47 protein-coding genes, 4 pseudogenes and 1 riboswitch (2 of these 52 running past the window's edge) are annotated in these 57,671 nt (G+C 61.9%); of the genes and pseudogenes, 22 read left to right on the top strand and 29 right to left on the bottom strand.

From position 1 onward, the window contains the following. The 4 genes from ACEN9K_RS10210 to ACEN9K_RS10195 all read right to left on the bottom strand — a co-directional run. A protein-coding gene (locus ACEN9K_RS10210) for an SCO6880 family protein (RefSeq protein ID WP_495635654.1) crosses the window boundary here: on the bottom strand, positions 1-1,166 show its 5' portion. Its footprint begins 334 nt before the window's first position; 1,166 of the gene's 1,500 nt are visible here — the first part of the coding sequence; it begins with the start codon at positions 1,164-1,166; its stop codon lies beyond the left edge, outside the window. Continuing rightward, on the bottom strand, positions 1,159-2,220 hold the full coding sequence (locus ACEN9K_RS10205) for a type IV secretion system protein (protein WP_495635698.1): 1,062 nt from the start codon (positions 2,218-2,220) through the stop codon (positions 1,159-1,161). The genes ACEN9K_RS10210 and ACEN9K_RS10205 overlap by 8 nt, the downstream gene beginning before the upstream one ends. A gap of 312 nt (positions 2,221-2,532) precedes the next feature. Beyond that, positions 2,533-2,820: a hypothetical protein gene (locus tag ACEN9K_RS10200; protein ID WP_109864358.1), complete on the bottom strand. Its 288-nt coding sequence runs from the start codon at positions 2,818-2,820 to the stop codon at positions 2,533-2,535. 693 nt (positions 2,821-3,513) lie between these two features. Continuing rightward, positions 3,514-3,831 (bottom strand): hypothetical protein, encoded by a 318-nt coding sequence (locus tag ACEN9K_RS10195; RefSeq protein ID WP_495635653.1) that lies wholly within the window; start codon positions 3,829-3,831, stop codon positions 3,514-3,516. Between ACEN9K_RS10195 and ACEN9K_RS10190 the strand changes: the two are divergent. Both ACEN9K_RS10190 and ACEN9K_RS10185 read left to right on the top strand, forming a co-directional pair. Then, positions 3,830-4,294, top strand: a pseudogene (locus ACEN9K_RS10190) (transposase); the annotation flags it as partial. The gene ACEN9K_RS10195 and the pseudogene ACEN9K_RS10190 overlap by 2 nt on opposite strands. Positions 4,295-4,863: 569 nt before the next feature. After that, positions 4,864-5,139, top strand: coding sequence for a hypothetical protein (locus ACEN9K_RS10185; RefSeq protein ID WP_495635652.1), 276 nt, complete (start codon positions 4,864-4,866; stop codon positions 5,137-5,139). Positions 5,140-5,291: 152 nt separating this feature from the next. On the opposite strand, the pseudogene ACEN9K_RS10180 reads toward ACEN9K_RS10185, so the two are convergent. From ACEN9K_RS10180 to ACEN9K_RS10170, 3 genes and pseudogenes are all read right to left on the bottom strand, one after another. Next, positions 5,292-7,448 (bottom strand): annotated as a pseudogene (locus tag ACEN9K_RS10180) (amylo-alpha-1,6-glucosidase). 433 nt (positions 7,449-7,881) lie between these two features. Further along, positions 7,882-8,595, bottom strand: coding sequence for an aspartate/glutamate racemase family protein (locus ACEN9K_RS10175; protein WP_495635651.1), 714 nt, complete (start codon positions 8,593-8,595; stop codon positions 7,882-7,884). Positions 8,596-8,602: 7 nt separating this feature from the next. After that, a complete protein-coding gene (locus tag ACEN9K_RS10170) occupies positions 8,603-9,922 on the bottom strand; it encodes an MFS transporter (protein WP_495635650.1) in 1,320 nt (439 codons plus the stop codon). Between the two features lie 667 nt (positions 9,923-10,589). Here ACEN9K_RS10170 and ACEN9K_RS10165 point away from each other — a divergent pair. The 4 genes from ACEN9K_RS10165 (at position 10,590) to ACEN9K_RS10150 (ending at position 14,806) form a co-directional block, all read left to right on the top strand. Next, positions 10,590-11,987, top strand: a complete 1,398-nt coding sequence (locus tag ACEN9K_RS10165; RefSeq protein WP_495635649.1) for a DUF6421 family protein — start codon at positions 10,590-10,592, stop codon at positions 11,985-11,987. Next, positions 11,984-12,745, top strand: coding sequence for an SDR family NAD(P)-dependent oxidoreductase (locus ACEN9K_RS10160; RefSeq protein ID WP_495635648.1), 762 nt, complete (start codon positions 11,984-11,986; stop codon positions 12,743-12,745). Before ACEN9K_RS10165 ends, ACEN9K_RS10160 begins: the two co-directional genes overlap by 4 nt. Then, positions 12,742-13,833, top strand: a complete 1,092-nt coding sequence (locus tag ACEN9K_RS10155; RefSeq protein WP_495635647.1) for a threonine aldolase family protein — start codon at positions 12,742-12,744, stop codon at positions 13,831-13,833. Before ACEN9K_RS10160 ends, ACEN9K_RS10155 begins: the two co-directional genes overlap by 4 nt. A gap of 220 nt (positions 13,834-14,053) precedes the next feature. Next, the gene (locus ACEN9K_RS10150) at positions 14,054-14,806 is read left to right on the top strand and encodes an aspartate/glutamate racemase family protein (protein WP_495635646.1); all 753 of its coding nucleotides are present in this window, start codon (positions 14,054-14,056) and stop codon (positions 14,804-14,806) included. Between the two features lie 137 nt (positions 14,807-14,943). On the opposite strand, the gene ACEN9K_RS10145 is transcribed toward ACEN9K_RS10150, so the two are convergent. From ACEN9K_RS10145 to ACEN9K_RS10115, 7 genes are all read right to left on the bottom strand, one after another. After that, positions 14,944-15,981 (bottom strand): LysR family transcriptional regulator, encoded by a 1,038-nt coding sequence (locus ACEN9K_RS10145; protein ID WP_495635645.1) that lies wholly within the window; start codon positions 15,979-15,981, stop codon positions 14,944-14,946. 66 nt (positions 15,982-16,047) lie between these two features. Beyond that, the gene (dapE, locus tag ACEN9K_RS10140) at positions 16,048-17,127 is read right to left on the bottom strand and encodes a succinyl-diaminopimelate desuccinylase (RefSeq protein WP_495635644.1); all 1,080 of its coding nucleotides are present in this window, start codon (positions 17,125-17,127) and stop codon (positions 16,048-16,050) included. Between the two features lie 10 nt (positions 17,128-17,137). Further along, positions 17,138-18,568 carry an aminobutyraldehyde dehydrogenase gene (locus ACEN9K_RS10135; RefSeq protein ID WP_495635643.1) on the bottom strand — a complete coding sequence of 477 codons (1,431 nt, stop codon included), beginning with the start codon at positions 18,566-18,568 and terminating at the stop codon, positions 17,138-17,140. Positions 18,569-18,659: 91 nt separating this feature from the next. Further along, positions 18,660-19,883 (bottom strand): NAD(P)/FAD-dependent oxidoreductase, encoded by a 1,224-nt coding sequence (locus tag ACEN9K_RS10130; protein ID WP_495635642.1) that lies wholly within the window; start codon positions 19,881-19,883, stop codon positions 18,660-18,662. Beyond that, a complete protein-coding gene (locus ACEN9K_RS10125) occupies positions 19,880-21,097 on the bottom strand; it encodes an NAD(P)/FAD-dependent oxidoreductase (RefSeq protein WP_495635697.1) in 1,218 nt (405 codons plus the stop codon). The genes ACEN9K_RS10130 and ACEN9K_RS10125 overlap by 4 nt, the downstream gene beginning before the upstream one ends. After that, a complete protein-coding gene (locus tag ACEN9K_RS10120; protein ID WP_495635641.1) occupies positions 21,087-21,434 on the bottom strand; it encodes a (2Fe-2S)-binding protein in 348 nt (115 codons plus the stop codon). The genes ACEN9K_RS10125 and ACEN9K_RS10120 overlap by 11 nt, the downstream gene beginning before the upstream one ends. Then, positions 21,391-21,702: a (2Fe-2S)-binding protein gene (locus tag ACEN9K_RS10115; RefSeq protein ID WP_495635640.1), complete on the bottom strand. Its 312-nt coding sequence runs from the start codon at positions 21,700-21,702 to the stop codon at positions 21,391-21,393. Before ACEN9K_RS10115 ends, ACEN9K_RS10120 begins: the two co-directional genes overlap by 44 nt. Before the next feature lie 184 nt (positions 21,703-21,886). Between ACEN9K_RS10115 and dapD the strand changes: the two genes are divergently transcribed. Together dapD and ACEN9K_RS10105 are read left to right on the top strand one after the other, a co-directional pair. Continuing rightward, positions 21,887-22,882 carry a 2,3,4,5-tetrahydropyridine-2,6-dicarboxylate N-succinyltransferase gene (gene dapD, locus ACEN9K_RS10110; RefSeq protein WP_495635639.1) on the top strand — a complete coding sequence of 332 codons (996 nt, stop codon included), beginning with the start codon at positions 21,887-21,889 and terminating at the stop codon, positions 22,880-22,882. Between the two features lie 282 nt (positions 22,883-23,164). Continuing rightward, on the top strand, positions 23,165-25,321 hold the full coding sequence (locus tag ACEN9K_RS10105; RefSeq protein WP_495635638.1) for an amylo-alpha-1,6-glucosidase: 2,157 nt from the start codon (positions 23,165-23,167) through the stop codon (positions 25,319-25,321). A 146-nt stretch (positions 25,322-25,467) separates the two neighbouring features. Here the strand turns inward: ACEN9K_RS10105 and dapC are convergent, their stop codons facing one another. The 3 genes from dapC to lysA form a co-directional block, all read right to left on the bottom strand. Beyond that, the gene (gene dapC, locus ACEN9K_RS10100; protein WP_495635637.1) at positions 25,468-26,655 is read right to left on the bottom strand and encodes a succinyldiaminopimelate transaminase; all 1,188 of its coding nucleotides are present in this window, start codon (positions 26,653-26,655) and stop codon (positions 25,468-25,470) included. Continuing rightward, positions 26,652-27,665, bottom strand: coding sequence for a diaminopimelate epimerase (dapF, locus tag ACEN9K_RS10095; RefSeq protein ID WP_495635636.1), 1,014 nt, complete (start codon positions 27,663-27,665; stop codon positions 26,652-26,654). Before dapF ends, dapC begins: the two co-directional genes overlap by 4 nt. A 61-nt stretch (positions 27,666-27,726) precedes the next feature. After that, entirely contained in the window at positions 27,727-29,166 is a 1,440-nt protein-coding gene (lysA, locus tag ACEN9K_RS10090) for a diaminopimelate decarboxylase (protein ID WP_495635635.1), read from the bottom strand. Between the two features lie 227 nt (positions 29,167-29,393). Next, a riboswitch (glycine riboswitch) is annotated at positions 29,394-29,493 on the top strand. Positions 29,494-29,645: 152 nt separating this feature from the next. Here lysA and ACEN9K_RS10085 point away from each other — a divergent pair. The 9 genes and pseudogenes from ACEN9K_RS10085 to ACEN9K_RS10045 form a co-directional block, all read left to right on the top strand. Next, a pseudogene (locus ACEN9K_RS10085) lies at positions 29,646-30,542 on the top strand (glycine dehydrogenase (aminomethyl-transferring)); the annotation flags it as partial. An 85-nt stretch (positions 30,543-30,627) separates the two neighbouring features. Then, entirely contained in the window at positions 30,628-31,011 is a 384-nt protein-coding gene (gene gcvH, locus ACEN9K_RS10080) for a glycine cleavage system protein GcvH (protein ID WP_495635634.1), read from the top strand. Beyond that, the gene (gene glyA / locus ACEN9K_RS10075; RefSeq protein ID WP_495635633.1) at positions 31,008-32,345 is read left to right on the top strand and encodes a serine hydroxymethyltransferase; all 1,338 of its coding nucleotides are present in this window, start codon (positions 31,008-31,010) and stop codon (positions 32,343-32,345) included. The genes gcvH and glyA overlap by 4 nt, the downstream gene beginning before the upstream one ends. 129 nt (positions 32,346-32,474) lie before the next feature. Then, positions 32,475-33,266, top strand: a complete 792-nt coding sequence (locus ACEN9K_RS10070) for a methylenetetrahydrofolate reductase (RefSeq protein ID WP_495635632.1) — start codon at positions 32,475-32,477, stop codon at positions 33,264-33,266. After that, entirely contained in the window at positions 33,263-34,165 is a 903-nt protein-coding gene (pdxS, locus tag ACEN9K_RS10065) for a pyridoxal 5'-phosphate synthase lyase subunit PdxS (protein WP_495635631.1), read from the top strand. The genes ACEN9K_RS10070 and pdxS overlap by 4 nt, the downstream gene beginning before the upstream one ends. A gap of 15 nt (positions 34,166-34,180) precedes the next feature. Next, the gene (locus tag ACEN9K_RS10060; RefSeq protein ID WP_495635630.1) at positions 34,181-34,432 is read left to right on the top strand and encodes a hypothetical protein; all 252 of its coding nucleotides are present in this window, start codon (positions 34,181-34,183) and stop codon (positions 34,430-34,432) included. A 180-nt stretch (positions 34,433-34,612) separates the two neighbouring features. Further along, on the top strand, positions 34,613-35,221 hold the full coding sequence (locus ACEN9K_RS10055) for a MarC family protein (protein ID WP_495635696.1): 609 nt from the start codon (positions 34,613-34,615) through the stop codon (positions 35,219-35,221). 197 nt (positions 35,222-35,418) lie between these two features. Then, positions 35,419-36,618 carry a pyridoxal phosphate-dependent aminotransferase gene (locus ACEN9K_RS10050; RefSeq protein WP_495635629.1) on the top strand — a complete coding sequence of 400 codons (1,200 nt, stop codon included), beginning with the start codon at positions 35,419-35,421 and terminating at the stop codon, positions 36,616-36,618. Further along, positions 36,615-37,576 (top strand): annotated as a pseudogene (locus ACEN9K_RS10045) (2-hydroxyacid dehydrogenase). Before ACEN9K_RS10050 ends, ACEN9K_RS10045 begins: the two are co-directional and overlap by 4 nt. 358 nt (positions 37,577-37,934) lie before the next feature. On the opposite strand, the gene ACEN9K_RS10040 reads toward ACEN9K_RS10045, so the two are convergent. Continuing rightward, positions 37,935-38,105, bottom strand: coding sequence for a hypothetical protein (locus ACEN9K_RS10040; protein ID WP_495635628.1), 171 nt, complete (start codon positions 38,103-38,105; stop codon positions 37,935-37,937). Between the two features lie 743 nt (positions 38,106-38,848). Here ACEN9K_RS10040 and ACEN9K_RS10035 point away from each other — a divergent pair. After that, positions 38,849-40,741 carry a DUF262 domain-containing protein gene (locus ACEN9K_RS10035; RefSeq protein ID WP_495635627.1) on the top strand — a complete coding sequence of 631 codons (1,893 nt, stop codon included), beginning with the start codon at positions 38,849-38,851 and terminating at the stop codon, positions 40,739-40,741. Here the strand turns inward: ACEN9K_RS10035 and ACEN9K_RS10030 are convergent. From ACEN9K_RS10030 to ACEN9K_RS10020, 3 genes are all read right to left on the bottom strand, one after another. Continuing rightward, positions 40,738-41,067: a hypothetical protein gene (locus tag ACEN9K_RS10030; protein ID WP_021474384.1), complete on the bottom strand. Its 330-nt coding sequence runs from the start codon at positions 41,065-41,067 to the stop codon at positions 40,738-40,740. The two genes, ACEN9K_RS10035 and ACEN9K_RS10030, sit on opposite strands and share 4 nt — an antisense overlap. An 84-nt stretch (positions 41,068-41,151) precedes the next feature. Next, on the bottom strand, positions 41,152-41,445 hold the full coding sequence (locus ACEN9K_RS10025) for a hypothetical protein (protein WP_495635626.1): 294 nt from the start codon (positions 41,443-41,445) through the stop codon (positions 41,152-41,154). A 7-nt stretch (positions 41,446-41,452) separates the two neighbouring features. Then, on the bottom strand, positions 41,453-42,385 hold the full coding sequence (locus ACEN9K_RS10020; RefSeq protein WP_495635625.1) for a GIY-YIG nuclease family protein: 933 nt from the start codon (positions 42,383-42,385) through the stop codon (positions 41,453-41,455). 302 nt (positions 42,386-42,687) lie between these two features. Here ACEN9K_RS10020 and ACEN9K_RS10015 point away from each other — a divergent pair, with 302 nt between their 5' ends. Both ACEN9K_RS10015 and ACEN9K_RS10010 read left to right on the top strand, forming a co-directional pair. Then, positions 42,688-43,134, top strand: coding sequence for a hypothetical protein (locus tag ACEN9K_RS10015; RefSeq protein WP_495635624.1), 447 nt, complete (start codon positions 42,688-42,690; stop codon positions 43,132-43,134). Positions 43,135-43,309: 175 nt separating this feature from the next. Further along, positions 43,310-44,572, top strand: coding sequence for a hypothetical protein (locus ACEN9K_RS10010; RefSeq protein ID WP_495635623.1), 1,263 nt, complete (start codon positions 43,310-43,312; stop codon positions 44,570-44,572). A 154-nt stretch (positions 44,573-44,726) separates the two neighbouring features. Here ACEN9K_RS10010 and ACEN9K_RS10005 read toward each other — a convergent pair whose 3' ends face one another. Continuing rightward, on the bottom strand, positions 44,727-45,227 hold the full coding sequence (locus tag ACEN9K_RS10005) for a hypothetical protein (RefSeq protein WP_495635622.1): 501 nt from the start codon (positions 45,225-45,227) through the stop codon (positions 44,727-44,729). 201 nt (positions 45,228-45,428) lie between these two features. On the opposite strand from ACEN9K_RS10005, the gene ACEN9K_RS10000 reads away from it, so the two are divergent. Next, positions 45,429-48,665: a hypothetical protein gene (locus tag ACEN9K_RS10000; protein WP_495635621.1), complete on the top strand. Its 3,237-nt coding sequence runs from the start codon at positions 45,429-45,431 to the stop codon at positions 48,663-48,665. A 142-nt stretch (positions 48,666-48,807) separates the two neighbouring features. On the opposite strand, the gene ACEN9K_RS09995 is transcribed toward ACEN9K_RS10000, so the two are convergent. Next, positions 48,808-49,734, bottom strand: coding sequence for a hypothetical protein (locus ACEN9K_RS09995; protein WP_495635620.1), 927 nt, complete (start codon positions 49,732-49,734; stop codon positions 48,808-48,810). Further along, on the bottom strand, positions 49,722-50,354 hold the full coding sequence (locus tag ACEN9K_RS09990) for a hypothetical protein (protein ID WP_495635619.1): 633 nt from the start codon (positions 50,352-50,354) through the stop codon (positions 49,722-49,724). The genes ACEN9K_RS09995 and ACEN9K_RS09990 overlap by 13 nt, the downstream gene beginning before the upstream one ends. A 207-nt stretch (positions 50,355-50,561) precedes the next feature. Here ACEN9K_RS09990 and ACEN9K_RS09985 point away from each other — a divergent pair, with 207 nt between their 5' ends. Then, positions 50,562-50,729, top strand: coding sequence for a hypothetical protein (locus ACEN9K_RS09985; protein WP_495635618.1), 168 nt, complete (start codon positions 50,562-50,564; stop codon positions 50,727-50,729). A gap of 158 nt (positions 50,730-50,887) precedes the next feature. Here ACEN9K_RS09985 and ACEN9K_RS09980 read toward each other — a convergent pair whose 3' ends face one another. The 5 genes from ACEN9K_RS09980 to ACEN9K_RS09960 all read right to left on the bottom strand — a co-directional run. Then, positions 50,888-52,174 (bottom strand): N-6 DNA methylase, encoded by a 1,287-nt coding sequence (locus ACEN9K_RS09980; protein ID WP_495635617.1) that lies wholly within the window; start codon positions 52,172-52,174, stop codon positions 50,888-50,890. Positions 52,175-52,301: 127 nt separating this feature from the next. Continuing rightward, entirely contained in the window at positions 52,302-52,511 is a 210-nt protein-coding gene (locus tag ACEN9K_RS09975) for a helix-turn-helix transcriptional regulator (RefSeq protein ID WP_495635616.1), read from the bottom strand. Next, positions 52,508-55,630, bottom strand: a complete 3,123-nt coding sequence (locus tag ACEN9K_RS09970) for a type I restriction endonuclease subunit R (protein WP_495635615.1) — start codon at positions 55,628-55,630, stop codon at positions 52,508-52,510. Before ACEN9K_RS09970 ends, ACEN9K_RS09975 begins: the two co-directional genes overlap by 4 nt. Then, positions 55,627-56,769, bottom strand: a complete 1,143-nt coding sequence (locus ACEN9K_RS09965) for a restriction endonuclease subunit S (protein ID WP_495635614.1) — start codon at positions 56,767-56,769, stop codon at positions 55,627-55,629. Before ACEN9K_RS09965 ends, ACEN9K_RS09970 begins: the two co-directional genes overlap by 4 nt. Further along, positions 56,766-57,671: the end of a type I restriction-modification system subunit M gene (locus ACEN9K_RS09960; protein WP_495635613.1), read on the bottom strand. 1,062 nt of this gene lie beyond the right edge of the window; only the last 906 of its 1,968 coding nucleotides appear in the window; the start codon falls outside the window, past its right edge; the stop codon is at positions 56,766-56,768. Before ACEN9K_RS09960 ends, ACEN9K_RS09965 begins: the two co-directional genes overlap by 4 nt.

The following is a 57,671-nucleotide window of genomic DNA, read 5'->3' as shown; positions in this document are numbered from 1 at the left end:
GTCGGTACCGCCCGAATAACCTCGGTGAAGGTGTGGCGGAATTCGCCCACATAGATCAGAGGGTGGAGGAAGCCCGGGAAGACTTTCTGCCGCGGCCATTCAGCAATCCAAAAGGTCTGGTGGAAGCCGGCATCTGTCCGCAGGTAGGTCCAGTGCTCCTCTACGCCCATCGGGCCTTGCCTCATGAGCTCATCCGTAGACTCTGCTGCTGGTGCACTCGACGCCGAAGCTGTCGCGGCCATCGCTTTGCCGGCGGGCAAAAGGGCAGGATCGAAAGCGCCGCGAATGGTGGCAAGCAACCCCGCCTCGCCGAACCATTCCTCGACCTTGACGTTGTGAGTACCCAGCGACGTTCGTATCGCATCGACTTCGAGCCGCAGGACGTGTTCAAGGCCGGTGACGCCCCCGCCCGACTCCCTGATCCGCCGTCGCGCCTTACTCGTGTCCAGGACAACCGCGACGACCAGCTCATGGCTCATAGCCGAGCTGGCGGCCCCCAGTAAGTCCTCGTATGCACGATGGCCCCACCCAGCGGCTTCCTTGTTGTCCCGAGCCGGCAGGGCATTTTCCCTGTAAAACTCCCAGAGTGCCGATGACGGGTAGGGCACGGTGTAGTCCTGAATGGCGATGCGGGCAATGCTTTGCCGCTGGGCCATGCCGGCCTGAACCCGTGACCAGGCCTGGACTGCCCACGCTTTATCGTCAGCATCCAAGAGAGCGAACGAACGCGTACTGCATCGGAGCACCGCGATTGCTTCCTTGCCGTGGCCATCGACCAGGAAGCATTTCCCATGGGCGGTAGTTCGAATCTCCAGAGTGCCCAACCCGCCCGGAAGGGCAAGTCGGCCGGCGAGGCGTGGAGCTTCAGGCTTTACGAGAAACCTCGTCTGGCCCGCAGCTGCGCGGTAAAAGAACGTCGCGATCTGTTGTGCCCAGACCGGATATGGGACACGGGAGTACTGCAGTATTCCGAGCAGTATCAGCGCGAGCCACATGGGTCCAGTGGTGAATAGACCGACTGGACCGTGGCTCGCAGAGGCAACGATGGCTACCGTGACTCCCCCGGCCACAATGAGCAATTGGTACCACTTGAGCCCGAGGAAGAAACCGCGGCGTTCGTACCTTGGGAATTTGACGGCTTCCAACGCACGCCCGTCTTCAGACATGGGGGGTGCCTCCCTTCGGAGGATCAATTCTTGCTGGCTGGGGTTTCGGAGGCTGCGGGCTCGACTGGCCTGGCGTGTGAGCGGGAGGCCGCGCTCGCGGTCCCGGTTCGGTAGGTGTGCTCTGCCGGGCTGGCGCTGGAGCGGCGCCGCCTTGGCTTGGCGGACTTGCACGCACGAACCCCCTGGGTTCAGCGGACTGGGGTGCATCCGGTGATCCGGTTGACGATCCTGTCTTCAAGGCTCTCTGTCCTCCATCGGGGTCCGGTGAGGTCAACCCGGCGGGCACAGGAGGTGCTGACACCTGTGTCGGGAAGACGTTACGGCTCGAACTGATGGGCCGTGTCATGGCGGAACGACTCACCATGTTCGCGAGAGTCAGTCGGCCGCCTGCCTGCCTACTGATTTGCCGGGCCGCAACACTGGTGCTTCGCGACAGAACGTGGCCACCGCCAGCCGTTTGAGCGGCTGCAGCCAGTTCCCCTCCAGCGAAGCTCACGAGGCGCAGGGCCATCATGGGTGCCCCACATGCGAGGGCCATGCCTACGGTTCCGGCTGCCAAGCCCGCGAAGGACTTGGAATCGGCAAAGAGCTTTACGGCGACGGCCAAGACTGTTGCAGCCAAGGGCTTGGCCACAACCAACGCGATAACGACCTCACACCAGCGACGAGCCCAGGATTTTGTCTTGTCCCAAGGCAGCAGCATGAGGGCCACGGGGGCGACGGCGGCGAGGACAACGAGGGCGAACGAGCGGAAGATCATCGAGCACATCAGAATGAAGGCGAGTATCCAGACGACCACGACGGCCATCATGGTCACCACGGCCGCGCCCGCCGGGCCGCCGGTGTTTCCGGGAGCCAGTGAAACCAGGTTCCATTCCCGGCCACTTCCCTGCGGCGCTCGTTCAAAGCCGAAGAGCCGCATAAAGACGAGATAGGGATCAGAGCCAATTGTCTGAAGCAGAGCGGCAGACGCTAGATCTGTTGCCCTCGTCAGCTGACGGACGAGGCACACGGCGGCGCCCACCAACGGGATCGCGAGGGCGCCACCTACCATCGCCCTTCCAATGCGTCTCGGTTGCTGGCTAATCAGCCCGGAGAGCAGTTGCAGAATCATGACGACGGCGAGCGGAGTCAGCATTACAACCACCCACCAGCTCGTCAGTCCTTCGATCGACACCCATTGGGAGTCGTCGACGTTCGACACAGTGAAAGCACCCGTGATGAAGGCCCACAGCCACGACGCCATGTTCTGCAGAATGTTTGCGAACAGTGACGTGACCGCGCCGAGGGCGTTATCGTTTGCCTGCGACACCAAGCCGCATCCGGGCGGCCACCATCCATTGAGATCGCACTCAACGGGCATGACCTAGAACCCGAGAGGGAATGCGGTCTGCGACCAAAGGATGTAGCCGTTGATGCCGCCAAGGATGGCAGCCACGGGGCCTGTCCAGAGGAGGATCACGCCTCCGCTGGAAGCCAGGCGCGACGATTGGCTCAGCTTCCCGGCCAGCAGCAGGGCTGCGCCGATGATCGCCACGATGGCGATGATGATGAAAGCGCCGACCAGGATGCCGCCGCCAATTTGTTTGAGCGATTCGAGGAAGGGGAAACTCGCATTCGGCGTGATCCCCGGGTCTACCGCTGCCAAAAACATGGGTGCTCCGTCCGTCGTATTCCATGAAGTGAGCAGATGAGCTCACACGTCCATGGAAGGAGCAGTGGTCAGCGACATGACCTGAACATCGAGCACGCCCTTCGAGCGGCGTGACGACCAGACGTGCAATGACCCGCCCCGTTGTTGAGGTAGGAGATGGGTCACTCAGGCCCGTTTTTCCCCTGTTCAGGCGAAATTCTCGGCGTCCAATGGTTCCTGGCGTGGCGATTAAGTCGACCGGGCCGAGCATGACCGGGGGCGATGTCGATCTCGCAGAGACGTCAGCGAGTTGTCTGACTAACGGACGTTGGGTAACGAGGTGAGGGTCGGCATGCGCCCCGGTCGACTTGATCACCACGCCGCAGCATCGATGGTGGTGAAGTTCGTCGCCACACACTGATCGTGAATAGTCTTGCCTGCTCCCGGAGGAATGCGAATAACATTGTGAGCGGACGGTGCTGCGGTCCTTGCATTATCAGGCAGAACGGTGCGAACACCACATGAACACTAGGGCACATATCTAAGAGCCGACCACCAGTGTGAGCCCGCCTGATCAACGCTCGCCTGGTTCAGTTGACGTCCGCGCGACGCTTGCCGGGCCTTGGCAAATCCAGGGGTTCTCGCCAGCTCGGTCTGTATGACGAAAAGAAAGAACCCCGACAGCCTGGGCTGTCGGGGTTCCGTCGAGGCCTGTCAGGAGCCGCTGATCTTCCCTGCCGCGATGTGCTGCTGGGCGCGATGCTGCTGCTCATCGTCGCCGTAGCGCGCCACCGCCGTTATCAGATCCATGCCGTCCTCAAGTCCGCCATAGATGTCCTCCAGCCGCTCGCGCGAGCCGCCGAGCAGGCGGATACCGCCCAGCGCGTTGATCTGCTCGAGCTGCAGGTACGCGCGGTACACGAGGTCGACGTGCACACCGTCATCGGCGGTGAAGGGGTTCGGGACGTAGTCGGCGTCCGGCGTAAGGCCACCCGTGTCGAGGCCAAACTGGGCCAGCTCGTTCTTGTTCATGGATGCTTCTCCTTGCTTTTGGGACTGTCACTCGGCTGTGACGACTCTCGACTTGAGACCGTCAGGATGCCCCCGGCCGGGCTCCGCCTGGCTGGAACGCCTGCGGGCCGACCATGATGCTCACATTGCTTTGGACGTCACTTACCTGGCGTACCAGGACGCCATCGACGCCTTTCAGCATACCGATGGGTGGACCAGCAAGCGTGGCATGCAGAAAGTGAATGAGCCGTTGCGCAAGGGCCTGCCGGAAAGGCTTGAAGAGCTTGCCCGGGTGGGCAGGACGCTGTGGCCCGGACGGGCTCAGGTGCCGGCGGTCTACAAGCGTGGAGGCGCATCGAACGGTACGGTCGAAGCGATCAACGGTCGCCTCGAGCACCTCCGCGGGATCGCTCTGGGCTTCGGCCACTTCACCCACTACCTCACACGCAGCCTCCTCGAAGCGCCTGGTGGGATGCCGCCACACTATGGGACTCGCGGCACGCGCTCTTCTGCGGCCGCAGGAACCAGGAGATCGAAGTCGATCCGGACAGCGGCCTCTTGCACACGATGGAGGTCTGACTCGCGGACATGCGGACGGGATGCTCTGGAGAGTGGGAGTCTCAGCAGAGCCGGAGTGCGACATGCACATCTGAGGCCCGGGCCTCGAAACCGGACCCCCGGCGCGGCACCGGGGGCACCAGTTTTTCTTACCGTCGACGTGTTGCGACCCCGCTTGATCCCCACCTCGAGGTGGTCCTATGCGCGTGGCAGCACGGTGGTCCCACCACGCTGGCAAGCGACATCAACCGGTTCGGACTCAAAGGGTGCCAAGGATGTCACGCGGAACTACCAGCGACCCATCGATCGGCCAGCAGCCCGAGTCTGCGTTGATCGGCCCGATCCGGCGGAACCCCCTCACGGCGTTCTGTATCGCCCCGTTGAAGAAAACAGCCATGACCGCGCCACCGCACGATGAAACAGCATTACGCGTCTCCCACCTACTACGCATCCGCCCCGCTGTCGGAGTGGAGGCTGTCCGGCGCAGGATCCCTCGTGCCTCCACCCCGAATTGCTGAATTCATTGGGGACAAGCCGGAACCGGCCCGGGTGGCACAACTCAAGGCTCATCGGGAAGCGCTGGCCCGGCGGACGTCCAGACAGCCGGCGACGCCCGTGGAGCGGCGGAGGGACGCCCTCAGGCAATACAGGAACCGCACCAGTTACAGCCAATTACTGGGAGCCAGCACCAGTGCAGCGCGCATCGACCCGGAACGGCACGCGCAACGCGAGGCAGAGGCCATCGAACGCATCATGGGCCGCAAACGCTAGACCGTATGTATAGGGCGCCAAAACTCCACCCGCGCCGACTAAGGGGAACGAAGAGCGCCGGGACGACTTTTGTCGTGATCCCGGCCAGCGCAGCAGGATTCACGGTCAACGACTGCGGGTTCCGGTGGATCGGAGGCTACCAGCGGGAGCAGTTATGTCTCGGGGTGGAGTTTTACTTGTTCCATGAGTTCTGTCATCCAAAGCCTGTGCCCTCTGTGGAAGGTCATTTGCTCTGGCAAGCCGTGGACTGAGGCGTTTGTGCCTGCCTCGTCGATGGTTACCAGGCCGGCTTCTGTTGGCGCGTTGGTGATATGCAGGTCACCGAAGGATTCCGGGAGGACAGGGTCAAGCCAGAGGCCGCGCTGGGACACGTAGACGTCATAGCGCAACAAACTTGTCACCAGAAAGATGGGCGTTGTGGCCGCCCAGGCCTGCGGGGAGCACGCCGTCGGGTAAGGCACAGGCTGTCCAAATTTGGCGCGGTCAAAGCCGCAGAAAAGTTCCGGGAGGCGGCCGTCGGAGTATTCTGCGGCTTCCAAAAGCGCGGTCGCGATCCGTTGAGCCTCGCTGACGAGCCCGAAGCGCATGAGGTCTGCCACTATGACCGCATTATCGTGGGGCCAGACGGAACCGTTGTGGTAGCTGGCCGGGTTGTAGGAACCATGTTGCTCGCCAAGGTCCGGACTCCCCAGCCGCTGAACATTTCCGGGGACATCAGCCGCTCGGCTACAACGGTCACCTTGTCCTCGTCCACGATTCCGTACCAGAGACATTGCCGCATCTTGGACGTGCAGGCGTCGACAGGTCGCTTGTCCTTGTCGAGGGCGACGGCATAATAGCCCTTGTTGGGCAGCCAGAACTGCTCGTTGAACCGTTGCTTCAGCCGGGCAGCACCTTCCTCAAGCTCAGCAGCAAGCGCCCTGTTGCCTGCATCATGGGCCATCCATGCCCGGGACATGTACGCGCTGTAGGCGTATGCATGCACTTCGCAGAGCGCGATCGGTGCTTCCGCGAGGGTCCCGTCGGCGAAGTTGATCCCACCCCAGGAATCCTTCCAGCCCTGGTTGATCAGGCCCTGAGCGTTGAGACGCTTGTATTCGACGAAACCGTCACCATCTTTATCGCCGTAATCCCGAATCCATTCCAAGGCGCGGTCGGCGTGGGGCAGCAGGGCTGCGATCGTCTTCCTGGCAAAGCCCCAGCGGCTTACTGCTCCCAGGACGTTGACGAAAAGCGGGGTAGCGTCAGCGCTTCCGTAGTAGGTGTTTTTGCCGCTCAGGGCGAGTCCGCTGGAAACACCAAACCTCACCTTATGCAGGATCTTGCCCGGCTCTTCCTCGGTCAGCGGATCCACTACGCTGCCCTGGCGCTCAGCCAGAGTCCGGAGAGTTCCCAATGCCAGGGACGGGTCCACTGGCAGATCCATCTCCGAAGCCCACAACGAGTCCCGGCCGAATAGGGTCATGAACCAGGGTGCGCCCGCCGCGACTACCACTCTCTCCGGATGATCGGGGTCCTCGATGCGGAGGGCACCCAAGTCGTCGTAGCTGCGTCGCAAAGTCCGCTCGACAGATCGGTTCCTCATTTGGACGACAGGTATCTTGGCCATCCACTCCTGTTGCCGAACATCGTGCGGAGAGGCTTCACCGGCAGGATGATGCAGGAACGGCACAGAAGGGGGTCTTGCCGTTGATGCTCGGTACGACAGTGAAGCGGATGCTTCGGTCCCCTTTCGCGGGAATAACGAAGTCAAACACAAGCTCTTCTGACGGGGACTCGACTCCATCGGCAGTTACGACGACGCTGTTTTGAATGTCCTGCCATGTGGAACGGATTGTCAGGGATCCTGCCTCCGACTGCCGCACCTCGTCCCATCGATGGTTTACACGGGCTTCCTTCACCTCGAACAGGTCCGCGAAGTCCGCTTCCACATCGAGACGGACCAGGCATTCGGCAGGATTCAACGAATAGTTGCTGACTGTTACTCTTTCGACGATGCCGGCGCCGACCTCCCGTTGTCGTTCCACGAGCAGCGGGCTGTCGGCATAGCCGACCGACCGGGGCACACGTCCGGCAAACAGCGGCCGATAGGGTTCCTTCGTCTCCGCCGCAAGTGGCTCCACTGGCTGGCCGTTGATCGTGAGGCTCCAGCGGGACAGGATGCGGGTGTCCTGGAAGAAGACGCCATGTGGCAGATCCGGATGAATGTCGCCGTTGGGCTGCGAGATACAAAAGGATGAGCCCTCGACCAGCGTGACCGTTCCTTCACCCAGTGGCCCGGCTGCTGTATCTGCGTTCCATCCGGCCATTCTCTGGCTCCTTCAACGGATCGGTAGAGGTCGGCAGCTGGATGCTACAGGACCTGATTTCCGCGACGGCTACTGCTCAAGTTGACGCTACGCCTGTCTGACCCCCTGGACCAGAGGAAAAGCCTGCAAGTGCATCGGCGTTCCCCAGAAGGTCTTCATCATCCGGTCCCCCGGAACACGCGCTGCTGGCGTGGATCCGCACCCGGCCGGCGGCCCTCAAGGCGGCCGGCACAAAGTGTCCTCCCGCGCCGTACCTAATGGGTTGCTCCACTGTGAAAGTCCAGACTCTTTGGACCGGCCGAAGTCGGGAATCCGGCAAGACGGCGTACGACGACGTGACGGTGCCCCAAGGTAAGAAACTCCAGTATTAAAACGAAATTCGGCGGTGTCGCTTGCGAAAGCGGCACCGCCGAACCCGGCTATGGCTGATTCGTTATTCAGGAGGAAGAGCTGGTCCGGAACCTGTGGCGCCGAACTGCAGCCACCGGATAAGGCTCAGCGCATCCCAGACAGGCTTTCCGGTTGCGGCTTTTATAGCCTGGGAATACGGTGGCAAGTTGGTGCATTCCAGCACAAAGGCGCCAATTTCCGGCTGATTCGAGAGAGCTTCCTGCGCGACTGCGACAACTTCGTCTTGTGCCACGCTCTGATCAAGCTTTCCACCGTCCGACGTGAGCACCTGGTAGAGGTGGTTGGTGCTTTCGATGCCGATCACGTGAACACGCTTTTGCAGTTCCGGCCCGATGCCGACTGCACTGAGATGGTCCTGACCTAACGTCTTCCCGTTCGCGGTGATGATGCCAACAGACTGATGCGGTTGCAGCAGTTGTAGAACCATAGGTACCTGAAGCAGGCTCGATGTTGCGACCGGCACCTGCAGAGCGGCAGCCAACTCTTGTTGGTGGATGGCCAGGAAGCCGCAGCACGTGGTCACCGCGGCCGCCCCCTCATTCTGTAAGGACTTGGCAGTCTCCGTGATTGATGGAAGAAGTCCCTCTGCGGCGTGTTCCAGGACTTGGTCTGTGCTAGCTCCTTTGCACACAGCCAGAGTGACCGGGAAGGGGAAGCTGGCCGGGTTGCCGACGTCCCCGATGGGGCGGGGAATCCGGTTCTCCAGCATCACAATGCCTATTTCTGAGGCGGTCACGCGACACTTACTCCTTTGTTAGGTCGGCGCGATAGGTTTCTTTCAGGAACAGCACGCAGAGCAGTGAGATGAAGCCTGCCCCGATGACGTACCAGGAGACGGCCATTGTCGTCCCGGTAGCTGCCACGAGGGCACCTGCAACGAGTGCTGCCGGCGCACCGGCGACCATGCTTGAGAACTGATAAGCGACCGACGCTCCCGTGTACCGGTAGCGCGTCGGATACTGCTCAGCATACAGCGGACCGTGCAATGCCCCAGTGGGCCCATAACCGAAGACAATAGCTGCGGCGATGGCTGTGATGATAACTGCAGGGTTTCGAGTGTCGAGGAGCCAGAAGAAGGGCACAGCGTAGAGAGCGATGAATAGTGTTCCCGCAAAGTAAACCGGCCGGCGTCCGATTCTGTCAGACAGCTTGGCGTACAGCGGCATGGCGATCAGGAGTGTGCCTGCACCCACGAGAACCCCGGTAAGCGCCCAAGACTGAGGGAGCTTCAGCTGGCCGCTGACGTAGGACAGCGAATAGACAGTAAAGAGGTAGTAACCGATGGTGGAAGCTGCCTGAACAAAGATAAGCAGCAGAGTGGTTTTCTTGGCGTGTTTGAAGACTTCCGAGATCGGCAGCTTGGGCTGCTTATTCGCGGCCTTGATCGCCAGAAACTTCGGAGACTCGGGGACCTTGGCCCGGATGTAAAGGCCGACAAGGACGAGGGCGCCACTGAACAGGAACGGAATGCGCCAGCCCCAGCTCAGGAACTGATCATTCGGCAAGAGCGCCATGATCGCCAGAATGCCAGCGGAGGTGAGCTGCCCGGCCGGCACACCGAGCTGGCAAGCCACCCCGTAAATTCCCCTCTTTTCTGCTGGTGCGTGTTCCACGACCATAAGAGCTGCCCCGCCCCACTCGCCGCCCAGACCGAGGCCTTGGACCAACCGCAGAATGATCAGAAGTATCGGCGCGAGCACGCCAACCTGGCCCGTTGTCGGGAGGAGTCCGATTGCGAAGGTGCCAACTCCCATTATCAGCAAGGTGATGACGAGGGCCTGCTTACGGCTCATCTTGTCGCCGAAATGGCCGAAGATAATTCCGCCAAGAGGGCGGAATAGGAATGCGACGCCGAAGGTCGCGAAGGAAGCCAGCAGCGCAGCAGTGTCGCCCAACCCGGAGAAGAATATGTGAGGGAAGACAAGAGCTGCTGCACTCCCATACAGGAAATAGTCGTACCATTCGATTGCCGTGCCAGTGAAGCTGGCACGAGCCACCTGCATGACCGTCTTTCGGTCAATCGTGGGTGGTACGGCACCTCGCTCTGTAGTTGCTGACATCATTGAATCCCTTCAGGGTGGAGAAGCATGGGGAATAAATCGGTCGGTTGTCTCGGTGACTTCTTTTGAGAGGTCTGATCTGAGCTCGTCGTCGCTGGGAAGCTGTGTGCCTATGATCCAGATCACCACGGGTGGCTGGGCCAGGCAACAAGTAAAGCGTCAGGAGCGCTAGACACCAGTTTCAGCAAGACTGAACCTGCCTTTCTGTGCCATGGACAGCCACTCATAATCGGGGGATGAATCGCTGGTTCCAACGGACCGAAAAGGCCGCAAGAATATCTGCTGCCAGTGATAGTACTCACACGCACAACAGTCAAAGAACATGTCGACCTTAAGGATGACTAGACGAAGCGTCAGTGGATCTGTAGCTCAGATCAGCCGTCCAATCCCAGCGCCCAGTTCTTCTGGGAGACGCCGCGGCTGCAGCCGGGTTGGCAAAAGCTACCGGCCCCAGTGCGTCTGCAGGCCTTTTCATGAGGACTGCGAGCCGCAGGTCTTTCTGTGACGAGCGGCAAATTTCTTTGGTACGAGGATCCTTACCCTCCAATTCAATCTGAGCAGAGAAAAGTTTGCTAAACGCAGCATCAGAAACGCCACTACTTCTGCTCTGTCGCCAACGTTAGATGCCTTTGTAGTCTCGTGGCACCCACCCACTGGAAGGACATAAGTAATGTCATTGAAAGCGCAAGAGGAAGTGCAGCTCCTGGCTGCAGACATCAGGTCCCTGCCTGCATGGAAGAACCTGAAGGAGGCAGTCATTGACTTGCAGCAGCTTCAGGTCAAGGACGGTTCTGTCCCGGACAGCGCGAACCACGTCCGCGCCCACGCAGACATTGACAACATCATTTCCTCGATCCAGCAGATCCAGCCACACCTGCCGCACGACAACGAATACCTGGACCACGTAGTCCAAGACTTTCAGAAATGGCAGTCCGCCGGCCTGGGCGAGCCTGATTTCCTGGACTCACTGCTCGCCTTCCAGCCCCAGCAATGGCGTATCGACGGTCTGCCCCACCTGGTGGTGTTCCCCATGTACACGCAAAACGGCAGCACCAACCGTTTCGTGGAGGCCGTGCTTATTGACGTTATTTGGCCCGAGTTCATCGATGAACTGGAGAACAAGTACTCGAACAAGCTTTTCGTACCGGTTCACTTCTGGGATTTCACTCCGGGCTACGACACCAACTCTGCCGTGCTCTTCCCCGAGAGCGTCGCTGTCCGGTCCACGCCGAAATTCACCTGGGGAGCCATCTTCGCCGACCGCGAAGCTGCACGCTTCCGGCGGGTCCTCAAAGCCGCGGCGGACATCACGTCCCTGGAACTCCCTGATGACGCGGCCGAGCTTATCGAGGACCAGAAGCTGTGCCAGGAAACGTTCGTCATGTGGGACCTTATCCACGACCGCACCCACATGCGCGGCGACCTGCCCTTTGACCCCTTCATGATCAAGCAGCGCATGCCGTTCTTCCTGTACTCACTGGAAGAACTGCGGTGCGACCTCACCGCGTTCAAGGAATCCGTTCTCATCGAAAAAGACGAGACGGCTTCTGAGGAGGCCCGCAAGCACGCCAAACTCGTCCAGTACGCCGTCATTTTCGACCGGATCTTCCGGTTCGCCATCACCGGCAGCCGCGTCCGCAACTACGACGCGCTGGGCGGGCAGCTGCTCTTCGCCTGGATGCACCAGCACAGGGTTCTTCACTGGACCGACGGGAAGCTCAGCATCGACTGGAAGGACGTCGCAGGAGTCGTCGTCGAGCTCGCGCTGCGCGTGGAGGAACTCTACTGGCGCTCCATCGACCGTCCCAAGACGGCGCACTGGCTGGCGGCTTACGACCTGATCTCCGAAACCCTCACACCCAACCCGGCCTCAGTGTGGGCCAAGGGTCCGGAAGCCCTCCCGCTCGATGGACCTCCGCGGGGCCTCACCGACCAGGTTCTCGATGATGAATTCCCGCTGTCAATGTTCTATGAGGCCCTTGAAAAGAAGATGCGGGCCGTCATCGAGTCGACAGCCGGGATCACCGGGGAAGCCTCCGCCAAATTCGGGGACGAGGTCTCGGAATGACAGGCAAAGTGGCAGGGCTGACCGTCGTTGTCGCCGGCTCAACAAGTGCTGCCGGAGCGGCAGTTGTCAGCGCACTCTCACAGGCTGGTGCCAGTGTGGCAGCCGTTGACATTCTGGAGGACCGGGTGCGCGAGCTGGCGGCCGCTCATGACAACGTCACTGGCTACACCTGCAATCTGGCGGACATGGATTCAGTGAACGAACTTGCTGCCTCCGTCCGTGCCGAGATTGGTCCCGTGGACGGACTGATCCACCTCGTTGGAGGTTGGCGGGGCGGACAGGGCATCAAAGGTCAGTCAGATGACGACTGGGAATTCCTGCACACCGGGATCATGACCACCTTGAGGAACACCAGCAGGGCGTTCATCGACGACCTGGACGCATCTCCGGAAGGCCGGTTCGCGATTGTCTCAGCCGAGTCAGTGGCCAGCCCCACCGCCGATAACGCCGCCTACGCAGCCGTTAAGTCTGCGGCTGAAGCGTGGACACTGGCGGTTGCCGATGGGTTCGAGAAGGACTCAACAGATCCGCTTACGTCGGCGGCCCTGGTGTTTGTGGTCAAGGCCCTGCTGGATGAGCGTATGCGTGCGGCCCAACCTGAACGCAAGTTCCCCGGCTTCACCCACGTCGATGTGCTCGCCGAGGCCGTCCTCGACATCTTCGGAAGAGACGCTGGAGAGTTGAATGGCAGGCGGATCCGCTTGGGCACTTCATCGAAGGCGCAGGCTCCTGACGCTCTCGCCGGGGCCAAGCTATGACTGGCCCCCTCCACGACCCCGCGACAAGGGGGTTTGCGTCCGATAACTACGCTGGAGCACACCCGGAGATTATCGAGGCCATCAGCACCGCCAACGCAGGACACGTCGTGGCATACGGCGAGGACGAGTACACGGAGCGGCTGCAGGAGGTTATGAAGGGTCACTTCGGACCTTCTGCGGCCGCGTTCCCCGTCTTCAACGGCACCGGCGCGAACGTGCTGTCACTGCAGACGCTGCTCCCGCGGTGGGGTGCCGTGGTTTGTGCCGACACAGCCCACATCAACACCGACGAGAACGCAGCGCCCGAACGGGTGGCCGGTATCAAGCTTCTTCCTGTTCCAACGCCGGACGGCAAGCTGACACCGGAGCTGATCGACAAGGAAGCCTGGGGCTGGGGAGACGAACACAGGGCCCAGCCGCTGGCCGTCTCCATCACCCAGACCACAGAGGTCGGAACCTGCTACACCCCTGAGGAGGTTCGCCGCATCGCAGAGCACGTGCACTCCCGCGGAATGAAGCTTCACATGGATGGCGCCCGGCTCGCGAACGCAGCCGCGCACCTGGGCGTCCCGTTCAAGGCCTTCACAACCGACGCCGGCGTGGACATCCTCTCCTTCGGGGGAACCAAGAACGGACTCCTGTACGGGGAAGCCGTAGTCGTTCTGGACCCTGAGGTCGGGGACGGCATGAAGCATCTCCGCAAGATGGACATGCAACTCGCGTCAAAGATGCGTTTCGTCTCGGCCCAATTGATTGCACTGCTGGAATCAGATCTCTGGCTGCGCTCGGCGGCCCATGCAAATGAAATGGCCTCACGTCTGCGGAGAGGCGTCGAGGCCATCGACGGTGTCCGTGTCACCCGGGAAACGCAGTCCAATGGAGTCTTCGCGTCCCTGCCGTCCGAAGCAGCGGATATTGTTCGCCGTGCCTTCCGGTTCTACGACTGGGACAGAGCAAGCGGCGAAGTGCGGTGGATGTGCTCCTTCGACACCACCAACGAAGACGTCGACGGACTGGTGTCCGCAGTCAAGGACGCAGTCCTCGAAGTCAGAACCTCGTTCCCCCTGGAGACTGCCGGAAGACTCTGAGCCCGGTCAGTGGGGACTTCATCAATGCCGGGACGTACGTCAAAAAGATGTCCTCACCCAACCGATGATGAAGTCCCCCAGCTAAACCATTTCAAGGCATGTCAATTAGAACCGAGAGTGCTGACTGGCGAACGCGTCAAGACTGCAGATGTGCGGGAACAGGAGGGGTCTTACAGCATCTCTGTCGGTCCTGGCCTTGGCGGGGTTCGAGCTGAATCCGATGATTGTCATCATGACAACGATAATTAGCGGTGGACGGACGGTATATGGCCAGGCACTGGGTGTGCTCATGCTGGACACAGTTTTTCCACGGCTCGCCGGCGACATCGGCAATGCACTCACCTGGCCTTTCCCCGTGCAATACAAGATCGTAAGAGGAGCGCGGGCTGATCGGATCATGGGTGAAAGTCCTGACCCGGCGCTTCTGGAGCCGTTCATCCTGGCGGCAAAGGAGCTCGAGTCAGAGGGCGTCCGTGCCATAGCAACAAGCTGCGGGTTCCTCGCCGCTTTTCAGCGGGAACTCGCCGAAGCGGTGTCCGTGCCGGTGCTTACTTCTGCTCTCCTGCAGGTCCCACTGGTGTCCCAGATGCTGGGACCGTCCAGCAGTGTAGGCAGTCTGACGGAGCGACCCAACCTCACCGAGCAGCACTTCAGGGCCACAGGTTGGGGCTCGGATCAGTTCGAGGTCCACGTGAACGCCCTCGAACCAAACGCCGTCTTTCCGACAGTGTTCATCGACGGCGGCCGGGAAGCAGATGTGCAGGTGCTCCGTTCGGAAATGGTTCAGGCAGCACAGGACCTGGTCAAGCGGCGCCCGGACACCGGCGCGATCGTCCTGGAATGCACCAATTTCGTTCCGTTCAGCGCCGCGATCAGGGAAGCATCGGGCCTACCCGTGTACGACATCTACACCCTAGTCATGCAGAACTATCTCGCGACCGTCGGGCAATCCTTCCCCGTTCGTCTGGACTAGATCACGGACGGAAAGCGCACCCGTCGGGCTCTACGTCCAACGGGTGCGCTTCGGCTTACACACCCATGAAATTCCGGGATGTCGGCTGCAGGGTTGTCGAACCCCGCCATAGGTCACGTCCGCACTCGTCTGAACCGCTATGGCTCTGTGCTGCCGCTCCCGGTCGAGGGCTCGACCGTAACTGGCCCTGGGGGCTCATCGCTAACTATGGATGCAACGGGGTTATCCAGATGGACCTCAAAAGCGTCCTTGGTCCAATCGATGAAGTCCTCTGCTGCGTCGCGCAGCGCGGCGATGGTCACCCCAAGCAGAGGATTAACGTCCGAGATACGGTGAGCGACGTGGATCGTCCGCCGGGGCGGGTCGAGCAGCCGGTGGAAGGCGATGCCCCGATCGATGCCCAAAGCCAGAGCCGGTACGAGCGCAATGCCGATGGTTTCCTTGACCAGCCCTCGGATCACGTCGAAATCGTTGCTGTGGAACCCGATGTTTGGCTCAAAGCCGGCAAGGTGGCACATTTCAACGAAGTTCTCGGCACCGGCGGATCCCGCCTCATTAGTGATCCAGTTCTCCTCGGCGAAATCCTCAAGCGGGACTTTGTCACCCGTTTTGCCGGCTGAATGGGCAGCACTGATGACTACGAGTTCCTCGTCGAGAATTGGTTGGAGGACGAGGCCTTCGGGACGCGGGATCGGCACCTTGGCGTATTCATAGATGACGCCCAAGTCAGTCAGGCCCTCTAGAACCGAGTTGGCAAGTCCCTTTTGCAGGCTGATGTCGTCCACTGAGATGCTGGCCGCAGCGTAGCGCATGGAAAGCCGTGACAGGGCCCTGGGCACAAGCTGGGCCGCCGCCGTCCCGGAAGCGCCGATGCGAAGGCTTCCCTGGGACCCGGAGGCAAATCCCTGCATCTCGTCCTCTGCCCGGGCCACCTGTCGGAGGATGGCATCTGCGTGCGCGCTCATCGCAAGTCCGGCAGGCGTAGGCCAGAGGCTCCTAGGTCCCCGTTCGAAGAGGTCCACGCCAAGGGCTTTTTCCAACGCGGCTATCTGCTGGGATACAGCAGAGGTCGTGTAGCCCAGTTTCTTGGCAGCGGCAGTATGCGAACCGGTGCTTATGACCATCTGCAGGGTTCGCAGGTTGATGATGTTGAGGTTTCCCTTGACCAACCGCATGTCTTCTCCTTGATCTGACCCGGCATGGCCAGCGGGGCGTCCTTATTCTATTCGGGCAGCAGCCTGCTAGGTGAGCCAGTCCAGCAACGCTCCCAGGCATTTCCTGACGTCGGATGCGAGAACATGTTCGTCATCAGTGTGCGCCAATAGGGCATCCCCCGGGCCAAAGTTGACGGCCGGGATACCCAGTTGAGCGAATCGGGCCACGTCAGTCCAGCCGTATTTCGGCTGGGGTGAGCCGCCTACGGCCGCGATGAGGCTTCGGACTGCTGAGTTGTCCAACCCTGGTCTGGCTCCGGCCGCAGCGTCCGTGCGGACTAGGTGGTATTCACTGAGCAGCTGTCGGACGTGATCTTCGGCCTGGGCCACGGTCTTGTCGGGCGCAAACCTGTAGTTGATGTCCACGTACGCCGCATCGGGGATGACATTGCCGGCGATTCCTCCGCCTAGACCGACTGCGTTCAGCCCTTCCCGGTATTCCAAGCCGTCCACGTAAACAGAGGCCGGCTCGTAGTCACGCAGAACCGCGAGCACGCCAGCGAGCTTATGGATGGCATTGTCACCCATCCACGCCCGGGCTGAGTGTGCGGCCGTTCCTTCGCACGCGGCCCGCAGACGGAGGGTCCCGTTGCATCCAGCCTCTACCAAGCCGTTGGTCGGCTCCAGGAGCACCGCCAGGTCTGCATCCAGCAGGTTCCGTGCCTGTGTGGCGACCCTTAGGAGGCCACTCTTGAATGCCTCCACTTCCTCATGATCGTAGAAGACAAATGTGAGGTCCTTGGCCGGCAGCGTCAGGGACTGAGCCAAGGCAAGCTGAACCGCGACTCCGCCCTTCATATCCGTGGCGCCTCGTCCGTAGAGGGTCTCCCCCAGCCATCGGCTCGGAACGGATCCACGTGCCTCAACAGCATTGGGAAGCGGAACAGTGTCGAGATGTCCTGCCAACAGGATTCGCTCTGATCGCCCTAGCTCTGTCCGGGCCACGATCGTATCGCCCAAGCGGGTGACGTTCAGGTGCGGCTGCCTCTTCAATGACTCTTCGATGACATCCGCGATGGTCTTTTCGTAGCCGGAAACACTGGGGATATCGATGAGATCAGCGGTCAGTGCTGCCACATCTTTGTTCAGGTCCAGGAATTTAGTCATGCGATCACTTTCAAGCGTCGAGGGCGGACATGACGTGCTTGATGCGCGTGTAGTCCTCGACCCCGTACATGGACAGGTCCTTGCCGTAGCCGGACTGCTTGAAGCCGCCGTGGGGCATCTCGGCGGTAAGAAGGATGTGCGTGTTGATCCAGACCGCGCCGAAGTCCAGGTCCCGGCTCAGGCGCATGGCCGTGCCGTGGTCGGACGTCCAGACGCTTGACGCCAGGGCGTAATCCACGTCGTTGGCGAGCTCCACCGCTTCTTCCTCGGTGTTGAATTTCTGCACCGTGATGACGGGGCCGAACGTTTCCTTCTGAACGATGCTGTCGTTCTGCCTGGCGCCGGTGATGATGGTGGGCTCGAAGAAGAAGCCCTTCTCCCCCGCGGGACGTCCACCGGTCTCGATTTTGCAGTGTGCCGGCAGCGAATCCACGACAGCCCTGACCGCATTGAAGTGGTTGACGTTGTTCAGCGGACCGAAGTAGTTGTCTTCGTCGTTCTGGGAGCCGGTCGGCAGGGTCTGGGTGTGCTCCACCATGGCTGCCACGAGGTCGTCATGCACCGAATCCTCAGCCAGGACCCGGGTGATGGCCGTGCAGTCCTGGCCGGCGTTGAAGAACGCGAACTCGGCGATGGCCGCGGCGCTCTTCTTGATGTCGGCGTCCTTGAAGACGATGGCCGGGGCCTTGCCGCCCAGTTCCAGGTGCGCACGCTTGAGGCCCTTCGCCGCGCCGCTGGCGACGGCGATGCCGGCACGCACGGAGCCGGTGATGGAAACCAGGCCGGGGACCTGGTGCTCCACCATCAGCGCACCGGTTTCGCCGGTGCCCAGGATGACATTCAGGACGCCCGCCGGCAGGATGTCCGCGGCCAGGCGCGCCAGGACCAGCGTGGATTCGGGCGTCGTGTCGGACGGCTTCAGGACCACGGTGTTGCCCGCTGCGAGCGCGGGGCCGATCTTCCAGATGGCCATCAGGAACGGGTAGTTCCACGGCGCCACCTGGGCCACGACGCCGATCGGCTCACGGCGGACGAAGGACGTGTGGCCCTCGAAGTACTCGCCGGCGGACTTGCCTTCGAGGATGCGGGCGGCACCGGCGAAGAAGCGCAGCTGGTCGGCGCCGGCGGCCACTTCCTCGGACGCGATCAGGGAACGGACCTGGCCGGTGTTGCGGTGCTGGGCATCGACAAGTTCATCGCTGTTGGCCTCGATGGCGTCGGCGAGCTTGAGCAGCATGAGCTGCCGCTGTCCGGGCGTCACGTGCTTCCAGGACTTGAAGGCGTCCTTGGCGGCGGCCATGGCAGCATCGACATCGGCCTGCACGGAGATGGGTGACCGGGCCACGACCTCACCGTTGGTGGGGTTGATGATGTCCAGCAGGCTTGTGCCGAGGGGCGTGACGAACTCGCCGTTGATGAAGTTCTTGAGGGTCTCGTGCATGGTGAAGTCATCCAATCTGTGTGCGCGGAAGTTCCGTCGCCGGCCGTGCTTACTGTCCGGGCGCTGCTTTAGGGCCGACCACGCCCCGGCATCAGGCCGGGGCGTGGATCTCGGCGGGGGTTGTCAGTCCTGACGCCACAATCGGCGCATCCTGCTTCGATGCGGCGAACCTGTCGACCCGCAGGCCGGGCAGGAAGTGGTGCGCCGGGCCGGAACCCTTAATGAGATCGAGCACGAGTTGGCCGGTCAGCGGAGCGAGAGCCAGACCGTCCCCCTCGTGGCCTGCTGCGATGATGTAGCCGTCGACCTCGGGTGCCCGGTCGATGATCGGCAGTCCGTCGCCGGTGTAGGGCCTGAAACCGGTCATTGTCCGGATGATCCGCGTCGATGCCAGTTCCGGAGCGATTCGGGCAGCGTGGGCTGCGATGGTGGCTATGACGTCCTGGTTTGGGCGCTTGTCGAAGCCGGCAAATTCACGGCTGCCGCCGATGAGGAGGTTTCCTGACACCGTTTGTCCGAGCGAAAACCCGACTCCGTAAGGGGGCGCATCATCGTTGTCGGAGCTCAGGTGTTTTGAGGCGATGTACTGGGCATCCAGTAGGCACCCGGTCACCTTCTTGGGAATCGACTCGGAGATGAGAATGGTTCCACGTCGTGGCTGTACCGGGATGTCGATGTTCGACAGGGCCCCGACGCTCTTTGCATATGGCCCTGCGGCATTGATAACCAGAGCGGTGGAGATGCTTCCGCGGGTTGTGTCGACCCGTGTCACCTTCCCTCGCTCCGTGTGCACTGCCGTTACTTCGCTGTGGGTCTGGTGTACGGCTCCCTTCCTTTTTGCGGCCCGGAAAAAGGCGGCGTTCAGGGCGAGCGGGTTGACGTCAGCGTCATCGGGACTGAAGGAGGCTCCCAGGATGTGGGGGGCAAGGAACGGCTGTGCTTCGCGGGCCGCGTCTCCATCGATCAGTGACACGGAGATACCGGCCTTGCGCTGCTTTTCAATGAAGTCCTTCATGAACTCCATGTGGCGCGGGGTCTCGATGACGACCATGCCGCCATCGCTCTCGAATTCGACACTTTGTTCCAGTTCTGCTTCGAGCGTGTCATACATCCGGCGGCTGGCCATGGCCAGTTCCATGTGCAGTCCAGGACGCTTGGACTGCATGAAGATGGCCTTATCGCAGGAGCCCGACGCTCCGGACCCCGGCCCGTTCTTGTCCACGATAATGACCTTGAGTCCTTGCTGAGCAAGGCGGAAGGCGATGGAACTGCCGGATACGCCGGCGCCGATAACGACTGCGTCTGCCGTTTTCATACGTAACTCTCATCCTTCTGAGCCAGTGAATTTTCCCGTTCGATCCAGAGATCGTCTGCGATCCGCCGGCCTTCCTCGATATCGGGCATGAACGTGATGGCACTCGATTTGCGGGCAGACCGCACTGCTTCTGATGCCTGGTATATGGCGTCTTTGCCCTGTATGAGGCCCAACCGTGAGGCGATAACCGTACCGGCGAGATTGCCCTGCGCCATGGCGATTTTTGCGCCTTCGATTCCAGTGACATTCCCGGCCACGAAGAGGTTGCTCTGGCTTGTTTCCAGCTCCGGACTGTAGAGCGGAATCGTGCCGCCCAGTTGGTCGACCCGCGCCAAGGCGCACTCACGGGTTAGCTCCTGCACCGGATAAAGCCCGCCGGAGATGCAGACGCAGTCCACCTCAACGGTTTTGATCTTTCCGGGGTTGCCCTGCTTGTCGATTGTGGCAGTTTCGATGTGCTGAACGCGGCCGTCCCCGCCAATTGAGATGAGGCTCTTCCTCAGGTTAAGGCGAGTCCCCATCAGAGGGATACCGCTTTTTGGAAAGAACGTCAGCGCAAGATTCCTCAGGGCCCGAAAGGATGCGAGCCGCCCTCCCCACCGAAGCAAAGCGTTGGGTGCCAGGTCCGACATTCCAGCCAGGTACTCCAGATTCCGTTCAGGATCTGCCTGGGAACCGGCGAAAACGCTCTTGCCAGGCAAGTAGATTCCAACAACCTCCGCACCCGCCATGCCCAACTCGTGGGCAACCGTCAGGGAAAGAGGGTCGATCCCGACAATGGCAATGCGGTCCCCTGGCCTTACCCGGTAGTAGTTCGTGAGGGTCTGGGCAGCGCCAATGGCCATTACACCCGGCATGGACCAACCTGGAACGGGAAGCGGACGTTCGGCCGCTCCGGTGGCAACAACCGCGTATTTGGCGCTCACCGATTCGCCGTTGTCCAACGCCACCTCCCAGCCGGACGAGAGATTCCAGACCTGCCGGTTGGTCAGAATACGCACACCGGCGTCTACAGCCCGCTCAGCCAGCTTCTTTGAGATCTCCGCACCAATCCACCAGCCCGTGCCTGGTTCCTCATGAAGCTGGCCAAGAAGCTTTCCGCCCGCCCTGGGGTTCTCGTCGATGACCACAACGCTGGCACCGGCTTCGGCGGCAGCAATTGCTGCGCTCAGTCCAGCCGGCCCGGCACCAATTACGACTACATCAGAAATCATCACGGCCCTCCTTGCGGCTCTCGCCCTGGGTTTCAAGAACGTCCCCATCACAGGCCTGAGTGATACAGGCCCTCACGCTCTGGACCCCGTTCACGGTCATCCTGCATTCGAAGCAGTGACCGATACCGCAATAGATCCCCCGCGGGTCCCCGTCCCGGTTTGAGTACCTGAGGGTTCGTACGCCATTTGCCAGCAGGGCCGAAGCGATGGAGTCGCCTTTGATCCCCTGGTAGGACTTCCCATCAAATTCAAACTCAATTTCCTCCTGGTTCAACGGCCCCAGGACGGGATGATCACTTATTCGCTTCAACGCACTCACTCCTCGGTTCCGCGCCATTGCGGGATGCGGCAAGATCCAACAGGGTCATCGGGCGTGCCGGTGCATTGCTGCCGGGTCCAAGCTGGGCATCTGCGAGCAGTTCGGAATGGCTACGCAGCAGCGACTGAATCAACGGGCCGCACGTGCGTCCCTGGCAGACTCCCATGCCGGCCCTGGTCTGCAGCTTCAGTTCATGAGCAGACACGGGTCCGTCGGCGGCGGCGAGGGAAGTTTCGACATCGTCGAGGTACACGTCCTCGCACCTACAAATAATTACTCTTTCCATCTTTCCTTCGCCCATTGTTGGTTGACCCCGGCGTGGTGATCTGAAACACCTCTGACCCCATCAATCAACCGCAGTACGGGCCGGGGAACAACCCTTGCAGGACCAGAAGGTGAGCAACCGGGCTTCAGAAATTCTTTACCTCGATCGGGGACGGCTCTACACATGCCCACCTAAAGTCTTTCCCATGACACAGACCCTCCCTCAAGACATCCCTGCAGCAGCTGCCCCCAGGCTGGCCTCCGCGTGGGGAATAGCCACGGTGTCCAGCAGCGGCACCGTGTTGGACACCTGGTACCCGTCCCCCCGGCTCGGGGCGCCTGAGCTCTCGGCAACCCCGCCGGGCGAGCTTCCGCGGCTGGCTTCCAACGGGAACGACCCTGACAGGCGTGTGCACCTGAAAGTCGTCCTCACGGAGACAAACCTCGATGAGCCGCCACGGGACACGGCAGATGCATACCTGCGTCTTCACCTGCTTTCCCATCGCCTCGTTCGGCCGAACGAACTGAACCTGGACGGAATCTTTGCTGTCCTGCCTAACGTTGTTTGGACGAATTTCGGCCCGTGTGAAGTCTCGGACTTCGAGGAGACACGGGCCCGACTGCGGGCCCGCGGCGCCGTGACCGTCTACGGTGTGGACAAATTCCCCCGCATGGTTGATTACGTAGTTCCCGCAGGAGTTCGCATCGCTGACGCTGACCGGGTCCGGCTTGGGGCCCACCTGGCGGAAGGTACCACGGTGATGCACGAGGGGTTCGTCAACTTCAACGCCGGCACCCTGGGGACCGCTATGGTTGAGGGCCGCATTTCCGCCGGTGTGGTGGCCGGGGATGGAACTGATGTGGGCGGCGGCGCCTCAATCATGGGCACTCTTTCGGGCGGAGGCAAGGAAAAGGTGTCGCTGGGCCAGCGGGTCCTCCTCGGAGCGAACTCCGGGGTCGGGATCTCCATCGGCGACGACAGCGTTGTCGAGGCCGGGCTTTACATCACAGCCGGCACAAAGGTGCGCATCGTGGGCTCCGCTGACGGAGACACCGTCGAGTCAAACCGTGTCGTCAAAGCCGCAGAGCTTTCCGGGGTAGCAAATCTGCTGTTCCGCAGGAACTCCTCCACCGGTCAGGTCGAAGTCCTCCAGCGTGGTGGCCGCACTGTTGAGCTCAACGACTCTCTGCATGCCAACTGAATCAAGTTAAATAGCGAAGCAAAAACCTAGGGCCTTTCGCGGCTGTTCCCACACAATTTCTCTCAGCAATGAAAAGCGGGCTGGAGGCCTCCCGCGGCCTCTAGCCCGCTTAGTTGGCGGGCCTGAAGTCCGGATGTCGTCCTGGGGTTCAGGAGCCGTCCTGGGAGCGCTGGTTGATCGGATCCGACAGGCGTAACGTCCATTAGAACGGTGGTTGCGGAGCCGCTACCACACGCGTGAAGTAGGGGCAGCGACTCAAACCGAGCGCCTGAAGGAGCGGGAATGGCAGGATGGAATGCTGATACAGCCGCCGGTCCGCTGGGGGCCGGGACGGTAACCCTGGTGGAGGGTTCATCATTCTGCATCTCCGGGCAGAATGGGGACATCCATCCAGAGTTGCCGCAGGGAGTCTTCTTCCAGGACACCCGTATAGTGTCGTGCTGGAGATTAACCCTCAACGGTCAGGCGATTGAGCCGCTGTCGGCGGAGACCAAAGAACCTTACCGGGCCCTTTTCGCAGGCCGGGTGCCGCGCTCCGACGGTTATGCGGACAGCCCGTTGCTCGTGGAGCGGCAGCGGGATGCCGGAGCGGGCATCCTGGAAACGGTCACCATTCGCAACTATTCACTGAAACCCGCTGAGTGCGCGATCCGGCTCAGTGTCGAAGCGGACTTCGCTGACCTCTTTGAGGTGAAGGAAGCGCGCATTCAAAGGCAGTGGCACGAGACGCGGCAGGCCGACGGCGATTCCCTGGCTATCAGTGCTGTCTGGCAGGACGTCCAAAAGAACGTCGTCGTCACTGCAGAAGGAGCCAGAGCAACAGCTGAAGGTTTGGCCCGTGACGTTGTAATCCCGGCCAAAGGACACTGGACCATCCGTTTGAGCGTGGTGCCAACCGTTGACGGAAGAAGACCTTCCGCGCTGTTCGTCCATCCTGCGCCGGCTGAAGAGTCCCCGCGCGATATACGCCGACGGGAGTGGGTGGCCAGGATCCCGGTAGTGCGCATGGGCAACCGCTCCATCGAACGGACCCTGCGGCGCAGCTACGACGACCTGGGCGCCCTTCGCATCGAGGACCCGGAACATCCGGAGCGCGTAGTGGTGGCCGCCGGGGCGCCTTGGTTCATGACCCTGTTCGGCCGCGACTCGTTATGGGCATCGGAAATGGCGCTGCCGGTAGATCCGTCCCTGGCTTTGGGTACCCTGCAGACCTTGGCTGACCGTCAGGGCAGAGTAGTGGACCCGATGAGCGAGGAGGAGCCGGGCAAAATATTGCACGAGGTCCGGCTCGGTGTCTCCAGCGGGCTGTCCCTGGGAGGTAAAAACGCCTATTACGGCAGCGTCGACGCCACACCGCTGTTCATCAACGTGCTGGGGGCGGTCAGCCGCTGGGGCTTCGCAAAAGAAACCATTGCCGCACTGCTGCCCCATGCGGACCGGGCTCTGGACTGGATCCGGGATTACGGCGACAAAGACGGAGACGGCTTCGTCGAATATGAGCGGCTCAATGACCAGGGTTTGCTGAACCAGGGCTGGAAGGATTCCTGGGACGGGATTACCTTTGCCGACGGGCGAATCGCCGAAGCGCCAATCGCACTGTGCGAAGTGCAGGCCTACGTTTACAGCGCGTACATGTCCCGGGCCTGGATGGCCTACAACGCCGGCGACAGCGACCTGGGGGCTGAGCTGGAGGAACGCGCGGCACGGTTGAAACAGCGGTTCAACGAGCAGTTCTGGCTGCCGGATAAAGGCTATTACGCCCTCGCACTTGACCGGGACAAGCGCCCGGTCGATGCATGCGCCTCCAACATGGGTCAATGCCTCTGGTACGGAATCGTCGATGAAAAAAATGTGCCCATGGTGGCAAAGCGCCTGATGTCTCCGGAGATGTTCAGCGGCTGGGGAGTGCGGACCCTGGCTACGGATATGGGTGCCTACAACCCGGCCAGTTACCACAACGGCTCTGTCTGGCCGCACGACAACGCGGTCATCGTGGCTGGCTTGATGCGTTACGGGCTCGTGGATGAAGCACAGCGCATCGCGACCGCATTGCTCGAAGCCGCTGACTACTCGGACGGGCGCCTGCCGGAACTGTTCTGCGGATTTGACCGAGGACAGTTTGGCCAGCCCGTGCCCTATCCGACGGCGTGCTCTCCACAGGCCTGGGCGTCCACCACGCCGATTTTCCTGCTCACGAGCCTCATGCGGTACGACGCCTACGCTTCCCTCGGGGGCCTGTGGATGGACCCCGTAATCCCGGAATCCTTTGGAGACCTGCATATCAGCAATGCGCCTACAGGTGCCGGGCCGGTCACCATAGACGCCGCAGGTACGAGCGCCTCCGTCGCAGGCCTGCCCGAGGGAATGGTTCTGCACCGCGGATCCCGGCCATGGATGACCGAACTCGTGGAGCAGGCACATCTGCACCAAGAGAAATAGCGACGTTGAGCAGCGACTGGGAAACCGGGCGTCCCGCCTAACCTCAGTCCGGACGTTCGAGCCTGGAAGTACCGGAAAAGCGCGCTGGCGACGGCGACGTCTCCAGCGCGCTTTTTCTTACAGGCGCCGAGGTGATCAGCTTTCGCTCAAGGCTGATCTTTTCGCGGCAGCTCAGCTGCTGCCAGCCGGGATGCAGCGGCGGCAACGCGTTCGTCTGATCCGGTGATCGAGAACCGTACATAACCTTCGCCCGCCTGGCCGTAAAAGCCTCCCGGACCCACAAGGATGCCCAGTTCCGCCATGAAATGCACGGTTTGCCACGTGTCCAAACCAGCGGTTGCCCACAGGTAGAGACCTGCTTCCGAGTGCTCGACTTTGAACCCGATATTCTGCAGCGCCGGCAACAGAATCTTCCGGCGCCGACGGTAGGTAGCCTTCTGGATCCGTACATGCTCCCCGTCGTTCAGGGCCGCTTCCATGGCGGCCATAATCGGGGAAGGGACAATCATGCCTGCATGTTTACGGGTGTTGACCAGACTCGCCATGATCTTTTCGTCGCCGGCGACGAACCCTGCCCGGTATCCAGCAAGGTTCGATTGTTTGCTCAGCGAATACAGGGAGAGAAGACCCTGCGTGGAGCCACCGGAAACTTCCGGGTCCAGGACGCAGGGTATATTCCTTCCACCTATATCCCTGTCCCAGGAATCCCATCCAAGTTCGGCGTAGCACTCATCTGAGGCAACAACAGCCCCTATCTCCCGCGCCTGTGCCACGAGAGCCTTCATGGACAGCGCGTCGCGGACCTGGCCTGTAGGGTTCCCCGGCGAGTTGATCCAAACAAGGCGGACCCTTTGCAGCCTTGCGGGGTCCAATTCGTCCAGGGAGTCACAGGCCACCGATGTGGCTCCGCACAGCGTGGCGCCAATGTCATACGTGGGGTATGCAATCTTCGGCCGGACAACTACGTCCTGCGGCCCCAGGCCGAGCATGAACGGCAACCACGCGATGAGCTCCTTGGACCCAACCGTGGGCATGATGCTTTGGGGGTCGAGGTTTCCGACTCCACGGCGACGTGCGAACCACTGCGCGATTGCCTCTCGAAGGGACGCAGTGCCGTGCGCACCGGGATAGCCCGGGGCGTTGGCTGACCTGATCAATGCCTCACGGACAACATCCGGGGTGGAATCAACAGGAGTACCAAGAGACAGATCTACCGGCCCATCAGCGTGCCTGGCAGCAATGGCTTTGTAAGGGGCCATCGCATCCCAAGGGTAGTCAGGAAGACTAAGGCCGAACGCCCTGGCAGGCGCAAGTGAATCAGGCTGCGCGCTCATCCCGCCACCTCAAGAAGATCCGAAACTTCTGACTCGGACTGCGGGAAGTCCCACATCTCAGCGTCTATGGTGCCCTTGGAAATCATCCTGGCGGGGCCGCGCAGGAAGACGTGCTCGCGTACGGTTCCTCCCCTCCCGCGTTCCTTCTGGAACCGGACCAGGACTGGCCCGCCGGGCATCTGCACTGTCCATTGGGAGTCGGGAAGACCTGATAGGAGTCGAACGGCGACCGCAGTCGCGCAGGCTCCCGTTCCGCATGCCTGGGTCTCGCCAACCGAACGCTCGTAAACCCTCATCGAAATAACACGCGGAAGTTCCGGGCTTTCCGGTTCAGTAAGTGAGGAGAATTCCACGTTGGTTCCCCGCCTCGGACGGGGGCTGACATGGGGTTCGTTGAACAGGTTGAGCGGTGACAGCGGTGTTCCCGGAGGCAGGATCACGACGGTGTGCGGGTTGCCCATGTCGATGGACACTCCGCGCTGCACTTCGATACCCGGCGCTGAGACGACGGCGTCAGTGCCATCATCGGCGCTGCGTTCGGGGAATGCTTTCCGCCAAGGGCCCATGTCGATCTCATAGTCATTTCCGACCAGCGTGACTTTCTTTGCCCCTGCCCGGGTTCCGATGGTCAATGCGGCACCGGCAGCAAGGTCCGCGAGCCCCGTCGAGACCAGGAAATGAACGAACACGCGCACCCCGTTGCCGCACATCTCAGCTATGGTGCCATCGGCATTGCGGTAGTCCATGAACCACTCGGCCTCCGGAGCGTACGTCAAAACGTCCAGGCCTTCCGGTAGGAGTTTTGAACGGACTGCGCGGATGAGGCCGTCTGCTCCAATTCCCCTGTGCCGGTCGCAGATCTGGGAGGTCATCGCCTGGCTGATCTCCAGATCGCTGTCGGGGTCTGCAATTAGGACGAAGTCGTTGCCTGTGCCGTGTCCCTTCCAGTAGGGCACGCCCTGGAGCGGAGTGGAAGTCCTGGATTCAGCCTTCGCTAAAGAATCAGTCATGTCAGGATTCGACCTTTCGAATCAGCAGGGTATGGGAATGGGCGGCCGGAACGGCTCCGAATCAGCACGAGACATCACGGAGGAAAAGGTCCTCCTCGGTTTCTCCGCGGACGATGAGGCGTGCCTTGCCACCGGATACAGCAACGACGGGAGGGCGGGGGGTGTAGTTGTAGTTGCTCCCCAGAACCCAGCAGTACGCACCCGTGGCGGGCACTGCGACCAGGTCTCCTGGCTTGAGGTCCGAGGGAAGATAGACGTCTTTGACGACAATGTCCCCGCTCTCACAGTGCTTGCCGACGACCCGGGACAGGGCTGAGGGTGCATCCGAACGGCGGGAAGCGAGGGCAACCGAGTAATCTGCGCCGTAGAGCACAGGCCGAGGGTTGTCACTCATGCCGCCGTCCACGGAAACGTAGCGACGCTCGAAGACATCGCCGTCCTGCTCGACGTGGATGGTTTTGATGGTGCCGACCTTGTACAGAGTGAAGGTTGAACTGCCCACAACGGCGCGACCGGGCTCGATGGAGATCCGCGGGACATCAATTCCCAGCTGCCGGCAGGTTGCGCCCACCACCTCCGCCATCGCCGTCGCCAGTTGCTTTGGCTCCTGGGGATAATCCAGATCGGTGTAGGCGATCCCGTATCCGCCACCGAGATCCAGTTCTTTCAGGGCCACGCCATGAAGATCACGGACGGAAGCGATGAAGCCGAGGAGCTTTTCTGCGGCCAAAGCGAAACCATCAGGGGAAAAGATCTGGGATCCAATGTGGCAGTGGACACCAAGGAGTTCGATACTGGCATGTCCCAAAGCTGAAGCGACCGCCTGTTCGGCGGGGGATGTTTTGCCGTGGACTGAAGCCATGGACAGGCCGAACTTCTGGTCTTCGTGGGCAGTAGCGATGAATTCATGCGTTTCAGCATGGACACCCGGGGTGAGCCGCAACAGGATAGGGGCCGTGAGGCCCCGGCCACGCGCAACTTCTGCCACGCGTTCCAGCTCCTGAAGGCTGTCGACAACGATTCTGCCGATGCCCATATCCAGCGCCCGGTTGATCTCGTTGTCCGACTTGTTGTTGCCGTGGAGACCGAGCTTGGCACCATCGATGCCAGCCCGGGACGCCAAGGCCAGTTCACCTCCCGAGCACGTATCGAGCCGCAGTCCTTCCTGGTCTACCCAATTTGCTATCTCTGTGCATAGAAATGACTTCCCTGCATAATAAACATCCACTCCACCGCAGAGGGGAGCAAAGGCCTCGTTGAACGCGTCACGGAAGGCCCGTGCGCGGCTGCGGAAGTGATCCTCGGAGACAATATAGGCGGGCGTCCCGAATTGCTCAGCCAGCTCAGACACAGGCACGCCGGCGACAGTGATTTCGCCTGCCTCTGATCGAGACACCCCTTGCGGCCAAATCCCCGGGTTGAGCTCATTCGGCTCGCTGGGGACCTTGAGCCACTCCGGGGCTAGTGGGGACTCTAACTGCGTTGTTTCTGTCGTCGACATAACTCGATGAGGCCTCGTTCTGGGTTTTTACCGCTGGACGTCTTGGAAGCGGCCAGGGGACCTTGGGAATTCGTGTGAGTGTCAGTACAACAGTGCAGACGATCCCGATCAATGCAAGTAGGTGAAAGGGAATATTCACAAGGTACAGAAGAGCTAAAGCTGGGTTGCATGTATTCTGACGACTCATCTACGGTGTGAAGCGAATCACTCAAATCTCAATAGCCTTTCGAGCTGTGGCGGGAGAGTCCTCCCCGTCAACACCGGGCAGGCGCCGTAGGAGCAACTCCTCCCCAGGAATCTCTCAGGCCCATGCACCGCCACGGCAAGGCGACTCTGGAAAGCAGCCAGGCACGGCCTTGGCTCACCGTCGGTGCAAGCGGACCACCATGTTCGCGGAATCTCTCAGGTCCGATACAGAGCGGGGAGGAACCCGAATCATCGTGGCGCTTCGGCACCACCTGAACTATGGAGTTCCTCTTATGACGGCTCAATCGTCCCCCACCACCTTCGCGGACCGCCATATCGGCGCGCGCCGCCAGTCCGACATCGACACCATGCTCAAGGCCGTCGGCTACGACAGCCTCGATGACCTCGTCGACAGCGCGGTTCCGGATTCCATCCGCCAGGACACGCCGCTCACCCTCAAGAGCGCACTGAGCGAAGTCCAGGTCCTCGCCGAACTCCGCAAGCTCGCCGGCAAGAACAAGACCGCCGTGCAGATGATTGGTCAGGGCTACTACGACACCGTGACCCCGCCGGTGATCCGCCGCAACATCCTCGAAGCCCCCGCCTGGTACACCGCCTACACGCCCTACCAGCCCGAAATTTCGCAGGGCCGGCTCGAGGCGCTGCTGAACTTCCAGACCATGGTGAAGGACCTCACGGCGCTCCCGGTGGCCAACGCTTCACTACTGGACGAAGCCACCGCCGTGGCCGAAGCCGTGCTGCTGATGCGCCGGGCCAACAAGAACAAGACGGCCAAGGACGGCAAGACTGTGCTGGACGCTGACCTGCTCCCGCAGACCATCGCGATTGTGCTGGGCCGCGCCGAGGCCCTCGGCTTCGAGGTGGAAATTGCCGACCTCACGGCCGGCCTGCCCGAGGGCGACATCAACGGCGTTGTCCTGCAGCAGCCCGGCGTCTCCGGCCGCGTCTGGGACCAGTCCGCCGTCATCGCCGAAGCGAAGGACCGCGGCGCGCTGGTCACCGTCGCAGCCGACCTCCTGGCCCTCACGCTCATCACTCCGCCGGGCGAGCAGGGCGCGGACATCGCCGTCGGCTCCACCCAGCGTTTTGGCGTGCCGTTGTTCTTTGGGGGACCGCACGCCGCCTACATGGCTGTCCGCGAGGGCATGGAGCGCACGCTCCCCGGAAAGCAGAACGCTTCGAGGTCGTCGATCTGCCTTTCTACAAGCGCCAAAAGTAAACACCGCCAACTGACACGCAAAAGAGGAAGAGCACATGAGCAAAGTTGTTTCTGAACTGAAGTACTCCGCCGAGCACGAGTGGGTTGCGGTGGACGGATCGGGGCCGGTGGGGATTGGAATCTCTGCCGTTGCTGCGGATGCCCTGGGTGACATCGTGTACGTGGACCTCCCCGAGGTTGGCTCCACGGTTTCTGCCGGCGAAACCTGCGGCGAGGTGGAATCCACCAAGTCCGTCTCGGACCTGTACGCCCCGGTCACCGGCGAGGTCGTCGAGATCAACGACGGCGTCGTGTCGGACCCGGCACTGATCAACACCGATCCGTATGGCGCCGGCTGGCTCTTCAAGGTGGCGGTCACTGAAGAAGGCCCGCTTATGTCCGCTGAAGAGTACGCCGCAGCCAACGGCGGCGAGCTGTGAGCGGCGCCGCTGCCGTAACGGCAGCCTTCGAGCAGGTAGTCTCCGCGTCGCTGGACGCAGACCTGTCCGCCCTTGACCCTGAGATCGCAGCAAAGATCGACGACGAACTGGGCCGCCAGCGCGACGGCCTGGAAATGATCGCGTCCGAGAACCACACGGCCGCTGCCGTCATGCAGGCGCAGGGCTCGGTGCTGACCAACAAGTACGCCGAGGGTTACCCGGGCAAGCGCTACTACGGCGGCTGCGAGCACGTTGACGTGATCGAGCAGTTGGCGATCGACCGGGTGAAGGCCCTGTTCGGCGCTGAGTACGCGAACGTCCAGCCTCACTCCGGCGCCCAGGCGAACGCATCAGTTATGCATGCGCTGATGAAGCCGGGCGACACCATCATGGGCCTGAACCTGGCCCACGGCGGGCACCTGACCCACGGCATGCGGATCAACTTCTCCGGCAAGCTGTACAACGTGGTTCCGTACCAGGTCCGTGAAGACACCCACACCATTGACATGGCAGAGGTGCAGCGCCTGGCCCAAGAGCACAAGCCGGCGCTGATTGTGGCCGGCTGGTCCGCATACGCACGGCAGTTGGACTTCGCCGAATTCCGCCGGATCGCCGACTCCGTAAGTGCATACCTCATGGTGGACATGGCCCACTTCGCGGGACTGGTCGCCGCAGGCCTGCACCCCTCCCCCGTGCCGCACGCCCACGTCACCACGTCGACCACGCACAAGACCCTCGCCGGTCCGCGCGGCGGGATCATCCTGTCCAACGACGCTGACATCGCCAAGAAGATCAACTCCGCCGTGTTCCCGGGCCAGCAGGGCGGGCCGCTCGAGCACGTCATCGCCGGCAAGGCCGTGGCGTTCCAGATCGCGGCTTCGCCTGAGTTCAAGGAACGCCAGGAGCGCGTCTTGGCCGGTGCCCGCATCCTGGCCGAGCGCCTGGTCCAGCCCGACGTCACCGCCAAAGGCATCAACGTGATCTCCGGCGGCACCGACGTCCACCTGGTCCTGGTGGACCTGCGCAACTGCGAACTCGACGGCCAGCAGGCCGAAGACCGGCTAGCGGCGATCGACATCACGGTCAACCGCAACGCCGTCCCCTTCGACCCCCGCCCGCCCATGGTCACCTCCGGGCTGCGGATCGGCACCCCGGCCCTGGCCACCCGCGGCTTCGGCGAAGCAGCCTTCCACGAGGTCGCGGACATCATCGCCGAGGCCTTAACGGCCGACGCCGACGCCGACCTTTCGGGGCTCCGTCACCGCGTCGACGCCCTCGCCAAGGCCCACCCGCTCTACCCGTCCCTGACCGCGGTTGGCACTGACGCCAGGTGACGGGTAGCGAGGCTCACTTCGAGCCTCAAACCAGGGGCCGGTGCATGTCTCCCTGCAGGCACCGGCCCCATCCCTCTCTGCCTCCCCCGCTCCTGGCCGGCTGCGATGTATTCACGGAAGGATCCTCCTGTGGAGAACCTGCGCTTCAAAATTGTGCCCTCAGCTGAGGTCGAGGACATGGTGAAACGCTTCCTGCCATCAGAGGCAGAAGTTACGATTTCCTGTCTGTCCATGGGCGGAATCAGCGAGACGTTGGGGACAGCGGCGAGATTGTCCGAGCAGGGATACCGGGTCATTCCGCATATGCCAGCTCGAATGATTCCCAGCACCAGATTTCTTCGTGAAAGCTTGACCAGCCTGGCCCACTCCGGCATTAGGAGGATCCTCGTCATGGCCGGAGACGGCGCTCAGGAAGGACCATACGCCGAAAGTCTCCACTTGATGGAAGACATCTACGAGTTCAGCGGCGGGTCATTCAAACTCGGAATAATCGGCCATCCGGAAAACCACTCAAGCCTGCCCAACCCGGTCCTCTACGATGCCCTGCTGGCCAAGCAACATCTAGCCACCGAACTCACGACACAGCTCTGCTTCGACGCAAGAATCCTTCGACGCTATCTACAGCGCCTTCGCACTGACGGCGTACATCTCCCTGTCTGGGCAAGCGCCCCCTGCCCGCTCACACGGGAGGAACTCGTAGAGGCTGCATCCCGCATCGGAGTGGGCTCGTCCCTGCACAAGATCAGTCGCTTGGGGCCGCTCAGCAGACGCTCCTTCAGAGACGGGAAATTCGATCTGACGCGTTTCATGGTCGACATCGGACCGACGGATTTTGCTGGCTTACACATCAATACGTTCAACAGACTCAACGAGTTACAGCCATCTCTTATGGCTTCCAACCTGACAGGAGCAACACCATGACTCAGAATCAAGATTTTGCGACCACAGGCAGCAGCCGCGTGAAGCGCGGCATGGCCGAGATGCTCAAGGGCGGCGTCATCATGGACGTCGTCAACGTCGAGCAGGCCCGCATCGCCGAAGACGCCGATGCCGTTGCCGTCATGGCGTTGGAACGTGTTCCGGCTGATATCCGCGCCCAGGGCGGCGTGTCCCGCATGTCGGACCCGGACATGATCGACCAGATCATCGACGCCGTGTCCATCCCGGTCATGGCCAAGGCCCGCATCGGCCACTTCGTCGAAGCCCAGGTCCTGCAGTCCCTCGGCGTCGACTACATCGACGAGTCCGAGGTCCTGACCCCGGCCGACTACATCAACCACATCGACAAGTGGAACTTCAAAGTTCCCTTCGTCTGTGGCGCCACCAACCTCGGTGAGGCCCTGCGCCGCATCAACGAGGGCGCGGCCATGATCCGGTCCAAGGGCGAAGCCGGCACCGGTGACGTCTCCAACGCCACCGGGCACATGCGCCAGATCCGCGCCGAAATCGCCAAGCTCGCCGCCCTCCCGGAGGATGAGCTGTACGTTGCCGCCAAGGAACTGCAGGCCCCGTACGAACTGGTCAAGGAAGTCGCCGCCAACGGCAAGCTTCCGGTGGTGCTGTTCACCGCCGGTGGCATCGCCACCCCGGCCGACGCTGCGATGATGATGCAGCTCGGCGCTGACGGCGTGTTCGTCGGTTCCGGCATCTTCAAGTCCGGCAACCCCGCGCAGCGTGCCGCCGCCGTAGTCAAGGCCACCACCTTCTTCGACGATCCCGATGTCATTGCCAAGGCCTCCCGCGGCCTGGGTGAAGCCATGGTCGGCATCAACGTCGACGAGATCCCCCAGCCGCACCGCCTCGCCGAACGCGGCTGGTGACTGACCGTGCCACTGATGGAAATGCAGGGAATCCCCGCCCCCTATGAGATAGGCGCGGAGCTCTCACCCAGCCAGTGGAAGCAGCTGGAAGAAGGCCAATATGTCTTGGTTCAGCGGCAAGGCGAGGGGGTGCGCGGAGGGGAAGTCGACGTCCTGAACTACCACGCCACGATCTTCTGGGTACTGCTGGACGGGGGACAGGGACGTATCGCAATATTCGACGACGAGGACATCCGTGTCTGGTTGCCCAGAGGCTGCCGGTTGTGATCTGCCCAGGGCAGGCGCGGGTTCTGCGAGCAGACACAGGAGCCCGTTGGAACCGGCAGGTCGAAGCCACATCAACCGAGGGAAGCAAAACACGCAGCCGTCTGGAACTGGCCTGGCATTCAGTGACCAAGAACAGCACGGAAAGCTGGGCGGCTACGAGGGAAAAGCCTGATGGAATGGATTGACGGGCAGCTGTTTATCTCCGTCCTGGTCACCTTGTTCGTGATCATGGATCCCCCCGGAACCGTGCCGTTGTTCATATCCCTTACAGCAGACATGACGCCCAGGAATCGCAACCGGTCTGCGCTGCAGGCCATTGCGGTAGCTGCTGGCGTCATCACAGCCTTTGCCGTGTTCGGCCAGAACATTCTGACCTACATGCACATCAGCCTGGCTGCTCTTCAAGGAGCCGGGGGTCTCCTTCTCATCCTCATAGCCCTGCAGCTGCTGACCGGGGCCAACGATGGACAGGAAGGCGCCAGCAGGTACAAAAACGTGGCATTCGTTCCGCTTGGGACGCCACTCATGGCAGGTCCGGGCGCCATCGTCGCGGTCATGGTATTTACGCAACAGGCAAACAGCCCCGCCCGCGCGACAGCCGTGGTGGCGGGTGTCCTCGTGACCTTCGCGACGCTGTACCTGGCGATGCGCTTCGCAACCATCGTCCAGAAGGTTTTGGGTGAGGACGGGGTTGAGCTTGTCACCCGCATCGCAGGGCTGTTGTTATCCGCGATTGCAGTGCAGATGATCGCCGACTCTGTACAGGATTTCGCAAGAACTTGGACATAAAGACCGTGGCGACCACTTACATCAGGTCGAGGTGCACCCCAACCTGACCAAGGCCTCCCGTGGCTTCTGTGAGGCCGTGGTCGCCATCACCGTCGACGTGATCCCCCAGCCCCATAGCGTGGCACAACACAGCCCGTGACGGCCTCTGTACCAGTACGAGAAATTTTGGCCAGAACCAACGAGAAATGGAATAACAAATGCAGCAACTCGCGAAACGGCTCGAACGCCTGGGCACCGAAACCGCCTTCAGCGTCGCTCAGGCCGCCGCCGCCTGGAAGGCGAAGGGGAACTTGGTGTTCCCCTTCCATCTCGGCGATATCAACATCCCCACCGCCCCGAACATCGTGGAAGCGATGAACAAGGCGATCACGGACGGCTACACGGGCTACTGCCCGGGCCCTGGCATCCCGCAGCTGCGTGAAGCGCTTGCTGAGGCCATCGGCTCGCGCCGCGGGGTTGAGTTCTCCCCCGAGAATGTGGTTGTGATGACCGGTGGCAAGCCCGTCATCACGAAGTTCCTGCAGGCGGTCATGAACCCCGGCCAGGAAGTGCTTTACCCCAATCCCGGCTTCCCGATCCATGAATCGCAGATCGAGTACCTCGGCGGCACGGCCGTGCCGTACCGCTATGTGCCCACGAGCACGGGCTTCGCGATCGACCTCGAGCAGATCCGCGCCTCGATCACCCCGAACACGGTCGCCATCATCTACAACGACCTGCAGAACCCCATCTCGGCCGCGTCGACCGCCGCCAAGCGCGAGGCCATCGCACAGCTCGCGATCGAACACGACCTATGGGTCCTCTCCGACGAGGCCTACTTCGAGACCCGCTACGAGGGCGTCTCCAACTCGATCACCTCGATTCCCGGCATGGCCGAGCGCACCGTCATCCTCTACACCTTCAGCAAGAAGTTCGCCATGACCGGCTCGCGCCTGGGCTGCGCCGTCGCCCCGCGCGAGATCGCCCAGGTGCTCAGCACGCTGAACACCAACGACGAGTCCTGCACCACCCACTACGTGCAGTGGGCCGGCATCGAAGCGCTCCGCGGCCCGCAGGACTCCGTGCAGCAGATGCTGGACATCCTGCAGACGCGACGCAACACCGCCTGCGAGCTCGTGAACTCCATCCCCGGCATGCACGTCGCCGTACCGCAATCCACGTTCTACCTATTCCCTGACGTCACCGAGGCCATGGAGCGCATGGGCTACACGGCAGTCGGCGACTTCGCCTCCGACGCCCTGTACAAGACCGGCGTCTCCTTCTGCACCCGGGAACACTTCGGCCGGCGGCTGCCCGGCGAGGAGCGGCAGTACATCCGCCTCGCCTACTCCGGCATCGAAGCGGCAGACATCCGCGAGGGCCTCGGACGCCTGCGCGAATGGATCGTGACCGCATGAGCCGCGTCGTCGTTACAGGACGGATTCCTGACGCCGCGCTCGAACGCCTTCGCGCCGAGAGTACGAGGTCGATGCCTGGACCGGTACCGAGTCGATCAGCCGCGAGGAACTCCTGCGCCGCGTCGCCGGTGCCGACGCGATCGTGAGCCTGCTCACCGAACGCGTCGACGGCGCACTGCTCGACGCCGCGGGGCCGCAGCTCAAGGTCGTCTCGAACGTCGCCGTCGGTTACGACAACATCGACGTCCCCGCCTGCACCGAGCGTGGTGTCATCGCCACCAACACCCCCGGTGTGCTCACCGAGGCCACCGCCGACATCGCGTTCGGGCTCATCCTGATGGCAACCCGCCGCCTGGGTGAGGGTGAACGGCTCATCCGCGCCGGCCAGCCATGGAAATGGGGCATGTTCTTCCTGCTCGGCTCCAGCCTGCAGGGCAAGACCCTCGGCGTCGTCGGCATGGGCGGCATCGGCCAGGCCACAGCACGCCGGGCCAAGGCCTTCGGCATGGACATCATCTACCAGTCCCGCAGCGAAATCGATCCCGCGATCGCCGCGGAACTGGGCGCCCGCCGGGTCGACCTCGACGAGCTGCTGACGGTTTCCGACGTCATCTCGCTCCACTGCCCCTACGGCCCCAACACGCACCACCTCATCGGCGCCGAGCAGCTTTCAGCAATGAAGAGCTCCACCTACCTCGTCAACACCGCACGCGGACCCATCGTGGACGAGGCGGCCCTCGCCGCCGCGCTGCGCGAGGGCGTCATCGCCGGTGCCGGGCTGGACGTCTTCGAGCACGAGCCCAAGGTCCACCCCGGGCTGCTGGAGCTCGAGAACGTGACACTCGTGCCGCACCTCGGCTCTGCAACCGTAGAGACACGTACCGCCATGGCAGTACTCGCCGCGGACAACACACTCGCCGTGCTCCGTGGTGAGCAGCCGCCCTCGCCAATCGGTTAGTGAGCGCATCCGCCAGTAACGCGGGTACGAGCCGCGTCCCTAGGGACGCGGCTCGTACCCGATAACAGCAGAAGATCGACCAACGACACCATTGTTGTCGCACCTTACCCTTCTACCGACAGTCCACGGGCAGAAGGCCGCCTTCATGCTGATTGCCAGTTTGTGGGAAGCGTCTAGGACCAGGCTCTCGGCCCCCCGCTGACCGCCAGAATAGATGGCGAACTCGGCCATAGCTCGACCCTGCAGAGCATGCATATTTTAGATCGGAGACCCGGAGGTGTGCACACCTAAGTATGCATGCGCGCTGACCTGCGGTTATGTCCTAAAACGGACATCCCGGCGTGGGATTTTTGGAGGCTCAGCTCTCGTCGAACGGCAGGCTGACGACCTCATCGCCCGGGTCTTCCGGACTTGCTGGCGGAGCCGCGCTCGGGTGGTCCTGGTACAGCGCGTCCGAGGCGCTCTGGTCGTAGGTGTCGGAGAGGCCTGCACCCTTGGTCCCGAGGACCTGCTCCCAGTTGAATCCCATACACACGACTTTATCGGCCGGTATCGAACTCGCGAAGGATCGCCTCGACGCGCGCGGTGAGTTCGTCGGCGCGCTTGAGGATCTGCTCTTCCTCCCATGTGACATCTGCCGCCGGGGGCTGGCCTGCATCGCAGCCGCAGCAGACCCCGGCCCAGGTGCGGGCTCCGGACCGTCGAGCAGCAGTGCCGCGGCACTGATGACTGCCGACAGCGAGGATGGATGCATGGAGCGGTAGGCCTCGATCCATCCCCAGCGGTCCACGGCTGGCAGCATGCCGATGGAGAGGTGCCAGTCCAGATTGGGATCCGGCCGCAGGTGCCGGTGGGCGGTTCCTTCTTCGTCGAGGCGGCCCCAGGGCCCCGACGGAACCGTGCGACCACCCGCTGTTGGTGCCGATCACATCAAGCCACGACCAGGTGGCGCACGCCGGGCAGGCGATTGGCTCCCCGGCGACGCCGATCCGCCCGCGCAGCCGCTCGACACGACCAGATCCGGTGCGGAGGGTTCTGACCCGGTCCTGCTCGGCGCAGAACAGGATTTTAGGCCAGCGCCCCGTGCGACGTTGTAATCGGCCGATTTCGTCAGCTTGTACCGCGACTAGTCTTATTGCGCAGGCGGATCCAGCATGACGCGGCGAGAGAGCTTAACGGCGACTCGAAAGGCAACAGTGCTGGATTTGTGGCTGTCGTGCCACGTTGACCGATAGCGTGTGCCGGAGGACATCCAGTCGAAAGGTGCATGCAGTGGATACTCATCCTCGGAGCCCGCGAGATCTGTTCGAGGGTCGTCGCCATTTTGAGATTCCCGCGTTTCAGCGCCCCTATGTCTGGGATGAGGAGAGCCAATGGGCCCCACTGTGGGACGACGTAGTCCGGGTCACCGAGAGCTATCTTCTTGACGGGAGTAAGCCCCCAATTCCGAATCACTTCTTGGGTGCGGTCGTTTACGAGTCGAAGCCGCCGTCTGCCGGCGATGTGACACGGCATGAGGTCATCGACGGCCAACAACGCATGACGACGCTTCAGCTCTTGCTTGATGCCGCCCATGAAATCATCGCCGAGCGCGGACACCAGACGGAAGCGGATCAGCTCGAAGAGCTCATTCTGAACAAGGCGTTGACATTCAAAGGCCGCATCGAGCGCTTCAAACTCTGGCCATCCCAGGCGGACCGAAGCGCCTTTGCCCATGCCATGGATCCAGAGGAACCGCGGGTCGAGGAGCATCGAGTCATCGAGGCCCACGACTTTTTCCGGCGTGAAATAGAACAGTGGCTGATAGGAACACTGGATGAGGAAGGGATCGTCCCACCCGGAACAGAAGAGCTCCGCGCCAAGGAATTATGCTCGACGCTTGAACATCGACTGGTCGTCGTCGCCATCGACTTGTCAGGACATGAAGACTCACAGCTGATCTTCGAAACGCTGAACGACCGGGGCACACCTCTGCTGAAAGCGGACCTCATCAAGAACTGGGTCTTCCGCAAGGGCGAACAGATTGGTGCTGACGTGGACAAGTGGTCCAGGACGCACTGGGCCGACTTCGATACCGTATGGTGGCGGGCTGAAATCTCCCAAGGCCGTCAGATTCGGTCCCGCGTGGACATCTTTCTGCAGTACTGGCTCACGATGCGCTTACAGGAAGAAGTCAAAGCGGAGTTGGTGTTCAGAGTTTTCGCAGACTACGCAGGGTCGCGACTGTCCACTCCCGCCAAGGCGGAAGCCTTGCTGACGGAACTGCGGAAGGATGCCGACACCTACCGGGGCCTCAGCGAACTCGACGTAGCGACGCCCGAAGGACGGTTCCGCTCCCGGGTTATCGAAACGATGGAGCTGGCGGCCACCACCCCCCTCTTCCTCTGGCTCCTCTCCGAGAACCACTCGGTTCCCCGGGACCAGGTGCGGATAGCACTGGACGCCATCGAAAGTTGGGTTATCCGCCGCACACTCCTGCGGAAGACCTCCAAGGATGTAAACCGCTTCATGGTCGCGACCTTGAAGTCGCTCGGGAGCGTTGATGCTCGCGAAGCCGGAAACGCCATAAGGACGTTTCTTTCGGAGCAGACCGCGGAGACCCGTTACTGGCCTTCCGATCAAGAGATGCTCACGACACTCCCTGATGTGAAGCTCTACGGGAACATCCGGCAGTGGCGACTCCAGGTAGTCCTCCGTGCTGTGGAACAACAACTTCGCAGCCAGAGCACGAAGTACGAAGCAGTCGAGCTTCCCTGGGGATTGGAAATCGAGCACGTTATGCCGCAAGGTTGGCGAACCCACTGGGACCCGCAGCCAAGACTCACGCCTGAAGAGGCAGCTGTGCGTGACCGGGTCGTAAATACGATCGGTAATCTCACGCTCGTGACCAAGTCACTCAATGGTTCGCTATCCAACCGTCCGTGGACAGACAGAGACGCCGCGGGACTCATCGATGGCGGTGAATCAGGCAAGGGTAAGCGAACGCTGCTCGACGCCTTCAGCCTTCTGGTGCTCAACAAAGAAATCATCCAGAGCCACATCGATCTCTGGACTGATGCCGACATCAAGGAGCGCTCTGTAGTCCTGACCAAGGCAATCACTCAGGTCTGGCCCGGTCCCTCAATGGAGATCCAGGAAGCTGCCTTCGAAGCGGCAAGAGCTTAGTGTTCCGGCAGCTTGATCTCGGTGTTGGTCGCCAGGTCGATGAGTGTGCCGTCTGTGTCGGTGATCGTGGCGATGCCCTGTTTGAGACCAGCCTTTGAACACTTCATGCAGCCGCTGAGGAGAAACCAGGCGCGGGCCACGAACCGGGAATTCTGACCGCATAGCGTCGTGGTGGGTGCAGACTTCAAAGCCAGGTGAGTGGAAGTACCACCTACTGTTATGACCACCATGACATCCTGCGTGCGTTTCCAATCCGGGCCGTACGCCTCATTTGCGAGGATGTTCGGCAGACTGTTCCGGATCGTGATTGGCTCGGGTTCAGACATGGGATCATCCTATGCGGGCGGACCGTCTCTTACGGAGAGGACCGCCGGAGGCCTGACTCAGTCGTAGCCGCTAAATATGCAAAGTCAGGCCTGCAGAGGTTCGTCGCAGGCTTTGCAGGCCTGACGGTCGCCAACACCGGTCTCCTCGACGACCAGCAGCCGTTTGGGGTTCTCGTCCCAGACGTTGCCCACTGAGTTGCACCAGGCCGGGTGATAGACCTTGCCGGAGCTCACCACGTAAACCTGGCCAGGGCCCACTTTGGGTGAGCCGTCGCTGCGGCGCGACGCTGGTTCGATCGCGTGCAGCTCCCCCAGGTCTTTGGACTCCTGCTTGGCTTTTGCTGCCGCCTGCCAGGCACGGCGTGGACGTGGTGTCATTGATCGATCAGTTTCTGTTGAGGCCGAATTGTCGTGTCATCAGCGCGTCTTTGTAGCGAGACTCTGCTGAATCCACCTCTGTGGAGGGTGTGCTGGGTCCGAACACGCGAAGAAGGCTGAATACAAAGTGCCGGGCGTGGTCTGTCTTGGTCGTTTCTCCGGCTGTGCTGTCGTAGGCAAGTTCGCGGAGTGCGACGTTCCCGCCGTGGCCGTCGCGCGCGTAGCTCGTCCACCGTCCGAGAATGCGCTCAGCACCATCCGCCTTTCCAACGTATTGCTTGCCGTTGGTGGAGTCAGTGATGAGGTAAATGCCCTGTACTTCCTTCAAGGCAGCCCGCCAATCGGCATAGCGGGGGTTCTCCACCATGTCGCGGAGCTCGTGGTAATTAAGCAGTACGCCGTCGAACCCAGGGAAGCGAACCTTGTCCCGGTCGGCTATCTCCAATACCGGCAGGTTCGCGGCGCTGGAGGCACGCCGGTGCCAGTTCCGCGGGCTGTCCCATTCGATCACGAGCCGGTCAATGAGGGGCGCAAGGAAACCCGACATGCGCAGGTCGAAGAAACGGTTCACCTCAGTGCGCTCTCCGGCTAGCTCGCCGTGATTCTCCAAGGTGCCCCACAGCCGGGAGCGGCGTTTGCCGTCGGCGATGAGGATCACCCAGAAACGGGGAGGGTCCGTGGGGAATTGCCGGGGTGAGAGACCCTGCTCCATGGTGTAAGCGAGGACCCGTTCTTCGGTCAGGTCTTCGGGACCACGCAACGCACTGGGGTCGCCGGGCCTGAAGGCATGGCGGATAAGCAACACATCCTCCAGCCGGACCGCCGGGTCACAGTCTGCGCCCATGCCAATCAATACATGGCCGAGAGTGAGAGATGCGCGCGAAGCCGGCATCGCTGAAACCGCTGTCTCCGCAGCTACGTCGAGAGCAAGATCAGACACGGAAACACCTTATGTCATGAGCCGGGCACGGCGGCTTTAGTGGCACGTAGCTTAGTCGTGTCCGGCTGGGACCGGGATGTCCGTGAACGGATCCGCCGTTCCGTCCAACGATCTGAAAGCCTTGCCGTGCGTAGAGGCGTCTCGCGGCGTTGCCGTGATTCGTTTTTAAGAACCACAAAACCCGCGCGCGTCCTGGACTCCCGGCACACAGGGTGCGACGGCTGATGATGCCGCCTTTCCCTGTTTCCCGAGCACATGACACGGCTCGCCGTAATCGGTAGATCTCCTTGTATCTTGTGAGCATGACATTGGACCAAGTTCTTCTCATATCTGTGCCAATCGTGACGGGCGGTTTCGCCTTGGCCGGTAGCTGGTTCGGATCGCGGCTCGGGAGGAAGAATGAGCACGAGCAATGGTTGAGGAATCAGCGGCAGGCAGCCTATTCCGAGATTCTGGGAGCATTTGATGCTCTCTACTTAGAGACAGGCCGGCCCGAAGTTGGCGACACCGCCGTCCAAGAGGTCTTATTCGACCTGGTGGTGAAGCAGGGCAGGCTGTCCGTTGTCGGCCCATCCAAAGTTAGGGTGCTTGGCGATCGCTTGGTCGATGATGCTTGGGGGATGGTTCAAGCCGCCCGAGGCGTGGGTCCTGATGCAGGGCAGCGGTATCTATTCCGGGACAAGGCCAAAGTGACGGCTCAGGAACTCATTGAAGTACTCCGGAACGACTTGAATGTCGTCAAGCGCTAATCCGTGGGCCGGCGGGTATGACGACGCATTCGATCTTGCAACAAGCCGTGGTATCGACTTGTGCGGCTTCGACAGGTTCGATTGACCCGAACCAGCTCCAAGTGACCGTGGACCTCGGAACCTCAGCAAGCACGCTGGGCGGCGTAAATGTCGGCAATGCCAGTACTCTTCATTTATGTGTCCAGAGCCTGAGGAAGAATCCGAGACGCCTGATGAGGTCGAATTGATCAGCGACGGCGAAAATCTGCTGGTCATCGGCGATGATCGCCGCGCCGTTGAGCAATTCTTGCGGGCGAGAGGTCTGCTCGAAAGGGCCCGGGAGTTTACCTCCCAATCGCTAGTCCCCGTTCTTCGATCCTCAGCAGAAATTTTTAGTACAGTCTCCGAGGCCGTCGCGAATTCGGGTCTCTGGGTGAAGCTTACGCCGGAGGCGGCGGAGGATATGAAGGAGTTCGGGCTCACGGACAGCGGTGTGCCTGGAGTCGCGTACGCAATGGCTGGCACTCGCGGCTCCATCAAGAAGTGGCTGAGGATCGACACAACCACCAGTGCTAAGTTGGCAAACCCTGCCATACTCTCAGGAGTCGCAGGTGCACTGTCGCAGGTCGCACGCCAGCAGGAGGCGGCGCAGCTGCGGAAACTCTTGGAAACGCTGGACCAGAAGCTTGACCAGGTTCTCCGCGGGCAGCGGGAGGAGATCTTGGGCGACCTTGCGGGCATCGAGCGCGAGATCCGGGCGACCATTCTTGTTCGGGAGATGGAGGGCTCGATCGACTCGCTCACTTGGTCGAAGCGTTCTGGCGTATCACTCCAAATCCGGCAGGTGCAGTCGAAGGCGATCCTGAAACTGGGCGGTATTGCAGATGACCTGGAGCAACACAAGCGCATCGGCGACCTCAATGCACGCCTGCGGGATGCCAAACGGGAAGTCCAGTTGTGGCTTTCAGTGATCGCCCGATGCACTACGGCGCTCGATGAGCTCGCAATCCTGGAGCTGGACCACAATGCTGCAATCGCACCCGACCGTGTGGACACGAGGCGACTGTCGCTCGATGCTTCACGCCAAGACGATCAGGTCGAGCTGCACGAAGGCGTCTCTGTGCTGATGCAGCGCATGGACTCGGCTGCCTGTCTGGCAAATCAGAATGCCATTCTCCATGTGAAGGGTCTACCAGCTGTCATCAGGTCCATCGACGATACCCGGAGTCTCATCAAACGCTTCTATGAGGCACTGAGCATCGAAGTCGATTGGGATTCAGTGGACCCGACTCAGTGGCGCGTCGCCATCCGGGAGTGGCAACAGTGGAAGAATGCTTTGGCGGAAGCCGGAACGGAAGCATGGGATAAGGGTAAGCCAGTCCTCGCGGCCGTCGCCTTTTCCGCCCTCGGAGTGCTAATGAAAGACAAGATCAAACTGCCCTTGAAGCCCGGAAGCTAGCACTTCCGGGGCTGCCTCCAGCCGGCCACTCAATAGCTCAAAGCATTGATCCCGAAGCGAGCGACTCTCGATGTGGGCTTGGTGACCTCCGCCAAGCGAAGGGGCCATTCAACACGCGTGCGCAGGTCAGCAGCTGAACGCCGGGGTGTGGGGTTTAGCCTCTTATGCCGCCGATTGCCTCGTAAGCCAACCGGAACTTCACCGTCACGTCTGTTCCGTGTTGGAGTGCCCGACCGGTCGGAAGCCGGGGTCCTTCTTTGTGTGGGCTGAGGAGCCCCAAGAGTTCATCGCGCAGGTACTCCCGGGCCCAATCCAATGCCTTAGTTTCGCGGTCGAAACGGATGCATAGCGCAAGATCGAAAACTGTAGAGTCGACGAGCTCAGGTCCGAACTGGAATATGCGGTCCTCGCCCCGAGGCAGGGTTCGCGTCTTCACCTGAATTTTGCGACTCAGTTCGTCAATCAGGTCGTACCCCTTCGTCCCAGGCAGCGGAAGGACACCACCGTAGACCGCCAGCGCCAGCGCTTCGCCGACCTCGCCCTCAATACTGCCGGATGTGCGGGAGACACCGCGACGAATAATCTCCTGTCCGATGCGCGATTGCAGTTGGAGCAGCTCAGAAAGAGTAAGTGCGCTCAGGTCAGGAATCGTCACGGGATCATCATAGAGTCATGGGGAGGTCAGTTCTACGGCGTGCCGGAGAACTCTGGGCACGGGCGACGAAAGACTTCAGCAGGACGGTTCTTCTCGTGTCGGAGGGCCCACGTACGCTGAGGGCATGAACCAACGGCCAAGTTTCTTTGAGCGTGACCAGAGTTGAGTCTCACTGACTGTTTGAAGGATTCCGGCTCACCCGTGCGTGCCTATCTTGAGCGGGTCTCACCGCGCCTTGAAGCTTCGGCCGGCAACACCGGCGGCGCGCGGATCGCCGCCGGCGAACTTGGCCTCCCCGCGCTCGTTGACGCTGATGTCGTTATCCCGCGGGCCGCCGGTGTTGACGGCACCCTGTCAGGCACGGCCTTTGATTTTCGTGCACGCATCGAACTCGGTGATTTTAATCCGCGCGAATCAGCAGCTGCTGCAGGTATAGCCCGGGCAGCCGAATACGCTTCCTGGGTCGAGAATGGTCACCATCGGGTTGCGGTGCTCGCTGAGTCGTTTGACGTCGCGCAGGCATTGCTGCGCCATCCGGCGAATGACACTGATCTTGACCGGGCGTCAATCCTGCTCGCCCATTGCGAGCGTGTCCTGCGGTCCGGGGCACGCGCGCTGAGCGGCGGAACCGGGAAGCTGCTGGACAATGCCAGCGACGGACCCTCATTCGCGGACCAGATCAGCCCGATGATGGTGGCCGACATCGGTTCTCTCGTCGAGGCCGGCCGGATGCAACTCGAGGAATGGCGCGGCGAGATCGCAGACGGAACAGATTTTGCGTCGAATCCCGGGTTCGCGGGGTCGGAGCTCGTGGGCGGCGCGGACGCTGATTGGATCATCGGCGACACCTTGATCGACTGCAAGGTGTACAACCGGCTCAGCGTGTCCGAGCTACGCGGCTTCCTGTTGCAGCTCCTCGGGTACGTCATGCTCGACCTCGACGACCGTTTCGGCATCCGCCAGGTCGGGATCTGGCTCCCACGCCAGGGGCTGATGCCGACGTGGAACCTCACGCGGCTGCTTTCCGGGGACCCGGAGATGCTCCTCCCCTCCTTGCGGGAAGGCTTCGCGCGTGCGACGGGACACCAGCAGATCGCGCTCAAGGAGCCAGTGCCCGAGCGCCACAGACACCAGATCCTCGCCGAGAACCGGCACACCCCCTATGAGACGCTGAACAAACTGGCCCCCAGCGAGGACCCAAGCATCCGGAGCCGCGTCGGGCGCAACACTGCCACGCCGGCGGCGACAGTTCGAGTCCTTGCCGGGGATCGCGCATGGAGCGTCCGCAAAGGCGTCGCAATGAACGAGGCGGCACCTGGTGACGTCCTGCTGACTCTGGCGCACGATAAGAGCGTCGCGGTCCGCCGAGCTGTCGCCGCCAATCCAAGCACGCAGCATGAGGTCATCAAGGCCCTGGCGTCGGATCCGGACGGCAGTGTGCAGTGGACGGCGCGCTCGAACGACGGAGCGGTCGTCCTGTCGTCGCAGTCAGGAGCGCACCCTTCCGGTGTGCCCGCTCCGGCGGCCACGATCATGCGCATCGACCGGGCCCCTGCCAGCCCGGCGTCGGACTCAACGTGGCTCTGCAATTTCATCATGATGATCAACGGCGCATCCCAGTTGGGGGGAACACGGCTGCCGGTCCCGGACGCAAGCTGGCTCTGGGGCACGCTGGCGAAACGCCGCCTTGACGTGCCTGTATGGCTCCGGGCAGGACTGCCGGATGACATCGCATCGGACCTCATGGGCTCTGAGCGTCCGGAACAGCTGCGGCGGGTGGCGGCCTGGCAGCGACCCATTGATGATCACGGGATACGTGACGCCCTGCTGCAGGACCCTGACCCCGCCATCCGATGGCGCGCGCTCTGCCGGACGGTGCACCAGGTCGACGACCAACTCGCCCCCTTGCTTACTGAACTCGGGACATCGCGCGCTGCACGGTTGCAATTCCGCACACACGGGTCGAGCGACTACAAGTACATGGATCGCCAAGATCGGGCTCAGTACAACGACGAGGTGCTGCATGTTCTCGCCTCGCACCGCTCCACTCCCCCTGATGTCTTGGCGCAGCTGTTGACCAGCACCTCGCCAGCCATCCGAGCGCAACTGGTGGCGAACCCGTCCGTCGGCGCGGAGGACCGGAGCAGACTCATCGAGAAGATGCTCAAGAGCCGGGATGCAGGTTCACGGGTGTTCCTCGCAGGGCTTGATGACCTTCCGCTCGACGTGCTCGTGCGGCTGGCCGCCGATAACAACCTCGATGTCCGTCGCGCCGGTGCACGGCACGAGCGTCTCCCCCAGAGCGCTATGGTTGCTCTTGCTGCTGACCCGGGGTGGGAGGTGCGCCTTGAGGTTCTGCAGAATCCGGCTACGCCCACGGATCTCATCGTGGATACGGCGGCCTCGGTTTTGCGCGACGCGCCGGACTGGCGTCTTCCTGGTGTGCTCGCCGCGGTTATCGATCTGGCGTCTTCGGAGGTCCCGGAGGGCGCGATCGCGGAGGCCTTGATCCGTCTGTCCAAGAGCCGTCTTCGGGACCCCTACGTCCGCGAAGTTGCAGCGAGTCACGAGCGAACACCGCCCGCTGTGCTGACCCGGCTCGCCCGCGTTGCGGACAGCTACATCCGCGCGACCGTCGCGGCAAACCCACGCACGCCGGCCGACGCTCTGGAGGCGCTCTCGACGGACCCGGACGAGTATGTCCGAACACGGGTTTCCGGTAACGAATCGACCCCGCCGGCTCCAATCATTGCGCTGTCGCATGATGCGTCGGCAAAGGTGCGCCAGGGAGTAGCGGACCGGGACAATCTCCCTCTCGACGTGCTGGAGCGCCTGCTGAATGACGAATCACAAGAGGTGCGGGAAAGTGCGTTAGCGAATCCTGGAGCACGAGAGGTGTTCCACCGCCGGTGTGAATCGTTCGATGATGCCGTTGCCAAATCCTACGAACTGCGTGCCCAGATGCCGACCGACCGAGCGACGCTTCTCGAAATGGCTGCGAACAGCCGGGCCCAAGTGCGGCTGCTGGTGGCCTTCGACATGGACGCAGACGCGGACATCCTCTCCTTCCTCGGCGGAGAACGACGAAGCACACACGTGCGAAGGGCCGTGGCTGCAAATCCCCACTCACCGGCAAACCTGCTCGCTGCTCTCGCTAATGATAACGACGGGCTGGTCCGCCAAGCAGTGGCATTCAACGGCGCAACACCGACGAGCGTGCTTGTTGATCTTGCAGGGCGGAGCACCGACCTGGCCCTGCTTGTCGCTTTGAATCCTGACACGCCCGTCGAGGTTCTCGAACTACTCACGAACGACGCGGAGCCGCTGGTCCGGTTCGTGGCAACAGGCATGAGAACGAGCCGGCGTGCGTCGATTTCTGCGGGCACATCACGAGTATCGCTCCCGGCGGCGGCAGGAGAGGCTGTGGGACTCTCGTGACCTGATCAGTCGACGTCACGCATTCCTTATGTTTGTCTCCTCGAAAAGATGAATGAGGGGCAACTTCGAGGTCTGGCAGGTCAGCCAAGGGAAAACGGCCTGAAGTTCCTGGGCACGCGTCGGGGCCAAACTGCCCGGCTCTTTAGCTCCAGACGTGGATTTCCCGCTCCATCGCCTCCCAGGCCCCCTGACGGACGACGGCCGGGGGATGTTCCCGGGCGGTGCGCGCCACGTCATGGAACACGAACTGCGTCATCGCGCGCATCGTGAGGTCGATGCCGGACGATTGACGCACCTCATCAATCACTTCAACGAAACGGGGGCGGCTTTGATCATCCGTGATGTGAGAGAGCGCGTTGCGCCGTTCGTTGAAGCTGTCGAGGTGCTTCCCGATTGCGAGACCCTCGGCATAAGCCATCGTTGAGAACGTCTCAAGCCGAAGCCGTGTGAGCGCAGGTCCTCCTGAACCTAATTCGGGGCGAAGTGCTTCGGCCAGGCCATATCCGCGCCAGTACATTGCTGTCTGCATCATTTCAGGCCATGGCTCGCTCATCCCCTGGATCGCAAGTACGTGCTCGATGAGGCCTTCGAACGCTGCCCGGACATTTTCGTCGGATGGCGACAATGCCGGCGCAACCGGGAGGTCGCTCCCCTTACGGCCGATTACACTACCCAGCGTCCAGCCAATGATCTTCGGGCTGAGGACCGGCGGCAGCGGCGTCGGGATTCCGTCGACCTCGGCCAGAACACGCGTCATGACCATGGCTTCGAGTTTCGCGGAGAGCTCGCCGCAGGCTCCGCTGGCATGCAGGCCGGCCAGCAGCCAGGTCGCAAATTGCGAGTGCTGTTCCGTCAAGGCGAATTGGTCGACGCTGTCTGATGTCAGGTACTCAAGGTCAGAGGTCCATTTCGCGTTGTACGCCTCCCCGGCTTCGGCGAGCCACTCAAGCGGAAGGTGAATCGAGGCAAGTTGGTCCTCCAAGGCGTTTTCGTATTGCTTTTCGCCTGCGAGGAGTTTGTACAGCTCAACGAACACGAGCGGCACAAAGACGCAATTCATTTGTTCCACAGCAGGCGCTCCAACCATTCAGCAAGCGGTTCGAGTGGCCGGTCCGGTGCATCTCCGCGCAGCACCGACTCCGGGATACGTATCTGCCCGATGTCCCTCAGACTGACCCGAGGAATGACGCCGAACAGGAGAATATTGCGGAGCCCATAGCCGGCCTGCCCGTTGAGGAAGGCGGCGACCACTTCGGTCAGATGCGGCTCGGCGAGGCGCACCCGGTAGACGCCGGAATCGATGATCGAGCGCTTTTCGACAACCCTGGCGTTCGCGCGCTCTCCGACAACCGCGATGAGCAGGTCTCGGGCTTCGGCCACAGAAGAGCTGGGCGTCTCGATCATCCATCGAGTGATGGGACGGCCGGCAAGCCCCGACCCGGTCATCACCGGAAGCGCACCGTCGGCAGGCGCAGTGAGTGTCGCGTTTCGGTCGAATGACTTCCCTGGCTTGATCTCGATGGCCAGGTCAGCGAGAGGAACTCCGTCGAAGAGCCGCTCAGGTTCCGGCGTTGCCAACGCGATCTTCCACTCGATCCGTCGCAGATCTGCTGTGGTCCACCATGTTGCAACGGCGTCCTCCTCCTGGCCATGGGATTGCGATTCGACCGCGACCAAAGGGCTGACCATCCGTGCACGGGTTTCGTCATCGGGCCAGGGAAGCGCAGCATCACCGATTCGCGCCCGTCTTGCCGATAGGGAATCAGTCAGGAACGCTCGACGGAACGCTCGCCCAGCAACCGAGCTAAGCACTGCCCAGACCCAGTAGGCGTCCGCCCGGCTCGCGAACCGATACGCTGAAAATCCTCCTGACACGGTGGACCCGAACAGGTCAGCGTGCATCATCAGTGCTGGGAGGTCGGCGCGCGCCGGGACAAGGACATCACCGGGTTGCAGGTTCCCAGGGTCTCCGCCGACGAGATGTCCCGCACCCTGGTACTTCGTCGTGCGACGGCGAACACCGCCGTGCACGCGGTCAAGGCCCTCCGGGACTATCACCTGTGAGCCCTGCTCCACGAACAGCCGGGGTTCGATTCGCGTCCCGATCTCATCCAGTCGAAGCGATGGCCACTGTAAAGGCCACCGGAACGCCTTGGCCACGAGCCGTCCCGGATCCCAGTACGGCTCTTTACGAAGATCGACGATCGTCGTCCGGCCCGCGCTCAACGGGCACCGTCTCCGGGATCGTCGATATGAGAGAGCGCCGCCACCATTGCAGGTCCGCCAGGGGCGAGCTGCGTCTCCCAGTCCTCCGAGAGCTGTGCGACGAACGTCTCGCCGGCAGGTAGTTTGTCGACGACCATCAGAACAGTCTGGATCGGCGTGCCGTACGCGGACCCGGCGGGGCATGCGATCAGGGCAGATACCCGGTACTCATTTGCCAGGTATTCCCGGTATGCCTCTGCGGCAGTCAGGAAGGTCATGCCCGGCGGGAGCTGGAACACCGCGCGGCCACCGGGCTTCAGGGCACGGAGGCTCACGTCCACGGCCGCAACGTCTGCCAGCCGGGTCGAGGTACCATTCTGCAGCTCGTATGGCGTGCCCAGCCGGAGACCCAAGGGGGGCGCGGTCACGATCACATCAGCTTCCGGCAAGGCATCCCTAAACGCATCACCGGTTTCGAAGGTGATCCTGGTCGGCGCGGTCTGCCCGATCAGGGAAGCAGCCCGGATGACGTTCAGATCAATGTCGCGCCCAATCGTCTCGATCATGCGACCCTCGCGTGCGGCGCGCTCCTGCAACATCCAGAGAAACGATCCGGAACCGCAGAAAGGGTCCACTACTATTCCGTCAAGCCGTTCCCCAACAAGCGAGCCGATAGCGGTTGAGATAGCGGGCGGGCTCACATAGAAGCTCGCGGACCGGTCACGTTCTGCCAGGTCGGCGAGGACGGCACGCCGGGCCCGCCACAACACAGTCGGATCGACGGCGACGACGTCACCGCTCACCGTCTCGATGCTGGCCTGATGCGAGTCGGCCGACGCGGCCTCAACAAACGCACTCAGGACGGAGGCGCTCAGCTGGCCGTTCCTGCCTCGATTGGCACGCGACCAGACTCGCTGCAGCAGGAGCTCGGTGACCAGCTCAACCGACTTCAACTCTCCGTCCGGCCGTCCGCTGAGCGCCGGAGGGCCGGCTGCGGGCTGAAGCGTGCGCAGCCCGTGACCCGCCTGAAACCAGCCCTCGTCCGTCAGGACGTAGTGCTCGACCGTTCCGAGCGCGGCCCGAACCTGGGCCAGCTGCGGCAGCGCTGCTTCAGGGCGCTGCCCGTGCTTGATCTCGATGGCCAGGCGCGGGACGATCTCTCCCGTCTCGTCGACTCCCCAGGCAAGTACATCGGCTTGAAGGCGCACCGCGCCCGGTACCCGCACTTCTGTCTGCACGATGGGATAGCCAAGCCCGCGCAGCTGGTCCACGATCTCTCGGATACGTGCCTGCTCGCTCCGCATGGACTCTCCTCTTATCATTTGGGCAACCTGCCAAAGTAGCACGCCAACTCCGGTTGGAGCAAGGCCAAGGCTCCGGCACTGCGGGTCGAGCGCCAGCGGTGTTGCCCGAGTCGAGAGCCCGAAGGACTCATGCGCTGTCCTTCAATTCCAGGGTGAGCCCCAGTGCCTGGGCAATCTTGGCGATGGTCGTGGTCGTGACGTCGTGATTCGCCTCGACGCGCGCGATCGTCGGACGCGAAACGCCTGATTTCTCGCCGAGCTCCGCCTGCGACCAGCCGTGCTTCTTTCGGGCTTCGCGGATGGTGTCACCGAAGGGCACCTGCCCGGCTTCGCTCATGACTGCGACGCCTCTGTTTCGGCTTCCGGGTCAGCTGCACGGTGCTGCGCGTGAAGGGCCTCCGCGGCGATCTCTGCAATCTGTCCGAGGAACGCAGGGTCAGTCATGTACGACTGGATCTCCTGTGACTCGCTGACGGTCTTCAGCACGGCAAGCCCGACCGCTCCGCTGAAGCCCTCGGATGCCTTGAGTTGCGCGACGGTGTTGTTCTTGGCCATTGCCACGGCTTCCTCGTTTGCATCGAGGAAGCCCCAGAACGTGGTGATGAAGCCAGAGACGCTCTTCGGGCTCACGTCGATGCCCTTGGCCTTGAACATCTCATTCACCTTCTCGATGGCCTCATCGAGCGGGCCGCGCTTCGGCGTGTTTCCCGCCTTGTGCTGCCCGTCAAACTCGGGCAGCTTGATGCCTTCGCTGCTCCCCTCGCCCAGCGAGTGGTCCTCGTTGATGGCTGACGGCAGGAGCTTGACGCCCGAGAGCTGCACGCCTTCAAGATAGCTGTCGTCGTAGTCGTTGCCATCGGGGTGGAGGTTGCGCCCCAGCAGAGTCGCAAGGATTGCGCGACGGTGCAGCTCGGGGTCCTGATAGTCGACGATCTGACTAAGGAACTGCCAGGCGTTGCGGTAGCTCAGCACGTCCGCGCGGAAGCTGTTCAGCGTGTCCTTCCGTGCCTTGTCCTTTGCCAGCACCGCTTGCCTCCACTGACCAGTCCAGCGGTTCTTAACCGGCGAGAGCGCCTTGGCGATGGCTTCTCCCCCGGCATCTTCCAAGAAAGCATCAGCGATAGCGTCCATCTCGTCGTGGGAATATAGCCCCGCGGTGTCGAGCCGTTCACCGATTGTGTAGAGCGCGTTGGGGTCGACATCACCCTCAACATGAGCGTCGGAGTAGTAGAGCTTGAAGTCTTTCTGGATGCTCGCCGGGGTGTTGCGGAAGTCGACGACCATCGGGGCTGTCTTGCCTGGATAGATGCGGTTCAGCCTTGAAAGTGTCTGGACCGTGGCGACGCCGGAGAGCTTCTTGTCCACGTACATGGCCATAAGGCGCGGCTCGTCGAAGCCGGTCTGGAACTTGTTCGCAACGATGAGGACCCGGTAGATGCCCTCCTCGCGGAATGCTTTGGCGACATCGCTGCGACCGTTGAGAGAGATCTCGGTGACGCTTTCCCCGGTTTCGTCCGTGAGCGAACCTGAGAAGGCCACCAGTGTACTCATGTCGTCATAGCCCTGTGAGGCGATGTAAGCGTCCATCTTCCTCGACCAACTGAGCGCTTCCATGCGCGAGCTCGTCACGACCATGGCCTTCGCCTCGCCGCCGAGCATCTGCATGACGTTCCGCCGGAAGTGCTCGATCACAACACGGACCTTCTGCGCGATCGCGGTGTGGTGGAGACGGGCATAGCGGATGATGTTGGTTACGGCCTCGCCGGTGTTGACCTGTATCTCGCTCTCGGAGGCCTCCCCCTCGAGTGTGTTCTTCACTCTCAGGAACATGTCGTAGGTCGAGTAGTTGGTGAGCACATCGAGGATAAAGCCCTCTTCGATCGCCTGCGCCATCGTGTAGGTGTCAAAGGCCTCCCATCGGCCGTCGCGCTCGGTGCCGAACAGGCGCAGTGTCTTGGCCTTCGGTGTCGCGGTGAGGGCGATGAAAGTGATGTTGCTCGAGGCTGCGATGGCCGAGTCCTTGGCCAGCAGCAGGTCGTCGGCGCTGATGTCGTCTTCGTTCTCGTCGAGTTCGACGTCGGCTAGCAGTTCCTTGAGTTGCCGTGCTGCAGAGCCGGACTGCGACGAGTGCGCTTCGTCGGCGACCACAGCCCAGTGCCGGCCGCGCAGTTCTTGCGTGTCTTCGATCAGCTTCATGACCTCGGGGAACGTCTGCAGGGTGCAGGTGATGATGTGGTCGCCGTCGAGGAGCGCCTTTCTCAGTTGCGGCGACTTTGCGCCGGACTTTTCACCGACAGTGACCACGAGGCCCTGGCTCGACTGCACAAGGTTCATGTCGTCGCGGATGTTCTCGTCGAGGACGGTGCGGTCGGTGACGACGATGACCGAGTCGAACGTCGACTTCGAATCGGCGCTCATGTGGCGGATCAGGCGATGGCTGAGCCAGGCGATGGTCTTCGTCTTACCTGAGCCGGCTGAGTGCCAGATCAGGTAGCGCTTGCCGGTACCGTTGACCTCGATGTCGGCGATGACGCGCTCGACGGCGCGCAGTTGGTGGAAGCGGGGGAAGACCAGGCGTCCCTCTTCCTTCCTGCCGGACTTGCTCGGCTCGAAAAGTGCGAAGTCCTTCAGGATACGCATGAACATGGGGCGGGCAAGAATCTCGCGCCACAGGTAGTTCGTCGACGAGCCTGTGCCCGACGGCCGGTTGCCTTCATGGCCATCGTTGCCCTGGTTGAAGGGCAGAAACACCGTGTCCCCGCCCTGGAGCTTCGTGGTCATGTAGACGAGGTCGTTGGACACCGCGAAGTGCACCAGCGCGCGGCCCGGCGCGAGCAGCGGACGGTTCTTGCCGGGCTTCCGGTCCTGCTTGTATTGGCGTATCGCGTGGTTGACCGTCTGCGTGTTGTCGGTCTTCAGCTCCATCGTCACGACCGGAATGCCGTTGGCAGTGAGCACTACATCAAGTGCTTCGCTGGTCGTGGTGTCGAAACGCACCTGACGCATGATGCGCAAGCGCACGGCGGCAGAGGCTTCGAGCACCTCCGTGAGGTTGGGGTTCGCGGGCGGGAACGCCATCATCGGCCCGAACTTCGCGGCGGGGCGGCCGATCTGGGCGTAGGTGAAGCCCTTGCGTAGCACGCCGAGCAGCCCGCCGACCGGATGCCCGGTGGTCGGGTCCATCCTCGTGGTCTTGGCGAGTTCCCTGGTGATGTGCTGCAGCAGCTTGCGCTCGGCGTCGTCCTTCTGTCCGTTGACGAGGTCGCCGGGCACGGCCTTCTCATACTCCTCCGGGTACTGGGTGCTGAGCCAGTGCAGCACGTCGGCGGGGACCATGGCCAGAGCGATGTCCCAGCCGGTCGGCTTGCCGTTGTCTTCGTACAGCCAGCCGCGATCGGCTAGCTCGATGCAGAGGTTCTCCTCGAACTCCAGCTCCATCAGCTGTGCGTGGCTCATGCGACTTCCTTCTGTCCAGTCACGACGTCAGTGATGAGCGCGGCACGCCGCTCGACGAGCAGTGACTTCAGGTCGGCAACCCTCGCTAGCATGGCATTGATCTTGCCGGTGACCTCGTCGAGGTGGTCTGTGATGTTGCGCTGTTCGTCCGTCGACGGGAGTGGGATCGAAAGTCCAAACAGATCTCGGACGTTGATGCGAGGAGTCCGAACATTGCTCTGGTCTGCGGAACCGATACCTCGCAGCCACTGAGACATCTCTTCGACGAACTCGGGAGATCGCATGATGTACTCAGCCCAGTCCGCAGCGAGCCCAGCCTGCGGACGCAGCACGGCGTAGTCTGGGCTCACAAGCCCATCGATGTGGGCTTGTCCGAGACCACCCTGAAACGCGCGCATCCTGTTGAGCACGATTTCCCCTGCTCGGACGATTTTGTACTTGGATAGATCCGCACTCGCCTGCTGCCGAGAAGACGACTCATCACGCAGCTGAACGCCATGGTGAATCGACACCGAGAGCAACGGGAGATCCAGGTTATGACTCTCCGCTCTTTCGTCTACCTCGCTCATGAGCCACTGAAGTCTGACAAGCTCAAACCCCATCGTGTGGAGCGTCGAACCAGCAACTGCACGCCGCACCCTCAGTTTCTCGGCCAGCTCTTCCAGTTTGCCGATCATCGCCTCGATCTCGCCGGTCTCACGGTCGAGATAGTCGGCAATGACGAGTTGTGCGGCGTGGTCGAATTGAACGACCGGATACTCGCGAAGACTCATCCACTCCACTCGAGGCATCTTTGTGCCCTTGGAAGCTGCCTCGGCGAAGCGCACAAAGTTACGGCTGCCCACGATGTAGGCCAAGTAGCGTGGGTCGGTGCCGGGCTCCGGACGGTAGACGTGTATGTCGCCGCCGGCCGTGCCTTCGCGATCGGCGAGCCAGTATTTGGCCAGATAGGGACGGAGCTTTCCGAACAGCACGTCGCCCCGCTGGAACCGCGTGCCTTTCGCCTCGTAGCGAGAGAGGTCGCCCTTAACAAGCTGGCCCGTGCCGGAAACCAGGTCTTCGAGAGACACTTGGAAATCGAGCGGGTGTTCTGATGACGAGACCAGGGTCGCGTTCACCCAAAATGGCGCGGTCTTCATTCTTCGCTTACCGCCATGAACATCTCCGCCAACTCGCCCATGAGCTTCTGGACGTCGGCATCGATCTCGGCGAGGGGGCGCGGTTCCTCCGGCACGTAGAAGAGCCGCGTGAACGGGATCTCGGTGCCGTACTTGGCCCTAGTCACGTCCCACTGGACATCGGGCGCGAATGGCAGCACCTCGCGATCCATGTGGTCCGCGAAGTCCTCGCTCAGAGGCACTCGCTCGGTGAGCTTCCAGCCGTCCGCGATCACGCGGTTGCCCTTGCGGTCGACGGCCAACGGCGCAGAGTCATCGACCACAGCCATCGCGTTCATGACGGCGTCGATGAGACCGAGTGGAGCTTTCAGACCGGCAGCCTTCGCGGTCTGCGGGAACGACTTCGGCAGATCGTTCCATGGTGTTCCATCGAGCAATTTCAGCACGCCGACGTGCCCGTCAGTGAAGTCCCGGCGCGTGCTGAGCGCTCCTACGGCCTCCTCGCTAAAACGCGTCGCGAAGCGGGCCTGCTTGTAGACCGGCACGTCGCGGAACATGAAGTCTTCGGGCGTCATCACGCGGGAGATGGCGGGATCGGCGTGCTCGAATGCTTTGTACGCCTCGAGCACCACGTTCCGTTTCCCTTTGCGCATCTCTCTTCGCTTCTCACCCATGGGCTTGCGAAGTGAATCCCACTGGCCGGAGCCGTCGATCAATTGGATCTTGTGGGCACGCTCGGGATCCTTGTTGGTATCCAGGATCCAGACGTAAGTAGCGATGCCGGTGCCATAGAACATGTTCGTCGGCAGGGCGATGATCGCGTCGATGAGGTCCTCCTCTAGCAGCCACTGCCGGATTCCGTTAGGGCCCTTGTCGCTGCTGAATAGAGGCGAAGCGTTTGAGACCACAGCGGCGCGGCCGCC

The organism is Pseudarthrobacter sp. Pseusp20, assembly GCF_059492155.1.
Note: the sequence above shows the minus strand (reverse complement) of the source record. Positions and strands in the feature narration are given on the sequence as shown.

Coding starts and splice junctions, on each gene's coding strand:
- ACEN9K_RS10205 (WP_495635698.1), bottom strand. CDS start 2,220: ATGGTAGGTGGCGCCCTCGCGATCCCGTTGGTGGGCGCCGCCGTGTGC.
- ACEN9K_RS10200 (WP_109864358.1), bottom strand. CDS start 2,820: ATGTTTTTGGCAGCGGTAGACCCGGGGATCACGCCGAATGCGAGTTTC.
- ACEN9K_RS10195 (WP_495635653.1), bottom strand. CDS start 3,831: ATGAACAAGAACGAGCTGGCCCAGTTTGGCCTCGACACGGGTGGCCTT.
- ACEN9K_RS10170 (WP_495635650.1), bottom strand. CDS start 9,922: ATGATGTCAGCAACTACAGAGCGAGGTGCCGTACCACCCACGATTGAC.
- ACEN9K_RS10165 (WP_495635649.1), top strand. CDS start 10,590: ATGTCATTGAAAGCGCAAGAGGAAGTGCAGCTCCTGGCTGCAGACATC.
- ACEN9K_RS10160 (WP_495635648.1), top strand. CDS start 11,984: ATGACAGGCAAAGTGGCAGGGCTGACCGTCGTTGTCGCCGGCTCAACA.
- ACEN9K_RS10155 (WP_495635647.1), top strand. CDS start 12,742: ATGACTGGCCCCCTCCACGACCCCGCGACAAGGGGGTTTGCGTCCGAT.
- ACEN9K_RS10150 (WP_495635646.1), top strand. CDS start 14,054: ATGATTGTCATCATGACAACGATAATTAGCGGTGGACGGACGGTATAT.
- ACEN9K_RS10145 (WP_495635645.1), bottom strand. CDS start 15,981: ATGCGGTTGGTCAAGGGAAACCTCAACATCATCAACCTGCGAACCCTG.
- dapE (WP_495635644.1), bottom strand. CDS start 17,127: ATGACTAAATTCCTGGACCTGAACAAAGATGTGGCAGCACTGACCGCT.
- ACEN9K_RS10135 (WP_495635643.1), bottom strand. CDS start 18,568: ATGCACGAGACCCTCAAGAACTTCATCAACGGCGAGTTCGTCACGCCC.
- ACEN9K_RS10130 (WP_495635642.1), bottom strand. CDS start 19,883: ATGAAAACGGCAGACGCAGTCGTTATCGGCGCCGGCGTATCCGGCAGT.
- ACEN9K_RS10125 (WP_495635697.1), bottom strand. CDS start 21,097: ATGATTTCTGATGTAGTCGTAATTGGTGCCGGGCCGGCTGGACTGAGC.
- ACEN9K_RS10120 (WP_495635641.1), bottom strand. CDS start 21,434: ATGGCGCGGAACCGAGGAGTGAGTGCGTTGAAGCGAATAAGTGATCAT.
- ACEN9K_RS10115 (WP_495635640.1), bottom strand. CDS start 21,702: ATGGAAAGAGTAATTATTTGTAGGTGCGAGGACGTGTACCTCGACGAT.
- dapD (WP_495635639.1), top strand. CDS start 21,887: ATGACACAGACCCTCCCTCAAGACATCCCTGCAGCAGCTGCCCCCAGG.
- ACEN9K_RS10105 (WP_495635638.1), top strand. CDS start 23,165: ATGGCAGGATGGAATGCTGATACAGCCGCCGGTCCGCTGGGGGCCGGG.
- dapC (WP_495635637.1), bottom strand. CDS start 26,655: ATGAGCGCGCAGCCTGATTCACTTGCGCCTGCCAGGGCGTTCGGCCTT.
- dapF (WP_495635636.1), bottom strand. CDS start 27,665: ATGACTGATTCTTTAGCGAAGGCTGAATCCAGGACTTCCACTCCGCTC.
- lysA (WP_495635635.1), bottom strand. CDS start 29,166: ATGTCGACGACAGAAACAACGCAGTTAGAGTCCCCACTAGCCCCGGAG.
- gcvH (WP_495635634.1), top strand. CDS start 30,628: ATGAGCAAAGTTGTTTCTGAACTGAAGTACTCCGCCGAGCACGAGTGG.
- pdxS (WP_495635631.1), top strand. CDS start 33,263: ATGACTCAGAATCAAGATTTTGCGACCACAGGCAGCAGCCGCGTGAAG.
- ACEN9K_RS10060 (WP_495635630.1), top strand. CDS start 34,181: ATGGAAATGCAGGGAATCCCCGCCCCCTATGAGATAGGCGCGGAGCTC.
- ACEN9K_RS10050 (WP_495635629.1), top strand. CDS start 35,419: ATGCAGCAACTCGCGAAACGGCTCGAACGCCTGGGCACCGAAACCGCC.
- ACEN9K_RS10040 (WP_495635628.1), bottom strand. CDS start 38,105: ATGGGATTCAACTGGGAGCAGGTCCTCGGGACCAAGGGTGCAGGCCTC.
- ACEN9K_RS10030 (WP_021474384.1), bottom strand. CDS start 41,067: ATGTCTGAACCCGAGCCAATCACGATCCGGAACAGTCTGCCGAACATC.
- ACEN9K_RS10025 (WP_495635626.1), bottom strand. CDS start 41,445: ATGACACCACGTCCACGCCGTGCCTGGCAGGCGGCAGCAAAAGCCAAG.
- ACEN9K_RS10015 (WP_495635624.1), top strand. CDS start 42,688: ATGACATTGGACCAAGTTCTTCTCATATCTGTGCCAATCGTGACGGGC.
- ACEN9K_RS10010 (WP_495635623.1), top strand. CDS start 43,310: ATGTGTCCAGAGCCTGAGGAAGAATCCGAGACGCCTGATGAGGTCGAA.
- ACEN9K_RS09990 (WP_495635619.1), bottom strand. CDS start 50,354: ATGGTCAGCCCTTTGGTCGCGGTCGAATCGCAATCCCATGGCCAGGAG.
- ACEN9K_RS09980 (WP_495635617.1), bottom strand. CDS start 52,174: ATGCGGAGCGAGCAGGCACGTATCCGAGAGATCGTGGACCAGCTGCGC.
- ACEN9K_RS09975 (WP_495635616.1), bottom strand. CDS start 52,511: ATGAGCGAAGCCGGGCAGGTGCCCTTCGGTGACACCATCCGCGAAGCC.
- ACEN9K_RS09970 (WP_495635615.1), bottom strand. CDS start 55,630: ATGAGCCACGCACAGCTGATGGAGCTGGAGTTCGAGGAGAACCTCTGC.
- ACEN9K_RS09965 (WP_495635614.1), bottom strand. CDS start 56,769: ATGAAGACCGCGCCATTTTGGGTGAACGCGACCCTGGTCTCGTCATCA.